The organism is Bradyrhizobium rifense (genome assembly GCF_008123425.1).
GTDB classification, from domain to species: domain Bacteria; phylum Pseudomonadota; class Alphaproteobacteria; order Rhizobiales; family Xanthobacteraceae; genus Bradyrhizobium; species Bradyrhizobium rifense.
On the sequence record NZ_VSSS01000042.1, the window covers coordinates 1 to 57,671 of the forward strand.

Here is a 57,671-nt window from a genome sequence, read left to right on the forward strand (position 1 = left end):
GACGTTGGACTTGGTGGAGTAACCGACCGTGGTCTGGAGCGCCTGGTTGGCGATCGACTTCGCGCTGTCGATCAGCTTCTGCAGCGAGGTGATGCCGGTGTTGGCGGCCTGCAGCACCTGCACGCCGTTGGCGATGCCATCGAGCAGGTTGTTGATGTCGCTGGCACGGTTGTCGAGCGACTGGGCCGTGAAGAAGTTGGTGGGATTGTCCAGGGCCGAATTGACGCTCTTGCCGGTGGCCAGACGGTTCTGGGTGGTGGCGAGAAGATCGGCGGTGGACTGGAGGGAGAGCAGGTTCTGACGAACCGATGCGGAGAGAACGATACCGGACATTGGGTGTTACCTTTCTGGTAAACGACGCTACTGTTACGCGTCTACTGGGATCTTGATTGACCCAGCGACCGCCGGACCGTGGCTCCGAGAATCTAACGAAGCATGAAATGAAACCGGCGCTTTCGCTGAGTCGCAGCGTGATTCGGGCAAGCTCGCCGTGCATGCCGCTGCGCCGCCGCCCCGCTTCGTTGTTGAAATAATTAGGCTTTTCCGCGCAGATGCCGGAGATTTACAACTCGTTAACTAGTCTTGATGGACTATTGCGCCCTGACCCGCCGCAACACGCGCTCGGTTACGAAAGCGTTGATGGAGAACAGGCAATGGCCCTCAAGGTCGAGCTCAGGCCGCACGAACGCATCATTGTCGGTAACTGCGTGATAACCAACACCGATCAGCGCGCCCGCCTTCTGATCGACGGCGAGAACGTGCCGATCCTGCGTGAGCGCGACATTCTCACGCCCGAGACCGCCGATACGCCCGCCAAGCTCGTCTATCTGGCGGTCCAGCTCATGTACATCTCGCCAGACCCGCAGACCCAGCACGGCACCTATTTCAACCTGGTGCGCGACATCGTCACCGCCGTGCCGAGTTCCTGGCCGATCATCGAGGCCATCAACAACAACATCCTGAACGGCGACCTTTACCGGGCGCTGAAGGATGCCCGCAAGCTGATCGCCTATGAAGAGAAGCTGCGTGACCAGTACAACGCTGCGCACCCCGAGGTTGACGTCAGCTCGGCCGCCTGATCCAAGATCTTAAGACCTCAGCCAGAGACCCCACGCAAACGACAACGGCCCCGGATCGTCTCCGGGGCCGCTGTCGTTTCTGCGGGTCGCTTTTACTGCGCCGCGAGCGGCGGCGCGTCGACCTCAATCAATCCGCCGGTCCGCTGCGTACCGAACTTGATCACGGCCGACACCAATGCGTCGATATCCGTCTCCGCGGTGCGATGATTGACGATCGCTGCGCGGATCGCGAACTTGCCGTCCAGCGTCGTGCTTGACGGTGCGGCAATGCCGGACTCCTGGACATCGGCGACGATCTCCCGATTGATCGCATCGTCGGCGCGATAGCGGAAGCAGACAATGTTGAGATTGACCGGCGCGAGCAGCTCGAGCCGTGGCTCGGCGAGTACGCGCGTCTCGAGATATCTTGCGAGTGCGCAGCTGTGCGCGATCACCGCACCCAGCCGGTCGGTGCCGAACGTCTTCAGCGTGAACCACGTCTTCAGCGCGCGGAAACCGCGCGACAGATCCGGACCGAGATCGCACGGCCAGACAGCACCGGCCGCAAGCCCCCTCGCCTCTCGGCTCAGATAGGCCGCCGGCTGCGCAAAGGCCTGCCGATGCCGTTCGCCGTCGCGCACCAGCAGGAAGCCGGCGTCATAGGGCACCTGTCCCCATTTGTGGAAGTCGAGCGCGATCGAATCCGCGAGCTCGATGCCCTCGAGCAGCGGTGCGAGCTCGGGCGAGAGGATCGCGAGCGCACCGAAGGCGCCATCGACGTGAAACCAGATGCCCTCTTCGCGGCACAAATCGGCGATCGCCCTGAGATCGTCGATCGCGCCGATGTCGACGGTGCCGGCCGATGCCGTGACCAGGAACGGCTTGAAGCCGACCTCACGATCGACCGCGATCTGCGTGCGCAGCGCGGCGACGTCGATGCGATGATCGGCATCGACATCGATCTTGCGCAGCGCTTCGGTGCCGAAGCCGGCGATGTCCATCGCGCGGGAGATGCAGCCGTGCGCTGCCTTCGAGGCATAGGCCGTGAGCAGCGCGCCGTCATTACCGATGCCGTGTTGCCGCGCCAGCGTGCCGAGCGCGTTCGTGCGCGCCACCAGCACCGCCATCAGATTGGCCATCGACGTACCGGTGACGAAAATGCCGCTTGCGCCTTGCGGAAAGCCGAACAGGCCGCGCATCCACTGGACGATCTGGCGCTCGACCTCGATCGGCATGTGATCACGGCCGCCGAGATTCGCATTGAGACCGGCCGCGAGCATCTCCGCGACCATGCCGACGGCGGTGCCGCCGCCATGCACCCAGCCCATGAAGCCGGGATGAACATTGCCGGTCGCGTAGGGCGCGACGTGCTCGGAGAATTCGCGATAGACGTCCGCAAGAGACGTCGCTTCGCGCGGCACGTCGGTCCGGACTGCCGCGCGAACCTCGTCGGGGATCGGCTGCCAGACCGGACGCGCGCGGACATTCGCAATGCCGTCGATCGCCTCGTCCAGCATGCGATGGGCGAGCGCACGAAACTCGCTCCAGTCCTGCGGATCGAGCGATCCGTTCGTGACAGATGCCTGCGTGTTGCGGATGATCTCGTTCATGCTGCGCTCCCCACGGCCGTTTTTGCATGCCGTAACAGCATCGCGGTGAACGCGGCAAATATCTTGCGCATCTGCGGCGGCTTGTACGGAAACACCACCGGCGAATCCATGTTGTGCACGACGGCGGTGTTGTCGGCCTCGAACACCAGAAGCTCGCCGTTCTGGTTCTCGGCGCAATCGACGATGAAATAATCGAGGCCGACGCGCCGGCTCATTTCGTCGAGCGCATTCTTGTGACGTGCTGCGAAAGCGCGATCGAAGTCTTGCATGAAGATGGCCTCTTCAGCGCGCTTCTCCTCGCTGAACGCCATGTAGGCGTTGAGATACCAGATGTCCCAGCGATCGGCGATCGCCATATGGCAGGCATAAGGCTTGCCATCGACCATGGTGAGCCGAATTTTACGATAGAGTCCGTCGGGGTTCGCATAATTGACGAAACGCGCGACGAAGAAGTCCTGCTCCTGCCGCTCGGCAAGATAGGCCGCGAGCGCCGCCGCATCGTCGATCTTCGCAAGCCCAACGCCGGCATGCGTACCGCGCGGCCGTACGATCATCGGAAAGTGCAATTCGCCCGAGATCTCCGCGCAAGCGATCCGCTCCTCCGAGAGAGCCGTCAATTGCGCACGGGTCGCGTTGGCGGTCACGGGAATATCGAGACCGGGAATATCAGCCAGCAGCCGATAGAGCTTGTCGCGATCGAGATTGCCGATCAGCTCGGGGCGATTGAGCAACGGCCGCGGCCAGCGCGGCGCGGCTTTCTCGATCATCGCCAAGGCTTCGCGGCATTCCTCGGAGTCGGATGCGACCACGATGGCAACGTCGTGATCAGGCAGCGTTTCCGGTAGGCCCTTGTCCTTGGTCACGTAGAGCGTCAGAAGCTCGATATCGGAGCCTTCGAGCAAAAATTCGATCGGCGTGTTGCCGCCCATGTCGATGTCGGCCGCAAGCGCAAGCACGCGCAAGCCCGGCTTCGGCACTGCGGCGGGCGTGCGAAACAATTGGTGGAAGGAGAGCACCTCGGACTGGATCACGAGGCCTGCTTCCTTCTCGCCCATCAGCTGGGCGATCAGGGACAGGTCCAGCCCCTCACCGGCCTGCGCCGTCCCCTCCGCGATCCGCGCCAGCAGCCGCTCACGCAACGGATGCAGATCGATGCCCTCGAAGGCCTGGCGGGTCAAATGCGCAAAGCCGATACGATCGGCAAAGTTCGGCGCGGCAAGCGGATGCAACATCTCACACCTATAGGGGCTACGCCGGCACAGCGGCGGTATGGTCAAGCAGCAGCTCTGTCTTCACCAGGACGTGGGCGATGCGATCGAGGATGTGCTGCACATTGCGTTGCGCTTGCACGCTGTCGGGCGACCATGCGTCGGTGACGAGTCGCGCGCCGACGCACAACCGCAGCGCAGCCTGCGGCACGCCGTCCGGTTGCTCCAGCCGCACAGGCTGGCCGACGAGACAGCGTTGTGCGGCAATTTGCCGGTCCGCCGCGCGGCCGACGACGTCGTCGTTCATGTCGCGCGCCAGCGCGCGATGGACCGCACTGGTATCGGCGATGGACACCGGCTTCCCGTTCCGAAGCAGCGTGAATGGAAAGATCGTCTGCTGCGCGAATTCCTCGTTATCCGCATCCGCCTTGTCGAAGGCTGCCGGTACGGCGCGCAGCGACGGCGAAAGCGCGATCATGCTGTCGATGCCGGCCGCGAGCTCGGCCAGCGCCTTGGCGCGGAATGCCCCGGGCACGGCGTAGTAATTGCCGATCTCGGCAAGTGCTGCTTCCCAGCGCAACCATTGGCCGAAATTCGGACGGCGTTCGAAGCGCGAGCGCAGCGCCGTCCACGTCATCGGCCAGTCGCAGCGGCCGACATAGTCGAACAAGCCTGGCGCGATCCCTTCAATCCGGTTGAGCGCGCGCGACAGGCCCTTCGGCACCAGCAGCGCACCGCTGAAGGCAGGCCCGCCAAAGAACTTCGAACCAGTGATCAGCACCATGTAGCCGCGATCGAGATAGGAGCGCAGCCGGCGGCGGCCGAGCCGCGCCTGACAGGCATCGACGACGACCTGAACCTTGCGCGGCCAGCGCCGCGCGATCTCATCGAGACAGGCGGCACTCGGCGCACGCCAGCCGAGCTTTGACGAATCCATAATGTGCAACAAAACGCGCCGGCCTTGCGCGAGGCTGTCCTCGATTGCACGCATGATCTCGGCATCCGCGTCGGTGCGCATCGCAAGGCCCGACGTGGGGTCGAGCAGCGGTATGACGATGCTGTCGGCGGCGAGGCCCGCGATCGCTGCGTCCTTGCGCACCGCAACGCCGCTCGCCGTCATCGTGCTGAAATGGTGCCCGCGCGCGGTGTGCGCCGTTCCGCTGCCGGTCTGATCAGCCCCGACCACGATCGACACCGGCGGCGCGCCGAGCACCGCGTGCGCCAGGAACAAAGCTTGAAGCTGGGAATCGGTGCCCGACGGCGAAAACACGACGTCGACGCGCGGCGGGAGCTGGAAGTGCCCGCGCAGTTCGTCGCGCATATCCTCGCAGCGCCGGTCGAAGGCGATCTCGACCTCGTCGAACAGCGATTTGTGGACCAGTTCCTCGCGTGCCAGCGCGGCGCGGTCATAACCTGCCTGCGAGATTGACGATGCCGTCGATGAGGCGAAATTCCAAATCTCGGGTTCGGGCGACGGAGCGCAGCCATAGGCATTGACGCGCTCCTTTGGATCGAGCGCCAGCCGCTGGTCTCCGCCGGATATGAGCAGCGTGTCCAGCGGCGTAAAGAGATCGCGCAGGCGATAGCGCGAGCCGCCTTCGGGCGCTCGCTCGATGTCTGACAGGCGGGATGCGCCGATGCTCATCCCGACAGGCTCACGCCGCGTCGGCCGCGGCCGCGGGGGCCGGCGCGAATTGCGAGGCGATGTCGCCGTGGAACACGGACGGACCGACGTGGTCGAGCGAGCTCTGGATATCGGCCCAGATCTCGCCGCCGATATCGGTCCAGCGTTTGCAGAAGGCGAAGTCTTCCGAGAGATAGGTGCCGGTCGCCGGATCGATCATGCATTCGAACAGCGCAAACCGGTTCTGGCTCGCGACCAGCGAGTCATGCGAATGCTCGCGGAAGAATTGCAGATGGGCGTAGTCCGGATGGCGGCACATCGCCTCCAGCGCCTGGCGCCGAATCATCAGGAATCCCGTGCCCGCGTAGCGCACGCGGATAAAACCGTTGACCACCACGATGCGGTCGGGATCCTCGATCTCGAGCACGTAGTCGAGCGAGGCCGCCGTCACGTCGGTCCGTCCCGCCTTGATCGCGCGCGTCGCCTTGTCCCAATTGACCCGCTTGATCGGATAGCACCCGGCAACGACATCCGCACCGGATTCGATCAACCGGAACACCTGCTCCGGCTTGAAGCCGATATCGGCGTCGATGAACAGGAAATGCGTCGCGTCCGGATCGTCCAGAAACATCGCGACCAGATTGGCCCGTGCACGTGTGATCAGCGCGTCGCCATCGCGCAAGTGCACCTTGAGCCCGAGATTGGACATGCCGTGCACGGCGCGCTGGAGCGCGAAGATCGAGCTGGCGTAAATGCTCGACACCTGCCCGCCGAAGCACGGCGTGGCCACCACCAGTTGCATCTTGTCCGACATCGACGGCTCTGCCCCCCGCTCAAACCCTCTCCAAGAGGTAAACAGGCATGGTTAACGGCGCCTTAATGCGCCCCTTACAGGTACTTGACCAGCGAGAGCTGCGCGAGGTTCGCGGTAGTCTGGTAGGACGCCTGCAGCGCGTTCTGAAGTGACAGAATTTCGCTCGCGACCTGGTCGGGAGACGCCGACTCCGCCTGGTCGACGATGCCCTGGAGCTGCGCCTTGGCCTGGGTCTGGCGCGTGGACGCATCCTTCATCGTGTTCTGGGCCATCGCGATGTCGGTCTGGATGTCCTCGATCTTCTGCTGTCCGGCCTGAGGGGTCAGCGCCTGCGTCGTGCGCAGGCTCAGCGCTGCGACCTGCGCGCCCGAATATTGCCCGGTCGGCGAGGTCGAGAACGTGCCGTACACGGCAACGGCCTGCAACTGCTTGCGGATCGCGGCCTCGTCGGCCTGGGCGCCATATTGCACCGTGACGGAATCGTCGACCCGCGCCACCGCGGTCGAGCGCGCCGAGCCCGGCCCGTCATTGCCGGTGTACCATTTCACTGTCGTGGCCGAGCCGTTCACCAGCGTCGTCGCCGAGCCGAGGGGCGAAGAGCCGACGCGCAGCGGAGCCTTTGCCGCCGTGACCGGGGAGGTCGTGAAGCCGAGCGCCGCGAACGCCGTGCTGTTCGAGCTCGTGATGTTGAGGCTCCCGGGATCGTCCGTGTTGATCGTGATCACGCCGCCATGGATGGTCGACGGCTTCGTGGTGCCGGTGATCTGATCGATCTTGCTAAGCAGAGTTGAGACGTTGTCGGTAACGTTGATCTGATTTGGGCCGACGGCGCCCGAGGCGACAAAAGTCAGCGTCTGACCGTTCACTGTGATCGTATCGGGGCTAACGGCAGGCGGACCCGCCGACCCCGCCTGGAACGCCGTTGAGAGGACTCCTGGGCCGCCCGTGGTCGCAGTGCCGCTCAGCACAGTTGAACCGGTGATCGGAGGCGTCGACGCCACGCTGCCGCGCGTCACGCTGCTGAGACCGAGCGCTGTGGCCGCCGCGCCGCCGGTGACCGCCACGTCTGTGCCGGTGCCGGTCGCGATCTGGATATTGCCGCTGGCGCTCAGAGTCACGTTGGCGGAGGGGACGCCGGCAGCCGTCGCGATCGCATTCAAGATATCAGACACCTTCGCGGCGCTGCCCGAAGCCAGTCCGATCGTGGTATTGCCGCTGGCCGTCGTGACCGTGGTGACGTTAGGGTCGAAGGTGATCGTGTGAGCGCCGCTCGCGCCGGTGATGGTCAGAGTGGTACCGGTCGGAGCGTTGGCGAGCGCGTTGAGAGTGGTTCCGTTGAGATGGGGTGTCGCCGAAGAATCGAGCGATGTGGCCGTCGACGCAGCCGCCAATGTGCTGTCCTGCAACGCGACCGAGCCCGTCCCGGTCGTCGAGGTATAGGAGCTCAGATTGCCGGGGGCCGCCACATTCGCGGTGGCTGATCCCACCGTGTTGAAGAAATTGTCGCCGGCCGCCACGGCGGATGCCGCCACCAGAGAGGTGTTGGCGAGCTTCGTGATTGCGGTGTTCAGCGCAGTGTTGAGGTTCGCCGAGGTGGTAGCCGGGTTCGGGGGAACCACCGGAATGACATTGGGGTTGCCGGGATCGATCGCAAAGCTGCCGACCGGCGTCGGCGTGGCGCTGGACGCCGTCAGGTCGATCTGCTCGGTCGAACCATCCGGCAGCGTGAACTGCACGCTGAGCTTGTCGCCGTTCTTCGGGTTGACGCCGTTGAGATTGACCGAGAACGACACTGGCGAGCCGCTCGGGCCGGTCACGGTTGCGCCGGTCAGCGTCGAGGAGACTGCCGCAATTTTCAACCCGAACGGCGAGGTCGGGGAGTCTTCCGCCACGCTGATCACGCCCGCTGTCTGGGACTGCACCAGCCGCCCCATGCCGTTGGCGCCGAGGTCGGCGGCCTGACGTTCCGCCATGACCGTCTTCAGGCCCGCCTGCGTCGTCGTGCCGTTGATGATGTCGCCGGCGTTGGCGACCGATTGCGTGTTGTAGGCGGTTCCGGAGAACATATAGCGGTTGCCGGACTGCGTGTTGAGAACGCCGACCATCGAGCCGAACTGCGCGGCGGCGGTGTTCTGCGCCACCGTCTGGCCGTTGACATTGAGGTCCTGCGACGAGGTGGCCGAACCCGTCTGCACCGTGTTGCGGATCGTCGTGAGCGACTGCAGTGCGGTGTTTTCGAGGTTGATGTTGACGTTGACGTTGGTGATCGTGTCGGTATAGGCGGCGATGTTCGAAAGCTGCGCGCGCGAGGCGATCGCAAAACCTTCGTTGGTCCCCATGCCGGAATAGTTCTGCGACAGCTTGCCGGTCGAAAGCTGCGTCGACAGGTCGGTGAGCTGCTGGTTGATGTTACGGACCTGCGCGCCGAGAACCGAAGAACCGTAATTGATGCTGCTGATCGACATGTTTCAGAGCCCTACTGATTACCCTTGAGCCTGGAGCAACGTATTCATCATGCTCTGCACCACCGACATCACGTGGGCGTTGGCGGCATAGGCATTCTGAAGCTGGATCAGGTTCGACATCTCCGAGTCCAGATTGACGCTGGAGGTCGAGTTGAACTTGGCTTGCAGCGTCGAGACCACGACGCTCTGGCCCTGCTGTAGCGCGGTCGCCTGGGTCGAGGCGTTGGCCTGAACGCTCAGGAACTGCTGCAGATAATTCGAGACGCTGCCGGTGAACGGCTGGCTGGCCGAACCGAGACCGGTCTGCGGCGAATAGGAAAACACCGTGTTGGTGAGCTGCGAATAGAGATAGTCCGAGCGCGTGGTGTCGCCGGTGGGTGTCACCGGCGAGGTGCTGTAGACCGACAACTTGGTCGGATCGGTGCTGAGCTGCGTGTTCACGGCGATACGGCCGGCAAGGCCGGTCATTTGCGAGCCCGATGCCGTGATCGCGCCGGTGTAGAGCGCCTGGCCGCCGTCGGTGAACAGCGGCAGCTGCGGGCTGCCCGAGGTCAGCGACGAGATCGTCTTGGTGCTTGACGCCGAATTGACCTTGGCGAGGCCGGAATTGTCGTCCGTGACCCGCAGCGTCGTCGCGGTCGCAGGCGACGGGGCCGCGGAGAAGGTCAGGTGCGAGCCCGATAGCGCGGTGTTGAGCGCCGCGGCGATCGCGCCCATGCCACCGGAGAAATTGAGCCCGATCTGCATCGGATTGGCGTTGGTGGCGTTCTGAAGCGGCAGCGCCGCCGGATCAGTCACGTTCACCAGCGTGATCTGGCGCTGGGTGTTGGTCGAGTCGGTATAGGTGAGGTTGACGGTGTTGCCCGGCTGCGCGCCGGCGAGATCGATGTCGAAGCCGGCGGGAGGACCGGAGACGGAGGTGCCCGCCGTGGTCTTGTCGGACAGCGCGCTCGACATCGTCGCGGCGAGCTGATCGACTTGTTGCTGCGCCTGCACCAGCGTCTGGTCGCGCAGCTTCAGGTCGGCCGCGATCTGGCCGGAAGAGACGACATTATTGCCGGCGACGTCGATCGAGGAGCCGTTCGGCAGCTTGATGGCGAGCGCACCGACTCCGGACTTGGCGGGATCAATATTGTAGAGCGAGGTCGCCCCCAGCGCACCGGCCGACGCAAAGGTGAATTGCGAGGCGAGCCCGGCGCCAACGAGCTGAATGCCGGTGGTGGTGTAGATATTGGCCTGGTTCGATCCGTCGGTGGTGACGCGGACATCGACATATTTCGACAGCGAGTTGATGGCCTGATCGCGCTGGTCCATCAACGTCGCCGCCGACGGATCGGTCGAGGCCAGGCCCTGCAGCTTGGAGTTGATGTCGGCAATCTGGTTCAGCGCCGCGTTGGCGGCTTGCGATGAGGTGCCAAGATCCTGCTCGACATTGGAGCGCAGCGACTGGATGCCCTTCGTGGTGACGTTGAGCTGCGTCGCCAGCGCCTGTGCCGCACCGACCGCGACCGTCTGCGCCGACGACGAGCCCGCGCTGGTCGAAAGCGCCTGGAGCGAGGTGGTGAAATTGTTCAGCGCGGTTTCGAGCGTGCCGCTGTTGCCGGGCGTACCATAGACATTCTGAAGCTGCTTCAGAATGTTGGCGGTCTGGTCGGCGTAGCCGCTGCCGCCGGTCTCGGTGCGCAGCTGGTTCAGCACATAGCTGTCGATGTCCCGGCTGACGCCGGTCGTCTTCGCCGTCGAGCCGAAATCGCCGGTGGTGACTTCGATCTGGTTCGGCGTCTGGGCGACGTAACCCGGCGTCTGCGAATTTGCGACGTTCGACGAGACGATCGAGAGCGCAGCCTGGTTGGCACGCAGACCGCTCATCGCACTGGCAAGGGCTGAACTCAAACCCATCTTGACTAGCCGCCTTTGGTTACGTTACGCGCCAATCAGCGCAACACGTTCAGGAGGTCCTGGACCATCGAGTTCGCCGTCGTGATCACCTTGGTGTTGGCCGAATAGGCCTGCTGGGTCACGATCAGCTTGGTGAACTCGTCGGCGATGTCGGTGTTCGAGCCTTCCAGCGACGAGCCGCTGATGGAGCCCGAAGCGCCGTCGATCGCCGGACCCGACTGGTCGGTCGCGGAATAAGCACCGCCGTCGAGCGCCTTCAGGTAGTTCGTGCCGTTGAAGTGCGACAGCGTCACCTGGGCGAGGTCGAGATTCTGGCCGTTGGAGAAGGTGCCGACCACGAGGCCGCTGTTGTTGACGGCGACCGAGCGGAGCTGGCCCGCCGCGTAGCCGTTCTGCGTGATGGTGTTGATGGTCACTGCGCCGCTGGTGGAGGCATATTGCGTCAGACCGCCCGACGAGATGTTGAAGGCGACGGAGCCCAGCGCCTGACCGCTGACGGTGACGTTCGGGATCGTGATCCCCGAGCCGCTCGGCGAGGTCAGCGAGCCGTCTGCAGCGAAGGTGAACGTCTGTCCGGTATTGACCCAGCCGACTGCCGTGCCGGTCGCGCTCGGATCGGTCTGGTAGAACATGTTCCAGCTATCGGAATGACCGGTGCCCAGCGAGGCACTGTCGGTCTTGGCCCAACGGAGCTGCAGGTTAACCGGCGTGCCTGCGGCGTTGTAGGCGGTGACCGCACCGCCGCTGATCGTTTCCTTGGTGAAGGTGGCGATGTCGTTGCCGATCACGGTGCCGGTGCCAGCGGTGCCGCCACCGCCACGGGGCTTGTTGATGGCTGCCGTGAATCCGAGCGCGGCGAAGGCACTGGTGTTGCTGCTGGACACCTGCAGGGAGGGGTTGGAAATGCCGGTATTCAGCGTGACCACGCCGTTGCTGACCGATGAGCCCGAGGCGCCGCTGAGAAAGTCGATCTTCTGCAGCAAGGTCGAGACGGTGTCGCTGGTGCTGATCTGGTTCGGGTTGGCAATGGGGGGGGCCGTGGAGACGAAAGTCAGTATCTGACTGCCCACCGTGATGGTATCGGCCGGGGGGCCCGCCGTGAAGCCCGATGAAAGAACCTGCGCACCGCCGGGCGTCGCGGCGCCACTGAGCAGCGTGTTGCCGGTGATCGGAGGCGTGGACAGCACGTTGCCGCCGCGCGTCACGTTGCTGAGGCCAAGCGTGGTCGCCGCGGTACCGCTGATCGCAAGATCGACGTTGACGCCGCCGGAAATCAGGAGGTTGCCGCTCGTGTTGATAGTCGCGGTGACGCTGTTGCCGGCCCCACCGGCCGTTGCAATCGCATTCAGGATATCGTTCACCGTATTCGTGGTGCCGTTTTTGACACCGATCGTGGTGCTAGTGGCAGTCGAGGTGATGCCCGTGATGGTGTTGTCGAAGGTGATCGTATAGACGCCACTGCCGTTGTTGATCGACAACGTCTGGCCAGCCAGCGAGGCGGCGAGATGCGGGACTGCAGTGGGGTCGAGGGGCGTACCGCTGGTCGCCGCCGCCGAAGCGCTGTTCAGCAGCGCCACCGAACCAGTCACAGTCGTCGCCGTGTAGGCCGAACGCAGATTGCCGGTAGCGGAGCCGCCGGCGACCGTTGCGTTCGCATAAGGCGGGGGCGGGGTACCCACCGGCAACGGATTGGAGGCAAAGTCCGACGGGTTCAGGCCGCCGGCCGCCAGCAGCGTGCCGCTCGCCGCGGTCGAACTCGACGCCGTGCTCGGCACGCTGGGAAGGTTGGCGGCGTACTGGATCGAGGTGGTCGCCTGCGCCGGGATGAAGTTGTTCTGGAATTTCAGGACGGTGGCGACGTTGCCGGTCGGGTTGCCGGTCTTGGGGTCGACCGTGGTGCCCATCAGATAATAGCCGGCGCCGTTGACCAGATTGCCGTTGGCATTGAGCTGGAAGTCGCCGCGACGGGTGTAGTAGGTGACGCCGCTGAACACGGGCACGTTGTCGACGACGCCGGTCGCCTTCTGGATCGAGAAGAAGCCGTCGCCAGTGATCGCCATGTTGGTGGCGACGCTCGAGGACGAGATCGTGCCCTGGGTGGTGATGGTGGCCTTGGCGCTGGCCGTGACGCCACCCGCGACCTGCTTGCTCGGCACCGAGGCGTCGGGAATGAGGTCGACAAAGCTGGTGCCGATGCCTTTGTAACCGGTGGTGGATGAGTTCGCGATGTTGCCCGAGATGTTCTGCAGCGCGTAGGACTGCGCCTGCAGGCCACCCACCGAGGTGTTCATTGCATCGAAGATACCCATAACTTTGTCTCCAGATCCGATCTCGGCGGCCGGTAGACCAATGGCCGCATTCGGAGGAGACGTCGCAAGGCCTATGCCAATGCGGGTATTCTTAGGAAATCAATGACTTAAATAGAAAGGCCCAGGTCGGATGACCGGGGCACAATTGCCGGGCCGGCAACAATTGCCGGGGAAACGCGTCAAATAAAGCTCTACGTCGCCGAGGCCGACGCCGGGTGAAAGACCAGCCCGAAACCGTCGATGCAATAGCGCAATCCGGTCGGCTTTGGACCGTCGTCGAAGACGTGGCCGAGATGGCCGCCGCAGCGCCGGCAGTGCACTTCGGTGCGCACCATGCCGAAGGTGCGGTCTTCGGTCTTGCCGACATTGCCCTCGATCGGCTGGTAGAAGCTCGGCCAACCCGTGCCGCTCTCGAACTTGGTTTCCGAGGCGAACACCGGCAGGTCGCAACCGGCGCAGGCGAAGACGCCTTTGCGATGCTCCTTCAGCAGCGGGCTGGTGCCCGGCCGTTCGGTTCCCTCCTTGCGCAGGATCTCATATTGCTGCGGCGTGAGCTGGGCGCGCCATTCTGCGTCGGTCTTCTCGATCTCGAACTTCTCGGCGGCTATCTCTCCAGCCTGGGCCGGGGTTGCTCTCAGCCAGCGGAAGGCCGAAAGGCCAAACAGGCCGGCGACGGTCGTCAACAGGATGCGGCGGTCAAACATGTCTTTCTCCGTGCGCAGGAAGTCCACGCCCTGAGATACGGGTTCTAACGGCGGACGTTACACTTCCAGGCGGGATTTTTCTCAACTTATTGCGAGATGCCCTGCACTTATTGGGAGACGCCCTGCTCCTGGGGTGCCTGTTCCGTCTGCGCCGTCGCAGCCGGCTGCGGCGCCGGAGCCAGCCGCGGCCGAACCCCGGGCGGCGGACGGCGCGGACCGGTGCCGGCGGCCCGGTTGGCCTCGGCCAGCCGCGCCTCGCGTTCCTTGTCCTTGACCCGTGCCCGCTCGCGGTAACGGGCAAGCGACCCCGCGGCGGCGGAACTCGCCCTGCCCCAGATGCCAACCAATTGGCCGGCGACCCGCCCGGTGGTGCCGCCCGCCCAGACCAGCTCGAACGGCGAGAACAGCTTCCAGCGCTCGTCACCCCACAAAATGCTGCGCGCGATCAGCTGCCCGGCCATGGCGGAGGTGTTCATGCCCTGGCGGCCGAACCCGCTCGCCACCCACAGACCTTTGCGCAGCTGGCCGATCTGCGGCATGCCGTGCACGGTCTGACCGGTGACGCCGCCGAACGTCTCGGTGATCTCGACGTCGCCGAGTTGGGGGAAGATCGTGCGGATCCGCCGCTTCACGGGACCGGCAAAGCGCTGCGGCCGCGCCGCCCAGGTCGTCTCCGGGCTTTCCCATATCAGGCGATCGCCATCGACGATGCGGAAATGATCGACGCCGTCGGAATCCATCACCGATCCCTTGAAGCCGATGATCTCGTGCACCCGCTCGCCGAGCGGCGCGGTCACGCCGGCATAGCGCCAGACCGGCAGCAGCGTCTCCGACAGCCGCCGCAACGGCGCGCCGAGATGGATGTTGCCGGCGAGCACGATGTGGGTGGCGCGCAGCCGCGCCGACGGCGTGACGATGCGCTTGCGGATGCCGGAATGGTCGATGCTGACGACCGGCGTATCCTCGAAGATGCGGGCACCGGCCCGCCGCGCCAGCGCGGCCAGGCCGTGCACATATTTGCGGCCGTCGACCTGGAATGCCCGGGGGTAATAGACGCCGTGGAAGTAGCGATCGGTCTTGAGCGCCTCGCGGACGCGATCGACCTGCCAGCCTTCGACCTCGGTATCGAAATCCTCGTTCAGCATCTGGAGACGGCTGATCAGCCTGTCGCCGGCATCGACATTGGAGACTTCCAGCACCCCGTCGGTGAGGCCGATGCCCGGCATGTTCTCTTCGGTCGCATTGGCGCGGACGAACTCGGCCCCCTCCTTCGAGAGCGTCCACAATTCGCTGGCGTCCTCAAAGCCGATGCGCTCGATCAGCTCGGTGAGCGGCAGCGCAAAGCCCGGCGTCACGGCGCCGAGCTGGTTGCCTGAGGCGTTCCAGCCGATATGGCGGCCCTCGAGCACCGCGACGCTGGCCCCGAGCCGGGCCGCCTCCAGCGCAATGGAGAGGCCGGCAAGCCCCGCCCCGATCACGCAGATGTCGGCGTCGAGATCGAACGACAGCCGCGCACGTTCACGAAAGCCGGCTTCTTCCTGGGACACGCTTGTGAAAGTCTCGCTCATGTCGTTTTGTCAACGGTGCAATCTTCTTAAAGGACCAATCGGGCGCTTGTCACCTTGTCCTCAACCGGCGCCTGTAGATTATTCTGGACGTGGAACGATTCGAGAATGCCATGCGCCGTTTGATGCTGCTGCGTCACGCCAAGACCGAGACCGACGCGCCGAACGGCCGTGACCAGGACCGCCGGCTCGACGACCGCGGCCAGAAGGATGCCGCCGAGATGGGCGACTGGATCGCCGCCCATCGCCCCGTCCCCGAGATGGTGCTGGTGTCGCACGCCGTCCGCGCCCGGCAGACCTGGGAGATCGCCTGGCAGGCGATGAAGGACCGCGTCGCAGCGCCGCAGGTCGAGATCCTGCCGGAACTCTACGGCGCCGATCCCGCGCAGATCCTCGAAACCATTCGCACTGCAACCGTCCCGGCCAATCCCAAGCAATTGCTGCTGGTCGGGCACAATCCGGGCATGCACGAGGCCGGCCTGATGCTGATGGGCGGCGGCGATCCGGCCGGCGCCAAGGCGCTTGCCAACAATCTACCCACGGCGGGGCTTGCGGTCCTCGACTTTGACGTCAAGGATTGGGGTGACGTGGCCTACCGCCGCGGCAAACTGGTGCTGTTCGTCAGCCCCAAATTGCTTCGACTGGGGTGAGACGCGCGGGCGCCGTCTCGACCGGTTGATGCAGCTTGGTCACTAGGGAGGCGCAGATGTACAAGTCCATTCTCGTGCCCATCGACCTCGCCGACACCGATCTGGCAAAGCCAGCGATCGCGACCGCGACAACGCTGTCGCAGAACTGGAGCGGATCGGTCCGGCTGCTCAACGTACTGCCGATGACGCCGGTGATGCTCGCCGAATACGTCCCGGCCGACTTCGACGAACAGCAGCGCCAGACCTCGGAAGAGGCGCTCGCCATCGTCGCGCGCGAATCCGGGATCGAGGCCTCCCACATTTCGAGCGTGGTGCGCCAGGGCGGCATCTATCACGAGATCCTGGAGGAAGCCGCGCACATGAAGGCCGATCTGATCGTCATGACCTCGCACAGGCCTGCGATGCGCACCTATTTCCTCGGCTCGAACGCCGGGCATGTAGTGCGCTATGCGAAGTGCTCGGTGCTGGTGGTGAGGCACTGAGCATGATCCGGAAAAGTGCGCAGCGGTTTTCCGAAAAGATCATGCTCGAACAACAACCAAAAGCGCGATGCTCATCGCGCTTTTGAGCTCGGAGCAATGTCGTGAAGCAATGGTGGCGGAGATGGACCTACGAGGTCCCGCTCGCAATCGGCGATGCGCTGTGGGAGGCGCTGGTCGTGCAGCTGGCCGCCCTGCTGGACAGGCTGACGGTGCGGAAGGTCATCGCCTTCATCCCCGTCGTCATCCTCATAGGCGCCTATTATCACAGCATCCCGATTCCGCCGGAGCTGATGCTGATCGGCGATTTCCTCGCCTATATCGACATCTTCTCGGTGCTGTTCCTGGTCGGCGTGCTCAGTCGTTTCACGACGATCCTGTTCGTCGTGAAACAGGCGGCGGCGCGCATCGCATCGCTCGCAGGCCACGTCGTCGCGCAGTTGCAGCGCCTCGATGCCCGGCATCGGCGTAAGCGTAGCGCTCCGACGAGGCCTCGCCGCAAGCCCGGCCAGCCCGAGGACGATCGAGCTTATGGCGACGTGTGGGGCCAGGTCGCCTTCGCCTGATCTATCGACACGCCCGTAGCCCGGATGGAGCGCAGCGCAATCCGGGGCCGCTGTGTTCGCTTGGATGGATTCCCGGATTGCGCTTCGCTCCATCCGGGCTACGAGACCTTGCGTTGCTCGACGGGCAAAACACGCCAGGTGTGGGGCAATCCGCGCCGTCAAAAATATTCCACTTTACCGAAATTCGGAAACGGCGTATGTGTCGTCCCACTCCGGCCCGAGGAAGAGGGGCGTATCGCGATCGTCACGAACGCGGACCGGGCGGCGGTGGACGCGGGTCACGTCGGCGCGAGGAGTTTTGCAGGGCGGGCAGCCGTGAGCAAAAACGTCGCGCATACGACCGGTGTGACTGCGTACGGCGAAATCGTGTGGTCCTGGCGCCCGGGGTCTGTGCGTCAAGGCTCGTGGTGATGCGTGTGGCTCAACCGGGCCCTCACATCAGTCATCTGCGAGACGACGGGGGCAATAGTGCATCGCTCCCCGGGGAGAGCGCGACATAAGCCGTAAACCCACTGCGCAGGGAAGGCCGGATGTCTCGGCTTCACCTGTATGCCGCTGTGCAGCTTCTCGTAGCGCAACCATCGCACAGTGGACCGCGGGTGCCAGCCGGCACCCGGTCTTCCCTGCGCCCTCTTTCAATTGAGGGCAAGGCGACCAAGCAAAGCTCGGGCGAGATAAGCCGCGAGAGGGCGAAGGTGTGTCTGTGATTGAGATGTGGACCGAAGGAGCGACGCTACCACCCACACACTCCGTCATTACGAGCGCAGCGAAGCAATCCAGACTACCGCCGTAGAAAGACTCTGGATTGCTTCGCTGCGCCCGCAATGACGCTGAGGAAACATTTGCGCATATCGGGAGCCCGGCCTTGCGGAACGTCCCGACAGAGAAAGCTCACAGATACCGTGTCAGCTCGGTCTTGAACTGCCCGTACACCGCATCCTCGATCTGGCTGCGGTTGATCCCGATGTCGCGCAGGGCGCGGTCGTCGAGCTCGTTCAGCGTCTTGACAGCGGAGCGGCGCTCCAGGCGGTCGAACAGCACATAGGCGGCGGTGACGAGCTTGCCAAAAAATCCGCTCGACGAGGATGGGCGTAAACTCCGCCCGGCAGTTTGCGAGATCGTGGTCATGTTTCTTCTCCGGCCGATTGTCCCGCGCGACGAAGCAGGTGCCGTTGGCGCAAACGCTGGAAGCCTCTGCACCTCATTTGCCGTCGGATTGCTCTCGCTTTCCTCGGCTCAATCGCGGGCCTTGATGGAACTTAAATGCTCCAGTACATTGCTCGGAGCAAGGAAAACATTGCTCTCGGTGCAATAATGTCCAAGTTCGAGTACGTGAAGCTTGCGGATGCCATTGCCGCAGATATCTCTAACGGCACGTTAAGGGCCGGCGACCGGCTGCCGCCGCAGCGCAATTTTGCCTATGACCGTGGCATTGCGGTTTCGACCGCGAGTCGGGTTTATACGGAGCTGTTGCGCCGCGGGCTCGTGGTCGGCGAGGTCGGGCGCGGCACCTTCATCTCCGGCGACATCAGACGCGAGGTCGAGACCCTCACCGAACCGCGCGATGCGCGCATCGATTTCGAGGTCAACTATCCGTTATTGCCGCAGCAATGGGCAATGATCGCCAAGAGCCTCGCCGGGCTCGAGCGCGTCGATGCGCTGGAAGCCGTACTCCGCTCGTCGACCAGCACCGGCACCAAGAGCGCACGCAATGCGGCCGCCGCCTATCTCGCGCGGAAGGATTTTGCGCCTCAGGCCGAGCAGATCCTCTTCACCGCCAACGGCAAGCAATCGCTCGCGGCCGCGCTCGCCGCGCTCGTCCCGACCGGCGGCCGCTGCGGCGTCGAGGCGCTCACCTACCCCTACGTCAAGAGCATCGCCGCGCGGCTCGGCATCACACTGGTGCCGATCCCGATGGACGAATATGGCGCACGGCCCGACGCGATCCAGAAGGCGCATCGAGAAGCGCATCTATCGGCGCTGTATCTCCAGCCGATCATCCAGAATCCGCTCGGTGTCACCATGAACGCGACGCGGCGCGCCGACATTATGCGTGTTGCCGAGAAGCTCGACCTCACCATCATCGAGGATGCCGTGTACGGCTTCCTCGCCGACGACACGCCGCTGGCGGCGCTCGGGCCGGACCGCTGCATCGTGCTCGACAGCCTCTCAAAGAAAGTCGCGCCGGGTCTTGCGCTCGGCATCCTCGTCGCGCCCCCTCATCTGCGCGAGAGCGTGATGAGCGCGGTCCGCACCGGCGGCTGGATCGCCTCAGGCCATGCGCTCGCGTCCGGTCAGCGATTGATGGCCGACGGCACCGTCGCCGAGCTGACTCGGCTCAAGCGCATCGACGCCGCGCGCCGCCAGCAGACCGCGGCACGACTGCTCGCCGGCTACCAGCTCTCGGCGGATCCGCGTTCCTATCATCTCTGGCTGACATTGCCGCCGCACTGGCGCTCGCAGACATTCGTTGCCGCAGCGGCCCGGCGCGGCATCGCGCTGACGCCGTCTTCGACATTCGCAGTCGCGCATGGCCATGCCCCGAACGCAGTACGACTGGCACTCGCCCCGCCCTCGTTCGAGCAACTTGATTCCGGCCTGCGCACGATCGTCTCGCTGCTCGGCACCAAGGAGGAAGATTTCGACTCGACGGAGTAACCCCCTCAGGGCTCCGGCCATTCAGCGATGAAGCCTTTCGCCTTGTACGGCGCGATCTTGTCCCATTCGTGCAGGACACGACGGCGAAATTCGGCGTCGGTATGCCAGAGCGTGCGTGGCGTCGCAAAACTGTCGACGGTGAGCAGCAGCTTCGTCACCTCGGGCCAGTGCCGGTGCAATGTCATCGGATAGCGCCGCGCAGTCCAGGTGTTGCCGAGGCAGATCACGCTCCGAATGTTGTGCAGTCCCAGCGCCGCATCGATGATCGGCAGCGAGAAGATCACGTTCTCGCCGGTGTTCATGGCGCGATGCTCCTCGAGGATCCGATCCGCCGGAATGCCTGCGTCGACCATCGCCGCCTTGATGATCATGCACTCGGATTGCTCCGAGCCGGGCGTTACGCCGCCGCTGACAATCGACCAGCGGAAAAAGCCCTCACGCCACAGCCGCGCGGCCGTCTCGGCGCGCAGCGCGACGTCCTCGCGGGTGCCGAACAGAAACAGCAAATCGGCCGGCTGGAGCGGCGTATCGATCAGATGGGTGCGATTGATCTCGGCGATCTCGTCCGCCGTCGGCAGGCGCGTGCTGCGATTCCCGGCTGTCATCGCGGCACGATGCGGGAGCGGCGCGCGGCTGCGAAGTCAATTTTGATTGCGGCCGATTGCAAGCGCTAGGGCAACAAGCCGGCCGGCAACTTGTCGAAACTGTAGCTGCGCGGCTGGTTGCGCCGGACGAAGCCGCCGACCTGCCAGGCAAACAGCGCGGCGAAGCCGAGGATGAACAGGACGCCGGCGAATTCGCCGATCATCAGCGCGCGGATCAACAACCCGGCCATCGCCACGGCCAGCACCGCGAGGAACGCCAGCACCGCCGCATAGGTCTTGCGACCGAGGCCGGCGGTCAGCTCGGCCTGGCTGCCGGCCCTCGCCATCCGCGCGTGCAGCTCGACGAGGAAATTGCGAAAGCCGCTGTCCTGCGGCGCCATCAACGCCGCGGTCTGCCAGCTCGTCGACAGGATCGCGATGCGACCGCCACTGGTTCGGCTGACATCGGCGCGAAAGCGGTGCTGCTGCATCGAGACCGGGCGGAACGACAGCCGGATTGCACTGATCTCATCATAGCGCCAGACGCCCGAGCGGCCGGCGATGCGCCAGGACAATCCCTCGTCGGTCAGCTCGAAGCGATGCGCCGATCCGATCAGCGAGGCCTTGTAGGCATAGCTCGTGACCGGGGCGCCTGGCCCGTCCGAAACCTGCATCTGTCAATCCCGTCCGCGATCCGCTTGCGCGATCGCCCTGCCCCATCCTACAAGCGGGGCATGGCTGAGACGACCTATTTTCCGCGCCGTCTGATTCTCGGGGCCGCCATGATCTCGGGCGTGCTGCTCGCGCTCGCGGTGCATATGCTTGGCGCGCGCTACGGGCTCGACCTCGGCGGCCTCTGGCGCTCGGACACGCATGAGTTCATGCCCACAGGTGCTGCGATCGCCTGGTGGCTGATTGCCACGGTTGGCTTTTCGGGCGGTTATTTCACGGCAGGCTTGATGCAGAGCGCCGTCGACGGCCAGATCCCGCACCGTATGCGGCAATTCCTGATCGCAGTCGGCGTGCTCTTGCTTGCAGGCGCAGGCCAGGCGGCTTCGGCGCCAAGCGCAGTCCCGACCATCTCCGGCGTGCTGGCAGCCCTTGCCGCTCTCTGCCTGGGCGCCGTGATGGCGTTTTGCGGCGCGCATTTCTCGCTGCGCCGCGGCTAACCTGATTTAAGCCGAAGCGCGCAGCCGCGGCCGCTCCAGCATCAAAGCCACATCGGATGCGGGCCTGGGCATGCTGAACAGATAGCCCTGTGCCTGGGTGCAGCCTTCACGCCTGAGCAGCTCGAGCTGCGCGTCGTTCTCGACACCCTCCGCCGTGGTGACGATGCCGAGGCTGCGGCCGAGGCCAGTCACGGCGCGGATGATCGCCACCGAATCCTCGCGCGTGGCGAGCTCGGACACGAACGAACGGTCGATCTTGATCTTGTCGAAGGGGAAGCTGCGCAAGTAGCTCAGCGAGGAATAGCCGGTGCCGAAATCGTCGAGCGAGATCCGCACGCCCATGGCGCGCAGATCGTGCAGCGTGGTCAGCGTCGCCTCGCTGTTCTGAAGCAGCACGGATTCCGTGATCTCGAGCTCGAGCCGGCGCGCCGCGAGCCCTGATTTCTCCAGCGCCTCGGTCACGGATGCGATCAGGTTCGGATTCTTGAACTGCACCGGCGACAAATTAACGGCGACGCCGATGTCATCGGGCCAGGTCGCAGCATCCGCGCAGGCACTCTGCAGCACGAGCTCACCGAGCTGAATAATGAGGCCGGTCTCCTCGGCGAGCGGAATGAAGTTGAGAGGCGAGATCAGGCCGCGCTGCGGATGGTTCCAGCGCAGCAGCGCCTCGAAGGCGACCACGCGATCGCTCGCGACGTCGCGGATAGGCTGGTAATACGGCTGGAATTCGTCGCGCTGGAGAGCCGCCCGCATATCCATTTCCAGCAAGCGCCGCGCCTGCGCGCGCGCGTCCATGCCGGTCTCGAAGAAGCGATAGGTGCCGCGGCCGTCGGCCTTGGCGCGGTACAGCGCGAGGTCGGCATTTTTCAGCAGCTCGTCGGGATTGCTGCCGTCCTGCGGCGACAGCGAGATGCCGATCGAGACGCCGATCACGATCTGATGGTCGTCGATCTCATAAGGCGCGGAGATCCCCTCGACGAGACGGCCGGCGAGCGCTCGTGCGGCAGCCTCCTCGGAGCGGCCGATCTGGACCACGGCGAACTCGTCGCCGCCGAGGCGGGCCACGGTGTCTTGCTCGCCGACGGTGGCCTTGAGCCTGCGGCCGACTTCCTTCAGCAGCGCATCGCCAATGGGATGGCCGAGCGAGTCGTTGATATCCTTGAAATGGTCGAGGTCGAGGCAGAGCACCGCGAGCTGGTCGTTCGCGCCCGCCCGGCGCAGCCCCTGTTCGAGCTGCTCGTGAAACAGCACGCGGTTCGGCAGATTGGTCAGCGCATCATGGCGCGCCATGTGCGAGATCTTGGCCTGCGCCTCCAGCCATTCGGTGATGTCCTCGAAGGTGGCGACCCAGCCGCCGCCCTGCATCGGCTGATTGACGACGCGGATCGAGCGATCAAACCGGGTCACGACCTGGCTGGTCGTGCGGCCCTCGCGCGCGTCGGCGACGAGGCGCGCGAAGAATTCGCCTGCATCGCCCTGCCACCGGCCCTTGGCCTGCTCTTCCCGCAGCACGTCGACGAGCAGTCGGCCTGTGAGCGGAATGTCGGTGCGGCCGAGCATCGCGGCGTAGCGCTCGTTGAAGAGCTGGATCTTGCCGTCCGCATCGAACATGCACAGCCCTTGCGACATGTTCTGGAGCGCGGTGTCGAGCACGACCTGCTGGCGGCCCAATGCTCCCTTGGCGCGGCGGTCGAGCAGCGCCGAGACCAGCGCGATCGCGATGATCGCGACCGCGGCACTGGCGGTGAGGAAGGACATCGAGGCCGGCGGGATCGACAGCCCGCTGATCGCGAGCGTCGGGTCGGGCGTCAGCAGCACCGCGCCCATCGCGGTGAAATGATGCGCGACGATGGCGAGCGTCAGCAGGCCGGTCGCAGCCAGCGCATGGGAGCGGTCGTCGCGTCGCGCCGCGACGAACAGCGCGAGCGCCGCAAAGACAATGCCGAACAGGACAGAGGCGATGACCGTGCCTTCGACCCAGCTCACGCGCGCGGGAATCTCCAGTGCCGCCATGCCGGTGTAATGCATCGCCGCGACGCCGCCGCCGACGATGGCACCGCCAAGGACAACCCACAGCGTCCGCAAGGACGATACCGCGATGCTCAATCCGACGAAAGTGATGGAGATCGCGAAGATCAACGACAGGATCGTCACCGGAATGTTGTAGGCACCACCGTTGCCCGGCCCGTAAGCCAGCATCGCGATGAAGTGCGTCGCCCAGATGCCGCAGCCGCTGACGACGGCATCCAGCGAGATCCAGACCAGCCGCCCCGGTCCTTGCGTCGCACGCGCCCGGTGAAACAGGCTGATTGCCGCCGCGCTGGCGAGCAGGCACACCGCCCCGCCGAGTGCGACCAGACGCCAATCATGCTGGTCCGTGAGACAAAACAGAACTTGATACATTGCCGGCCCCTATTCCATCCCGCACTAGAGCCGGCAGAGGTGGACAGTCGGTAACCGGCTATTCGCCCGTTTCGGGAATGGTGAACAGAGAATGTGTGCGGTTGCTCACATTGTTCGCCCGCCTGCCTTTGCCCCGAGGCCGATCACACCGGCGGCCAGCAGCAGCACGGCTGCCGATATGATGAGCGACTGGTGAAGGCCCGTCATGAACGCGCTGTCAGACGCCACTAGCGAGCCGAACAGAGCAACGCCGAGCACGCTGCCGGTTTGCCGCGTCGCGTTAAGCACACCCGCAGCGATGCCGGAGCGCGCCTTCTCGACGCTCCCGAGCAAGGTCGAGGTCAGCGGCGGGACCAGCAAGCCGAGCCCACCGCTGATCGCGATCATCTGCGCGAAGATTGCCCAATAGCTCGTTCCCGCCTCGATCCAGACCAGGCCAAGACAGCCAAGCGCCGAGATGCAGGCGCCGACGACGATGGTCGGGCACGGGCCGATACGCTCGGCGAGGCGCGGCGCCAGCAGATTGACCGGCAGCACCGCACCCATCATCGGTACGAAGGCAAGCCCGGTCCACCACGCCGAAAGGCCGTTGATCCGCTGGAAGTAGAGGCTGAGCACGAAGATCAGGCCGTAGATCGCGATGTTGACGAGGAGGCCGACGATCGTGGTCAGGGTAAACAGCCGGTGACTGAACAAAGACAGCGGAAGCATCGGCTGCTCCGTGCGGCTGTCGCGCCAGACGAACAGCGCAGCCAGGACCGCGGCTGCCGCGAAGGCCGAAAGCACGAGCGGATGTTGCCAGCCAAGCCCGCCGCCCTCGATGATCGCGCCCGCGAGCGCACCCAGCGCGCCGATCGCGGCGAGCTGGCCGGGCAGGTCGATCTCGCGCGAGGACGTCCGCGTGGTCTCGGTCGCATAGCGCCAGCTCAGCCACAGGCCTATGAGCCCGATCGGCAGATTGACAAGGAAGATCGCGCGCCAGCCGACCAGCGTGATCAGCGCACCGCCGACGAAGGGTCCGGCGGTCAGCGCCAGGCTTGCACCGGCGGCCCAGATCGCAACGGCGCGGCCGCGCTGCCGCTCGTCGGTGTAGGCATGGCTCAGGAGCGCCAGCGAATTCGGCACCAGGATCGCCGCCGCCAAGCCCTGCACCAGCCGCGCGCCGATCAGGACGACGGCGTTGGGCGACAGCGCACAGGCGAGCGAGGCCGCCGTGAAGATGGCAAATCCCGCCATGAAGACGCGCTTGGCGCCGATGCGGTCGCCGAGCGCGCCCGCCGTCAGGATGAAAGCGGCAAAAGCGATGGTGTAGGCGCTTACCACCCATTGCAACTCGGCGACGCCGCCGCCGAGCGTCTTCCCCATAGCGTCGAGCGCGGTGTTGACGACGGTGACATCGAGCTGCACCACGCCATAGCCGAGGCTCATCGCAGCGAGCGTGAGGGACGTCGCAAGGCGCGATGCGGGCGCGGCGCCACTCGCATCGTCGATGGCTTCAAATTTGGCGGTATTGGCTCGCATGTTGCCACCTCAATTGCAGCCCACGCGACATATAGGCTCCCCGCCTGCGACTATGCTTCGGCAAAGACCGAAGGATGAATGTCGTCGCTGGATAGCGAAACGCCGCGCGTCAACCGCGCGGCGTTTCAGTCTTGGCCTGCGCTAGCTCGCGGCGCGCAGGTTGATCTTGCTCTCGGCAAGCGAGGTCAGCTTTTTGTCGGTCGCCTTCTCTTCCTCGAGAGTCTTGGCAAGCACGGCTGCGCAATCGGTGCGGCCGAGCTGCTTGGCCCAGGCGATCAGGCTGCCATAGCGGACGATCTCGTAATGTTCCGCCGCCTGCGCTGCATTGATCAGCGCGGCATCGAGCACCGCCTTGTCGGCGACTTCGCCAGCGGTCTCGTCCGCTTCCTCGATGATGCCGTCGATCGCCGGGCAGTCGACCGCCTTCACCTCCGTACCGTGCATCCTGAACACTTCCTCCAGGCGCTTGACGTGCTGCTTGGTTTCTTCGAGGTGCGTCAAAAAGCCCTGCTTCAGCTGCGGATCGGTCGCCTTATCCGCCATTTTCGGCAGTGCCTTGGTGAGCTGCTGCTCGGCGTAATAGATGTCCTGTAGCTGATGCACGAACAGATCGTTCATCGTCTTGATGTCTTTTGTAAACAGTCCCATCGTTCCGATCCTCTTGGTTTTCGGGAACACGGCGGCGCCGGCTCGCACGAAAGCCGCATTTTTCGCCGTGTTCGATTGCTGATGGAGCGCTAACCTACGCGTGATACCGTCGTTCCAAAAAAAGCCTGCATCGTTTGCGCAGGAACAACGCTTGCGGGCGCAGGATTTGAAACCATCTGAATACACAGGCGCGCGATGCAAGCCGGTCCCTCGACTCATATGCTTAACGCGCGCGCCATGTGAACCACTTATGACAAAACAGCCGGTCCGGCGCAGAACCTGTCGTTGTCAAGGGCTGCACAAGCCGCTGTTTTTGCCTTAAATGAGCTACATCATGCCTAGCGATCGACGCCCATTTCGGGCAGTGATCGTAACCGACCGGCCAATGTCTGGCCCGGTCGGTCTTGCCCCCGGCCGGGAGGATGAATGCACGGACTGCTGCCCGCGCTGAAACGCGGCTTTAAGAGATGGATCGGCTGGCGACGGCTCGGTATTGCCGCGAGCGTGATGATCATCGCCTTCGCGGTCACCTCGCTGCTGCGGACCCTCAAGGGCATCGATACCGGCGTCATCCTGACCGCATTGACCGATATTCCCCGGGGACATATCGGCCTGGCCGCGATCTGCGTGTTCCTCGCGTTCTGTACGCTGACCTTCTACGACTTTTTTGCACTGCGAACGATCGGCAAGAAGCACGTGCCCTATCGCATCGCAGCGCTGTCGAGCTTCACGTCCTATTCGATCGGCCACAACATCGGCGCCACCGTGTTCACGGGCGGCGCGATCCGTTTCCGGATTTACTCGGACTACGGGCTGAATGCGATCGACGTCGCCAAGATCTGTTTCCTCTCCGGCCTGACCTTCTGGCTCGGTAACATCTTCGTGCTCTCGATCGGCATGACCATCCACCCGGATGCGGCCTCCTACATGGATCAGCTGCCGTCGTCGATCAACCGGCTGATCGCGCTCGGCGGCCTCGCCTCGATCGGCGCCTATCTGGTCTGGCTCTGCATGGGCGACAAACGTCGCGAGCTCGGCCAGAAGGGCTGGAAGGTCGTGCTGCCGTCGGCGCCGCTGACCCTGGTGCAGATCCTGATCGGGGTGGTTGATCTCGGTTTCTGCGCTCTTGCGATGTACCTGCTGATGCCGGCCAATCCGCCGATCGACTTCCTGTCGCTTGCGGTGGTGTTCATCCTGGCGACGCTGCTGGGCTTCGCCAGCCATGCGCCGGGCTCGATCGGCGTGTTCGACGCCGCCATGCTGGTGGCACTGCCCGAATTCGGCCGCGAGCAGCTGCTGGCGACCCTGCTCGTCTTCCGCATTCTCTATTTCGTGATCCCGTTCGGCCTCGCCATCTCCATCATGGGCACCCGCGAGCTCTGGATGAACGTCGTCCAGCCCTGGCAGGAGCGGCGGCGGCTGGCGGAAGCCTGCGCGCAGGCCAACCTGCCCAAGCAGGTGACGCCGATGGAGCGCGAGCGGCTGGTGCGCCAGGCCAGCAAACGATAAGGCCAGCAGCGGTCACGCCGGTAGCCCGTAGAGGCGGCAGACAAAGGTTGCAGGGCGGAGAGCTATGCTCTCTTATTTCCGCCTCAACTTTGCCGTTGAAGACGCGGGCCATGATCCCTGTTTCCCTTCGCCGTTGTCTCTCGGGCGCCCTGCTGCTGGCCGGGCTCCTTACCGTTTTGCCGCTTCAGCGCGCCGTCGCGCAGGATGCCGGCGCGATGCAGATCACTTGGGAGGTTCGCAACCGCTTCCGCCTGTTCCGCGAGGAACGCGACTTCCTGCTGCATGTCGAGAATGCGCGTAACCGCAGCATCCTCGCCGCCGAGCAGTCACTGGAGCTGCAGAGCGAGGGCCGCGGCTGGGCCCGCAACATGGTCAACCGCCTTTGCATCGACCTTCAGGGCCGGGTCAACCAGCCCTGCACCCGCGACAACGTCAAAGAGAACTATATCACCCCGATCGACCACCCCATCACCGTGCGCCTGACCGGCGCGGTGCCGGTCGGCGCCACCTGCGCGTGGTCGTTCGACGACGGCGACGGACCGCAGACCTCGACCTTCGACTGCGCCGAACCGGTCAATTTAAGGGTTCGCTACGGCAAGCAGACGGTCGCGAGTGTCGACGTCTCCTCCGGCTCCGATCCGAGCCAACGCATCCAGACCGAAATCCAGGTCCGCGATATCTTCATCGCCGGCCTTGGCGACAGCATCGCCTCCGGCGAAGGCAATCCGGACCGGCCGCTGGCGCTGTCGGACGAGGGCTTTTGCTTCCGCTCCTATCTCGGCACCGCCGGCGGACAGTATTACCGGCCGAGCCGCGCCGGCTTCAAGGGCGGTCGCGCCTGTGAGGCGCCGGATACGCTCGCCAACTGGCAGCGCTACAGCGCGCTCTGGCTCAACTCGCCCTGCCACCGCTCGCTCTACAGCTACCAGACGCGCACCGCGCTCGCGCTCGCGGTGCGCTACAGCCATATCGCCGTCACCTATCTGCCGCTCGCCTGCACCGGCGCCAGCATCAGCGACGGGCTGCTCGGCTCGCAGCGCGCCCGCGAATGCCCGCCCGGCAAGAGCGGCGTCTGCAACACCAGCGTGAATGCGCAGGTCGCGGAGCTGCGCGAGGCAGTCACCGCGGCCAAGAAACGCCAGCCGGATCGCAATCTCGATCTGGTCCTGCTCTCGATCGGCGCCAACGACGTCTACTTCTCCGGCCTCGTCGCCGATGTCATCGTCGACACCGCAACTGAACGTGCGCTGTTCCGCCGCTCCGGCGTGATGGCGAGCGTCGACGAGTCCCGCGATGCGCTCCAGCGCGAGCTGCCGAAGAATTTCGTCAAGCTGCGCGAGGAGCTGAAGCCGCTGCTCGGCGGCGACCTCTCGCGCGTGGTCTACGTCTCCTACGCCAATCCGGCGCTCGCCGACGGCGGCGTACCCTGCCGCGGTGGCCGCGGCGGCTTCGACATTCATCCCGCCTTCAATGCCGATCCGCAACGCCTGGCCCGCGTCTCGACCTTCGTCGACACCGAGTTCCTGCCGCAGCTGAAGGGCCTCGCCACCTGCACGCAGGGCGCGCTGTGCCGCGATCCCGAGGCTGACCGCATGACCTTCGTCGACACGCATCAGGCTGCATTCGCCGATCACGGTTTTTGCGCCCATTCCGGCAATGATCCTGAATTCGATCGCACCTGCTTTGCCGAGAACGGCCAGAGCTTCAATCCGGATATCGTCAGCGCGGCGAGCCAGCCGATGCTGTGCGGCCGCAGCGCCTCGGAATATCGTGCCTACCTGCCGCGCGCGCGCTGGATCCGCGATGCCAATGACAGCTATTTTGCGGCGATGACCTATCCGCAAGGATTGCCGGCGGCTAGCCAGCCGAACGACATCCACGACGCGACCTGGGGCGTGCTCTCGGCCGTCTATGGCGGCGCCGTGCATCCGAGCGCCGAAGGCCACGCGGCGATGGCGGATGCCACGCTGCCGGCCGCGAGCGCGGTGCTCGGCCTGGATGCCGTGCCGCCAGGCGTCACGCGCGGACTGCTGGCGCCGCTCCTGCCGGGCGCAAAGCAATAGAGCGGATTGCAGACGGCGCGGGAACCGGAATGGCGCATCGTTGCCGCTCGCCGGAAATTGATCGCGCTGCCGTCAATTGAGTCCATTCCATTCAGGGCAGGTTCAGCAGGCCGGCGCATGATGACGGACGCGTCATGGGATGTGGGAATCCTCATGCAGTCCGAACCCGTCGGGACCGATCGTGGATAGCAGAAGCGGATATCGTCGCCTGCACTGGTCGAGCGTTGCGGCGTTCGTCGCGCTCGCTGCGGGCCTACACCCGAACACCACCCGCGCCGACAATCTCAATCCGCATGATCTCGCTCTGCTCGATCGGCTGACCTTTGGCGTGAGTACCGCGAGTGCCGCGCACATGCACGGCCTTGGTGCCGAACGCTGGCTGCAGGAGCAGTTGCATCCGGCCGGCAATCCGGTTTTGCCCGACGCGGCAAAGGCGCAGATCGACGTGATGCCCGACGTCCACAGCTTCCCGTTCGACATTGCGGTCGCCTTCGAACAGCAATCCAAGAGCGCCAATCAGGTCACCGATCCCGAACAGAAGAAAGCCGCGCAGCAGGTCTTTCAGCAGGCGATGAACGATCGCGCCAAGCAGGCCGCGGCCCGTACCATCCTGCGCGCGCTCTATGCGCCCGACCAGCTGCGCGAGCGCATGGTCTGGTTCTGGTTCAATCATTTCAACGTTCACCAGTACAAATCGAATCTGCGCGTGCTGGTCGGCGACTACGTCGATCACGCCATTCGTCCCAACTCGCTCGGCAGGTTTCGCGACCTGCTCGCGGCGACCGTTCGTCATCCCGCGATGCTGCGCTATCTCGACAACGCCGACAATGCGGCCGGCCATCTGAACGAGAACTACGCCCGCGAGATCATGGAGTTGCACACCATGGGCGTCGGCTCCGGCTACACGCAGGCCGACGTCGAGTCGCTGGCGAAGATCCTCACCGGGGTCGGCATCGACACCAAACCGGAAGACCCGAAGCTCAAGCCGGAATTGCAGTCCCAGCTCGTGCGCGAGGGCGCCTTCGAGTTCAATCCGTCCCGTCACGACTACAGCGACAAGACCTTTCTCGGCCACACTATCAAGGGCCGCGGGCTCGCCGAGGTCGACGAGGCCATCGACATTCTGGTCCACCATCCGGCGACCGCGAGCCATCTGTCGCGCAAGATCGCGACCTATTTCGTTTCGGACAATCCGCCGGACGCGCTGGTCGCGCGGATGGCGCAGACTTTCAAATCCACCGACGGCGACATCGCCTCGGTCATGGCCACGATGATCCATTCACCGGAATTCGAAGCGGCGCTAAAACCCGGCACGCGCTTCAAGGATCCCGTGCAATACGTGCTGTCGGCGGTCCGCCTCGCCTATGACGACCGGGTGATCCTGAACACGGCGCCGATCCAGGGCTGGATCAACCGCCTCGGCGAGGGCCTGTTCAACCACGACACGCCGGACGGCTATGCGCTGACCTCGGCGTCGTGGAACGGCCCCGGACAGATGATGGTTCGCTTCGAGATCGCGCGCCAGATCGGATCGGGCTCGTCCGGCCTGTTCAAACCCGACGGGCCGAACCCGGTCGAGCAGCCTGCGTTCCCGCTGCTCCAGAACGCGCTCTACTTCAATGGCCTTCGCAAGACGCTCGGCCCGGCGACGCTGGCATCGCTCGACCGGGCTATTTCACCGCAGGACTGGAACACGCTGTTCCTGTCGTCACCGGAATTCATGCACTGAGCTACGGAGATCGCCATGAACCGTCGCGAGCTGATCAAGACTTTTGCGGCACTCGCTCCGCTCACGGTGGCAGGCCGCGTCTGGGCCGCGCCGGCAACCGATGCCCGCATGCTGGTGGTGTTCTTGCGCGGCGCCTATGACGCGGCGAATGTCGTCGTGCCGGTCTCGAGCGAATTCTATCGTGCATCACGACCGACGCTCGCCATCGCCAAGCCCGACATCGGCAATCCCAACGCCGCACTGGCGCTCGACGCCGATTGGGGACTGCATCCCGCTTTGCGCGACAGCATCTATCCGCTCTGGGCCAAACGCGAGATCGCCTTCATTCCGTTCGCCGGCACCAGCGACGACCTGACCCGCAGCCATTTCGAGACCCAGGACACGATCGAGCTCGGCCAGTCGGCTTCCGGCTCGCGCGACTATCGTTCGGGCTTCATGAGCCGGCTCGCCACCGAGCTGACGCGCGTCAAGCCGATCGCGTTCACCGACCAGCTGCCGCTGATCTTCCGCGGCAAATCGCAGGTGCCGAACACCAGCATTAACAACGTCGCCAAACCCGGCGTCGACGACCGTCAGGCTGATCTGATCAAGCAGATGTACGCCCAATCCAACCTGGCATCCTCGGTGTCGGAAGGTTTTCGCGTGCGCGATGACGTCTACCGCTCGGTCTCCGAGGAGATGAATGCCGCCAACCGCGGCGCGGTCTCGCCGCGCGGCTTCGAATTGTCGGCGCGGCGCATCGGCCGGTTGATGCGCGAGCAGTTCAACCTCGGCTTCGTCGACGTCGGCGGCTGGGACACCCATGTCAACCAGGGTGCCGCCAACGGCTATCTCGCCGACCGGCTCGGCGAGCTCGGGCGCGCGCTCGTCGGCTTCTCCGAGGAAGTCGGGCCGGCCGCGTGGCGCGATACGGTGGTGGTCGTGATCTCGGAATTCGGCCGCACCTTCCGCGAGAACGGCGACCGCGGCACCGATCACGGTCACGGCAGCGTCTATTGGGTGCTCGGCGGCGGCATCAATGGCGGCCGCATTCTCGGCGAGCAGGTCAAGGTCGAGCAGCCGCATCTGTTCCAGAACCGCGACTATCCCGTGCTGACCGATTATCGCGCGCTGTTTGCCGATCTGTTCGGCCACGTCTTCGGCCTCAACAACGACAGCATCCAGCGCATCTTTACGGGCGTGCACCCGACGAACTTGGCATTAGTTTGAGTTGACGATCGCGCGCACAGAAAAATTTTCGCGCGCCGCATAATCGCGACGTCATCCAATGGTCATCGCCGCTACCTAGTTTTCCCAGCGCTACAATTCGACGCAGGTGTTGACGCACGTGGCGGGGGCGCAGGCTCTCCGCTGCGCGGTGTCGTGCGCCTGCACGTCAATCACAACAGACATCACTGGGAGCTCAACAATGACGATCGAAAAGCGGCCGCGCGCGGCTGTCGCCATCGCTTTTGCCTCGACCCTGACTCTTTCGCTACTGGTTCCATCATTCGCGCGCGCGGACGACAAGGACAAGGACGACGTCAAGCATGTCCTGCTGATCAGTGTCGACGGCATGCATGAGGTCGACTTGCAGCGCTACGTCAGTTCCCATCCCTCATCGAGCTTCGCCAGACTTCTCGCGCATGGCGTGCGCTTCACCGACGCGCACACTTCGCGGCCCTCTGACTCCTTTCCTGGCCTCCTGGCGTTCATGACCGGCGGTTCGCCGAAAACCCATGGCGTATTCTATGATGATAGCTACGACCGCACGCTGTTCGCGCCCGGCAGCAACTGCCAGGGCACTCCCGGAACCGAGACGCTATTTGCCGAGAACCTCGACTACGACCTGACCAAGCTCGATGGTGGTGGCCCGGCCGGTTCCAACCACATCAACCCTGCGAACCTGCCGATGCGTCTGAAGAACGGCAAATGCGAGCTGGTCTATCCGCATCAATTCCTGAAGCTCAACACCATCATGGAAGTCATCCATGAGGCCGGCAAGCGCACAGCTTGGTCCGACAAGCACCCCGCCTACGAGATCATCAGCGGTCCGTCCGGGAAAGGCCTCGACGAACTCTATGCGCCCGAGATCAACTCGACTTCGGTCCCTGGACAACCCGGAGCAGATTGGACCACAGACCCGAGCTTCACACGCACCTATGACCAACTCAAGGTCACGGCCGTGCTCAACTGGATCAAGGGCTTTGATCACACCGGCAAGACCAAGGTCGGCGTTCCCGCGATCTTCGGCATGAACTTCCAGGCCGTCAGCGTCGGCCAGAAGGTGACCGCCGACGGATATCTGGACGCCGCGGCGACGCCGAGCCCGCAACTCCAAGCCTCGCTCGACTTCGTCGACGCCTCGCTCGGCCAGATGCTGGATGCGCTGGCGGACCAGCACCTCGCCCGTGACACGTTGGTCATCGTCGGCGCCAAGCATGGCCAGTCGCCGATCGACATCAACAAGCTTCACATGCTGACCGGCAGCACCAACCCGAAACTGGGCGGCGGCGTGCGCGCCGACGTGACCGATCCGGCCGACCTGCTGACCAATGGCGGCGTCGCGCTGGCACAGGAGACCGCCGACGACGTTGCCCTGATCTGGCTCAAGAACCAGAGCGACGCCGACAAGGCCGTTGCGATCCTCGAGGCCGACCGCAAGGGCAGCAACAGGGCTCACATCGAGAAGATCTACGCCGGCGAGGAGCTGGTCGATCGGTTCGGCGATCCAGCGGCCGGCCGCACGCCCGACATCGTCATCCAGCCGATCGCCGGCACGATCTATAGCAAGAGCAAGGCCAAGATCGCCGAACATGGCGGCTTCGCCGAGGACGATACGCACGTCCTGCTCGTCGTCTCCAATCCGAAACTCGCCCCCACGATGATCCGCGAGCGGGTCGCGAACCGGCAGGTCGCGCCAACCATCCTGAAGGCGCTCGGCCTAGAGCCGGACGAGCTCGAGGCGGTGCGCGGCGAGGATCGTACCCGCCTGTTGCCGGGCGTACGGTTGAAGGACTGATCCTTCGCAACAGCGCTAGAGGACGACAGTCCTCTCACCACACTCACATCGCCGCCCGCCTCGTGCGCAATTGCGTACCGGAGCGGGCGGTGCTTTTTCTGGTGGCATTCACAGCCTGCCGCCGGCTTCTGCCGTTCCATCAATTCAAAAACGGTATCAATCGATACCCCCTTCAACTTGGACACTTTCCTGCGTGCGCCTCTAGGAGTCGTCGTGAGGAAACATTTCGAGTTCTAAGGAGGCGCCTGATGAGCGCAGTCGTGTCCGCAACGGACGTGAGGAGATCTCGCGTCAGGCTGTTCATCGTGACCATGCTGTTCCTGGTCACGACGGTGAACTACGCCGACCGCGCCACGCTCTCGATCGCGGGTCCCGCGCTCTCCAAGGAGCTTCATCTCGATCCCGTCGCCATGGGCTGGATCTTCTCGGCCTTCGGCTGGTCCTATGTCGCCGCGCAGGTGCCGGGCGGCTGGCTGCTCGACCGCTACGGCTCGCGCCTCGTCTATGCCTTCAGCATCATCATCTGGTCGCTGTTCACGATGCTGCAGGGCTGGGTCGGCTTTTTCAGCGCCGGCACTGCCATCATCGTGCTGTTCGCGCTTCGCCTCCTGGTCGGCGTCGCGGAAGCGCCGTCCTTCCCCGCCAACGCCCGCATCGTCGCGGCCTGGTTTCCAGGCAATGAGCGCGGCACCGCGTCGGCCTTCTTCAATTCCGGACAGTATTTCGCCACCGTGATCTTCGCGCCGCTGATGGGCTGGATCGCCCATGATTACGGCTGGCGCTACGTGTTCTTCGTGATGGGCGGGCTCGGCGTCATCATGGGCCTCGCCTGGATCAAGACCGTCTACGGACCGAAGGAGCACCCTTCGATCAACGAGGCCGAGTTCGACTACATCAAGGAAGGCGGCGCGCTGGTCGATCTCGACGCGCCCAGAGACGAGCGTGCGCCGGACTCCGGCCCGAGATGGGACCATATCCGCCAATTGCTCTCCAACCGCATGATGCTCGGCGTCTATCTCGGCCAGTACTGCATCAACACGCTGACCTATTTCTTCTTGACCTGGTTCCCGGTGTACCTCGTCAAGGAGCGCGGCCTCTCGATCCTGCAAGCCGGCTTCGTCGCGACGCTGCCCGCGCTGTGCGGCTTCATCGGCGGCGTGCTCGGCGGCGTGATCTCCGACGCCATCCTGCGCAAGACCGGCTCGCTGACCATGGCGCGCAAGATCCCGATCGTTGGCGGCATGCTGCTGTCGATGTCGATCATCGCCTGCAATTATGTCGACGGCCAGGCGCTGGTGGTCGGCTTCATGGCGCTCGCCTTCTTCGGCAAGGGCATCGGCGCGCTCGGCTGGGCGGTCGTCTCCGACACCTCTCCCAAGGAGGCCGGCGGCGTCTCCGGCGGCCTGTTCAACTCCTTCGGCAACCTCTCCTCGATCACCACGCCCATCGTGATCGGCTACATCGTGGCCGCGACCGGCTCCTTCAACGGTGCCCTGGTGTTTGTCGGCATCAACGCGCTGGTGGCCGCGGTCGCCTACCTCGTCGTGGTCGGCAAGATCGAGCGGGTGGTGCTCAAACGTTCCTCCTGAGCGCTCCGAGTGATCGGAGCGGGACAGGCAACTCAACGGCGGCCCTCAAAAGCCGCCGTCTTTGTTTTGGGGATGATCGATGCTAGAAGTGCCGGGGAAACGCCTTATTCATCTAAGGCATGTATCGATGTTCGACCTCAACCAGCTCCGCTGTTTCGTCACGGTGGCCGAAGAACTGCACTTCGGCCGTGCCGCGGCGCGGCTGAACATGACCCAGCCGCCGCTGTCCCGGCAGATCCAGGTGCTGGAGCACATCATCGACGCGCCGTTGCTGGAGCGCACCAGCCGCTCGGTGCGCCTGACGCCTGCCGGGCGCAGCTTCCTCCCCGAGGCGCGCCGCATCCTGAAGCTCGCGGAGAGCGCCTCGCAGGTCGCCCGCCGCATCGCACTCGGCAAGACCGGCTCGCTGAAGATCGGCTTTACGGCCGCGGCGGCCTACGGCTTCCTGCCCGAGCTGGTCGCGGCCTGCCGCGCCAAGCTGCCGGAGGTCGATTTCTCGCTGAAGGAGATGGTCTCCGGCGACCAGTTCGAGGCGCTGACCTCGGGCCAGATCGATGCCGGCCTGCTGCGGCCGCCGATCGCGCGGCCTGAGCTGACCAGCCGCCGCGTCGTCGCCGAGCCCCTGCTCGCCGCGATCCCGAAGAAGCATCCGCTGGCCAATGCCGAGAACATCACCATCAAGGACTTCGACGACCAGCCCTTCGTGATGTATTCGCCCTATGAGAGCCGCTACTTCCACGATCTCCTGGTGGCGCTGTTCACCCGCGCCGACATCCTGCCGCGCTATGTCCAGCATCTGAGCCAGATCCATTCGATCCTCGCGATGGTGCGCGCCGGCCTTGGCCTCGCGATCGTGCCGGCCGCGGCCGCCGGCCTGAAAATCTCCGACGTTCGGCTGCGTCCCCTCAAGCTGCGCAACCGCGTTCCGGTCGAGCTCTTCATGGTCTGGCGCCGCGACGATGAGAATCCGCTGCTGTCCGCGCTGGTCAAAATCGCCAGCGAATTGTCCTCGGCGGAGGTCATGGAAGATTGATGCTCAATCCGCATCGGTCGATATAGGCTTTGGCTTGGACGCGCATCGAACCGTCTCCTAAACAGCAGCGCATGGACGCGCGTCGCGTTGCGTCCCAGACAACACGAGAGAAGGGAGCAGCGCCCATGAGCAAGATGACCCCGCAGGAAATGGCCCAGAAGATCGGATCCGGCCTCCTGTCCTTCCCCGTCACGCCGTTCAAGGCGGACTATTCCTTCGACGAGGCGACCTACCGCGCCAACATGGATTGGCTGTGCGGCTATGATGTCGCAGGTCTGTTCGCCGCCGGCGGCACCGGCGAGTTCTTCTCGCTGACCCCGACCGAAGTCCCGCAAGTGGTCAAGGTCGCCGTTGAGGAGACCAAGGGCCGCGTGCCCGTGCTCGCCGGCACCGGCTATGGCACCGCCATCGCCCGCGAGATCGCGATCGGCGCCGAGAAGGCCGGCGCTGACGGCCTGCTGCTGCTGCCGCCCTACCTCACCCATTCCGAGCAGGAAGGCCTTGCCGCCCACGTCGAGGCCGTCTGCGCCGCCGTGAAGATCGGCGTCATCGTCTATAACCGCGACAACGCCATCCTCCAGCCCGACACGGTCGCCCGCCTCGCCGAGCGCTGCCCGAACCTCGTCGGCTACAAGGACGGCATCGGCGATATCGAGCTGATGACCCGCGTCTACACCAAGCTCGGCGACCGCCTGACCTATGTCGGCGGCCTGCCGACCGCCGAGACGTTCGCGCTGCCCTATCTCGACATGGGCGTGACGACCTACTCGTCGGCTGTGTTCAACTTCGTGCCGGAATTCGCCACCAACTTCTACGCCGCGGTGCGCAAGCGCGACCATGCGACGATCCACGCCGGCCTGAAAAATTTCATCCTGCCGCTGATCGCGATCCGCAACCGCAAGAAGGGCTATGCGGTCTCGATCATCAAGGCCGGCATGAAGGTGATCGGCCGCGATTCCGGCCCGGTCCGCCCGCCGCTGACTGATCTCACCGAGCAGGAGATTGCGGAACTGACCGCGCTGGTGAAGAATCTGCCCGCCGCAGGATCGACACAACAGGCGGCAGAATAATAAAGCAAGACAACAGGGAGGAGCGTGCGATGGCCCAGACCGATTTCTCTGGCGCACCGGTCGTCACAACGATGCAGGTGATCCCGGTCGCGGGCCGCGACAGCATGCTCCTCAATCTGAGCGGCGCGCATGCGCCGTTCTTCACCCGCAACATCGTCATCCTCACCGACAATGCCGGTCACACCGGCGTCGGCGAGGTGCCGGGCGGGCAAAAGATCTGGCAGACGCTCCAGGATGCCCGCGATCTCGTGATCGGCAAGACCGTCGGCGCGATGAACAACATCCTCGCCGACGTTCGCACGGCCTTCGCCGACCGCGATGCCGGTGGCCGCGGCAAGCAGACATTTGACCTTCGCGTGATGATTCACGCTGTCACCGCAATCGAATCCGCCCTGCTCGACCTGCTCGGCCAGCATCTTAACCTGCCCGTCGCCGCGCTGCTCGGCGAAGGCCAGCAGCGCAAGAGCGTCGAGACGCTCGGCTACCTCTTCTTCATCGGCGACCGGCGTCAGTCCAAGCTTGACTACGTCAAGGGCGAGACCGGCAAGCCCGACTGGTTCAACCTGCGCCATCAGGAGGCGATGACGCCTGAGACGGTGGTGCGGCTCGCGGAAGCCACGCAGGACCATTACGGATTCGTCGACTTCAAGCTCAAGGGCGGCGTGCTCCGCGGCGAGCAGGAGATCGAGGCCGTCACGGCGATCGCAAGACGCTTCCCCAACGCGCGCGTCACGCTCGACCCGAACGGCGCCTGGTCGCTCGACGAGGCCATCAGCCTCTGCAAGAACATGCACGGCATCCTCGCCTATGCCGAAGACCCTTGCGGCGCCGAAGCCGGTTTCTCCGGCCGCGAGATCATGGCCGAGTTCCGCCGCGCCACGGGCTTGCCGACCGCAACCAACATGATCGCGACCGACTGGCGCCAGCTTAGCCACGCGCTGCGCCTGGGTGCGGTGGACATTCCGCTGGCCGATCCCCATTTCTGGACCATGCAAGGCTCGGTGCGCGTCGCCCAGACTTGTCGTGACAACGGCCTGACCTGGGGCTCGCACTCCAACAATCATTTTGACATTTCGCTCGCCATGTTCACCCATGTCGGCGCCGCCGCCCCGGGCAAGGTCACGGCGATCGACACGCACTGGATCTGGCAGGATGGCCAGGCGCTCACCAGGGAGCCGCTCCAGATCAAGGGCGGCAAGATCGCGGTCCCGGATCGTCCGGGCCTCGGCATCGAGATCGACCGTGCGGCCATCGAGGCCGCGCATGAACTCTACAAGCAGCATGGACTCGGCGCCCGCGATGACGCTATTGCCATGCAGGACCTGATCCCCGGCTGGACCTTTGACGACAAGCGTCCCTGCCTCGTGCGTTAGAAAGCTTTCCCTGGAGGAACGAGATGACTGCGATCCTGAAGAACTTCATCGGCGGTGAATGGGTCGACGGCTCCGGCGTCACCAAGAACATCAACCCCTCCAACACCAACGATCTGGTCGGCCAATACGCCAAGGCCGACAAGGCGCAGACCGAGAAGGCGATCGCGGCCGCGAAAGCCGCCTTCCCCGCCTGGGCGCAGTCGACCCCGCAGGTGCGCTACGACGCGCTCAACAAGATTTCTCTTGAAATTATCGCCCGCAAGGAAGAGCTCGGCCGCCTGCTTGCCCGCGAGGAAGGCAAGACGCTGCCCGAGGGCATCGGCGAGGTCGCCCGCGCCGGCCAGATCTTTGCGTTCTTCGCCGGCGAAGCGCTGCGCCTGATCGGCGAGAAAGGCGCGTCCGTCCGCCCCGGCCTCGACGTCGAGCTCACCCGCGAGCCGGTCGGTGTCATCGGCATGATCACGCCGTGGAACTTCCCGATCGCGATCCCGGCCTGGAAGATCGCGCCGGCGCTCTGCTACGGCAACACCGTCGTGTTCAAGCCGGCTGAACTGGTGCCGGGCTCCGGGCATGCGCTCTCCGAGATCATTGCTCGCTCCGGCATTCCGGCTGGCGTGTTCAACCTCGTGGTCGGCTCCGGCTCCGTCGTCGGCCAGACGCTGCTTGAGCACCCGGATGTCGCTGCGATCTCCTTCACCGGCTCGGTGCAGACCGGCCGCAAGATCGCGCAGGCCTGCGTGCTCTCGAATCCGATGAAAAAGTTCCAGCTCGAGATGGGCGGCAAGAATCCGCTGGTCGTGCTCGACGACGCCGACCTCAAGACCGCCGTCGAAGTCGCCGTCAACGGCGCCTATTTCTCGACCGGCCAGCGCTGCACGGCGTCTTCCCGCCTGATCGTCACCGAAGGCATCCATGACCGCTTCGTCGCGGCGGTGGCCGAGCGCCTGAACGGCCTGTCGGTCGACGACGCACTCAAGGCCGGCGTCCATATCGGCCCGGTGGTCGATCAGAGCCAGCTCGACCAGGATCTTCGCTATATCAAGATCGGCCAGGACGAGGGCGCCAAGCTCGCCTTTGGCGGCGAGCTGCTCAAGCGCGAGACGCCCGGCCACTACCTCCAGCCGGCGCTGTTCACTGAGGCCAACAACAACATGCGCATCGCGCGTGAGGAAATCTTTGGTCCCGTTGCCGCCGTGATCCGCGCCAAGAACTACGAGGAAGCGCTGGCGATCTCCAACGACACCGAGTTCGGTCTCGCTTCGGGCATCTGCACCACCAGCCTGAAATACGCCTCGCACTACAAGCGCAACAGCGAGTCCGGCATGGTGATGGTCAATCTGCCGACCGCGGGTGTGGACTACCACGTGCCGTTCGGCGGCCGGAAGGGCTCGAGCTATGGCGCCCGCGAGCAGGGCTCCTATGCGCGCGAGTTCTACACAACGGTGAAGACCGCCTATACCTATCCGGGCTAACCACGGGGAAGAGATCGTAGGGTGGGCAAAGCGAAGCGTGCCCACCGCTTACGTTCGGTGTGAAGCATGGTGGGCACGGCGCGTTGCGCCTTTGCCCACCCTACGACTTCAGCTTCTGAGGCAAAAGCGCATGGACCAGGACGTCGCAGCGAAAGAGCAGCCCCGCTACATCAAGCTCAACGCGCGCGACAACGTCGCGATCGTGGTCAATGATTTCGGGCTTCCCGCCGGCTCCCGCTTTGCCTGCGGGCTGACGCTGCGGGCCTTCGTGCCACAGGGGCACAAGACGGCGCTGGTCGACATCGCGCAAGATCAGCCGATCATCCGCTATGGCGAGGTGATCGGTTACGCGCTCGCGCCGATCCTGGCCGGCGAATGGGTGGATGAGGCGCGCATCCGCATGCCGGAGGCCCCTGACCTCGACAAGCTGGAAATCTCCACCGCCGTGCCTGCGCCGCTGCCGCCCCTCGAAGGTTTCACCTTCGAAGGCTTTCGCAATACCGACGGCTCGGTCGGCACGAAAAACATCCTCGGCATCTCCTCCTCCGTGCAATGCGTCAAGGGCACGATGGAATATGCGGTGAAGCGCATCCGCGCCGAACTGCTGCCAAAATATCCGAACGTCGACGACGTCGTGCCGCTGACGCATGCCTATGGCTGCGGCGTCGCGATCAATGCGCCCGACGCCGTGATACCGATCCGCACGCTGCAAAATCTCGCGCTCAACCCGAACTTCGGCGGCGAGATCCTGGTCATCAGTCTCGGCTGCGAGAAGCTCGCGCCGGAGCGGCTGGTGCCCGAGGGCGTCAGTGATGCCATCGTGCGCATGCAGGACGAAGCCTTCGACGGCTTTGGCGCGATCGTCGACGCGATCATGACCCAGGCGGAGGCCCGCCTGAAGATCCTGAACAAGCGCACCCGCGAGACCTGCCCGGCTGCCGATCTCGTGATCGGCCTGCAATGCGGCGGCAGCGACGCCTTCTCCGGCGTCACTGCGAACCCCGCCCTCGGCTTCGCCGCCGACCTTCTGGTGCGCGCCGGCGCCACCGTGATGTTCTCGGAAGTGACCGAGGTGCGCGACGCCATCCAGCTCCTCACCCGTCGCGCTATCAACGAGGACGTGGGCCGCGCGCTGGTGCGCGAGATGGCCTGGTACGATTCTTATCTGGCCCGCGGCGGTGCCGATCGCAGCGCCAACACCACGCCCGGCAACAAGAAGGGCGGCCTCGCCAACATCGTCGAAAAATCTCTCGGCTCGATCGTCAAGTCCGGATCGAGCGCCATCACCGGCGTGCTCTCGCCCGGCCAGAAGGCGATGCAGAAGGGCATGCTGTTCGCGGCGACGCCAGCGTCCGACTTCATCTGCGGCACGCTCCAGCTTGCCTCCGGCATGACCTTGCAGGTGTTCACCACCGGCCGCGGCACGCCTTACGGCCTCGCGGCTGCCCCCGTCATCAAGGTCGCGACCCGCACCGAGCTTGCGCGGCGCTGGAAGGATCTGATCGATTTCGACGCGGGCGGCATCGCCACCGGCGAGAAGACGATCGAGGAGACCGGCTGGGATCTGTTCCGCCTGATCCTCGACGTCGCCTCCGGTCGAACCAAGCCGTGGTCGGATCGCTGGGGCATTCACAACGACCTCACGCTGTTCAATCCGGCGCCCGTGACCTGAGCACCGGCAACTCGTCCAAGAGGACCTCGATGTCCCGCATCACGACGCTGCGCACGATCCGCATCGACGAGCGACCGAACCTGATCTGGGTCGAGATCGAAACCGACGAGGGCCTGACAGGTCTCGGCGAAAGCTTTCGCGGCGCGCAGGCGGTCGAGGCTGCCGTGCATGAACTCGCCGCGCCGCTGGTGCTCGGCCAGGACTCCCGCCGCATCGAGGCGATCTCCCGCCAGTTGCTGACGCCCTATCTCGGCTTCCACAGCGTCAGCGCCGAGGTGCGCGCGGCCAGCGCGATCGACATCGCGCTGTGGGACCTCAAGGGCCAGCGTCACGGCATTCCCGTGCACGAGGCGCTCGGCGGCGCGAGCCGGCTCGAGATCCGCGCCTACAACACCTGCGCCGGCTATGCCTACAACACGAAGAGCTCCAGGCGCCGCGAGATCGGCGCTGACGATGCCGCGCTCGGCCCCTATGACGACCAGATCGCCTTCATGCGCGATGCCGGGGCGCTTGCCGAAAGCCTTCTGAGCGAAGGCTACAGCGCCATGAAGATCTGGCCGTTCGATCCTTTTGCCGCGAATGGCGGCCACGCGATCTCGCTCACCGACCTCAAGACCGGACTGGAGCCGTTCCGCAAAATCCGCGACGCCGTCGGCGATCGCATCGAGATCATGTGCGAACTGCACAGCCTGTGGGGCACGCACACCGCCGAGCGCATCTGCCGCGCACTGGAAGATTATGGCGTGTTCTGGGTCGAGGATCCCCTCAACAAGATGGACGACGTGCAGGGCCTCGCCGATCTCAGGCGGCGCGTGAAGACGCCGATCTGCGGCAGCGAGACGCTGGCGGGCGCCGCGAGCTTCCGCAATCTGCTCGCGGCCGATGCCGTCGACGTCGTGATGCTCGACATCGCCTGGTGCGGCGGCCTGAGCGAGGCGCGCAAGATCGCAGCACTTGGCGAGGCCTACAACAAGCCGCTTGCTCCGCATGACTGCACCGGACCCGTCGCGCTGATGGCGGGCCTGCATCTGGCGCTACATGCGCCGACCGCGATCTTCCAGGAGGTCGTTCGCGCGACGCTGTCGACCTGGTACCGCGACCTCGTCACCGCACTGCCCGTCGTGAACAACGGCATCGTGTCGGCACCGACTGCACCCGGTCTCGGGCTCGCGCTCAATCCGGAACTGCGCCGCCGCACCGATGCAGTGGTGCGAGAGACCAAACTCGGCGCGTAAAGCACCATCGGCTCGCCTTTCGCGAAACCGTCCGGAAATATTGACGCGGAAAACTTCTTCCTCGTTTCGTCCTGTCGTCTCACGCAACCAAATTTGCCTGCGCACGGGAGACGAATGTTCGCACACAAGCGAGCCTGTTGCGGCACTGTCGCGACCTAACCTCCGATTGATATCTTCAACGGAGATTTTGAAATGCGTATTCTCTCGATGATTGCAGTTGCCGGCGCAATGATTGCAAGCACAGCCAGCGCATTTGCCGGCGAGCTCCCCTCTTACGAAGCGAAGTCGTTTCCGATCTCGGCGATGCAAGTGCAGGTGCTCGGCGGCGCCGGCGTTCAGGAGCAGTCGACTGCGCCCGCGATGATCGTCGCCGGTATGCCGGCCTCGCCTGCGCAGATCTCGGTGCTGTCACCTCGCGTGAAGCGGTTTGCCAGCGCGAGCTCCGACAGCGAAGCGCGCTAACCATCCCACGTCACTTGCAGCGCCCGCATCCAGTGCGGGCGCTGTCCGCATTGTCAGGTCATGCTGCCCGGCATGAAGCACCGCACGCGCGGGTGGCCGTCAATATAGTGCTTCCACACCATGGTGCGGCCGATCTTGTTCGGCTCGTTGATCACGGCGCCGTCGGGCACGACGACCCATTCGTCGTCGAGATGCACGCGATAATGTCCCTTGTCGGACTCCCAGTCGACATCGGCAACGACATAGCCGTCGGCATCCGAGCAGCACTGTCCGTACTCGCTGCGCAGACTCTCGAACCAGGGTTTGAGCGGCGAATTGGCATAGCGTCCGTCGTCGCGCGCCATCGCCGATGTCGCCAGCAGCAGCGTCAGCCCCGCCAGCGTCGCGACACACAGTCTTTCAAATCTCATAGCGTCATCTCACCGATCGAAGTCAGCGCCGCGAGGAGCAGGCGACGTCGCTCACGCCCTCGAACAGGCGCGGCAGCGGCGACTCACTCCTCCGGCAGATTTGCCGATAGCTATGCAAATCCAGCGCCAGCCCGCATTCCGGGGAACTACTGGCGCGGCAGCCTTGCTCGATCTGCCAGCACGTCCTGCATGTGTGACGTGCCGACGGTCCGCCGCACCTCACTTCGGAGGCTTTCCTTGTCGTGTCAGGACGTGTACGAAGCTGGCGCGGATGCGACCGCTATCCGCTTAACCGACTGTTTCGAATGGAAGAATTGGGTATCGGCGTGACTGGCTTTGGACCGTCAGCGCAATGAGTGACTCGAGGGACTTGCTTCCCGGTCAACAGGACCCGACCGATTTGCCCGCAAACCAGGTGCAGTTTGCGCTGGTGATTTCGCGCATGCTCGAGACGGTGAAAGACGACGCCGAAGCCCGGCGGCAGATGGTCTACGATCTCGCCCGCTACAAGCTCCAGGAGCAGTTCACCTACGCCGACACTAAAAACATCGACAAGATGAAGCAGGCCCTCGAGATCGCGATCGACGAGGTCGAGAAGTTTTCGCGCGAACAGGCACCGCTGGAGCGCTTGCCGTCGCAACAACTCACATCATCCAAGGTGACCGACGCAGGCACTCTTCTGGTGTCCGGCGATGCGACCGTCTTGCCTTCGGCGATCGGGACGTCCCGCAGCAAGCGGCCTGCGGTCTCAGGCTCGCTTCTACCAGTAATCAAGCGTACCGCGGGCATCCTTGTTGTCGTTGGCGTAGTCATCGTGATCGTCTCGCACCGAGACAGGATCGCCGCGCTGCGCCGGCTGATCTCGTCACAGGCGCCGGAGATCGCGCAGGTCGCACCCAGGCCGGAGACGACGATCACGGTCGCCAAGCCGGAGATGGTCCCCTCCGCCCCGCCTGCACCAGCGCGCGTGCTTCCGAGTGATTACGGCATCTATGCCTTGATCGACGACAAGTCGCTGGCCGAGTTGAACGCGACCGGCGTGATGGCGCCGGACATGCGCATTGCGATTTCACCGGAGTTCAAGAAGCCCGATCGGCCGCATCTGCCGAACGGCCACGTCAAGTTCATCGTGTTCCGCCGGGACATTGCAAATGTGATCCCCGAGCGCGTCGAGGTCCGTGTTGTCGCGAAGGTCAAAGAATTTTCGACCGATGCTGCAGGCAAGACGACGAGTGGCGGAGACGACGTCGGCGTGATCCGCAACGTCTCCTATCCGTTCCGGATCTCGCCGATTCCGGGAAAAGCCGAAATGTACGAGCTCCACGCCAGCGACGCAGAGCTCGAGCTTTCGCCGGGACATTACGTCCTGAGCCTGGGACCGCAGGCCTATTATTTTCAGGTCGACGGCGAGATCACCGATCCCCGGCAATGCCTCGAGCGGGTCGTTGCCGGTAACGGTACGTTCTATGCGCCTTGCAAGAAGGCACGGACGTATTGACGCCCATAGCCCGGGCGGCGTGAAAGCAGCCTACTTCTTCGCTGCCGGTGCCATCATCATCGCACCACCCTTTTTGGTCGCGGGCACGGGCGCCGGCTTGGTCGCGGCGGCCTGTGCGGGGAGATATTTGGCGACGATGGCGGGATCGACTTCGGCGATACTTGCATCCGGCAAACGCTGCCAGGTCTCGTCCTTGCCGAACAGGGAAATGCCGAGGAAGCCGCGCATGGTCAGGACCTGACCGTCCGGGCTCACCGTCATCTTGGCCTTCCAGATGTTGCCGTCGCGCGGATTGACGACGTTGCCGCCCTCATACTTCAACCCGTCACGCTTCATGTCGCGGATGAAGGAGAGTCCGAGCACCGGCTGGTTCTTGCGATCGTCAGTGCACTTCGTGCAGGCCTCGTTCGGGTCGTCGCCGGGGCGCGGAAAAGTCTTGGCGATGACGCCTTCGAAGATGCCGTTGTGGTCGATGAAGAGGAACCAGCCCACCGTCTTGCCGTCCTCGACCTTCTGCCAGAGACCTGCGGCGGTTGGCTGAGCCGGCGCCGCAGCCGGGACTTGCGCCCCAGCCGGGCTCACCGCGCCGAGCGTCAACGCGAGCGCGAGAAACGGGAGCAGCCGAAAGCCGGTAAAGAGATTCCGCATTATGATCACCTTGCTGAGCCGCCACTGCAATGGCCGCAGACTACGGCGATTTCGCGAACGATTCCAGCACCAGAAACATGGGGCATCGCCCGTCCGCTCCCGTCGCGATCAGTTGACACCCAGCTTCTTCTGCAGGCTGGAGGACGAGGTCGTGTACTGGAACACGAGCCGCTTCTCCGGATAGACGTAACGGTGGGCTTTTTGCGACATCAGTGCGCCCTCGTGGAAGCCGCACAGGATCAGCTTGATCTTGCCGGGATAGGTGTTGATGTCGCCGATGGCGAAGATGCCGGGCACGTTGGTCTCGAACGCGGAGGTCTCGACCGGCACCAGATTGTTCTCCAGCGCAATGCCCCAGTTCGCGACCGGACCGAGCTTCATGGTCAGTCCGAAGAACGGCAGCAGCGTGTCGCAGGCAATATCGCTGATATTGTTGTCGTTGCCCTTGACGGTGGCGCCGGTCAGTTGGCCATCGGCGCCTGCGAGCGCGGTGACCTGGCCGAGCCGCAGATCCATCTTGCCGTCGGCCACCAGCGCGCGCATCTGCTCGACGCTGTGGGGCGCAGCACGAAAATCGTCGCGCCGGTGCAGCAGCGTGATGCGCTTGGCGATCGGATGCAGGTTGAGCGTCCAGTCGAGCGCGGAATCGCCGCCGCCCACGACCAGCACGTTCTTGTCGCGGAAATTTTCCATCTTGCGCACGGCGTAGTGCACCGAGGTGCCTTCGTAGGCTTCGATCCCCGGCACCGGCGGGCGCTTCGGCTGGAACGAGCCGCCGCCGGCCGCGATCACCACCACCTTGCATTCGAACACCTTGCCGGCATCGGTGGTGCAGCGAAACGCGGGATCGCCGATCTTCTCCACGGTCTCGATCATCTCGCCGAGATGGAAGGTCGGGTGGAACGGCTTGATCTGCTCCATCAGCGCCTCGGTGAGGCCCTGCCCCGACACGTGCGGAATGCCGGGAATGTCGTAGATCGGTTTTTCCGGATAGAGCTCGGCGCACTGACCGCCGACCTTGTCGAGGATGTCGACGAAATGCGCCTTCATATCGAGAAGGCCAAGCTCGAAGGCGGCGAACAGGCCGCAAGGGCCGGCGCCAATAATCAGCACATCGGTTTTGATCACGTCGCTCATGTCGTCTCTTTATCGGTCGTTATCGGTTGGACGGCGCCCGGCGGGCAGAGGTGACCCTGCCTGTCTAGCCAACGGGGATGGATCAGGGAAGGCATAAAAGCGGGAGCGCCCCGCAAGCACACCCACTTGCCGGCTCAAAATAACTGGGCTGTAACGAGGTTGGATATGACGGAGATCAATCGGTGAACGCACCAAGCCGCCTCGATACGACGCCGCGCCTGGAGGACTTCCCTTTTCGCCTCAGCGACAACGTCCGCTTCGGCGATCTCGATCCGAACCAGCACGTCAACAACGCGGTCTACGCCACCTATTTCGAGACCGGCCGTGTCACGCTGATGAAGAGCCCGGAATACGGGCTGACACCGCCGGGGCTCGCCTGGATCATGGTGCGGCTCGACATCCATTTCCGCGCCGAGCTGCACTGGCCGAACACGATCGAGCTCGGCCTCGGCGTGGTGAAGCTCGGACGGACGTCGGTGACCTTCGAGCAGGTGGTGTTTTCGAACGGGACGTGCATCGCGTCAGCGACGTCCGTCGGCGTCCTGCTCGACGAGGCGACGCGCCGGCCGGCACCGCTGACCGCAGAGGTGATCGAGAAATTCAAACCCTGGCACAAGCGCGGCATCGAGGTCGCGCCGCCGAGCGCTTAAACGAGACGTGCTTAGGCCTGACGTTCCGGCGTCGACACCACGAGCCCGTCGAGCTCGTCGGCGACCTTGATCTGGCAGGACAGGCGCGAGTTCGGGCGCACGTCGAAGCCGAAGTCGAGCATGTCCTCTTCCATCGGCGTCGGGCTGCCGACCTTCTCGCGCCAGGCTTCATCGACATAGACATGGCAGGTTGCGCAGGCGCAGGCGCCGCCGCATTCGGCTTCGATGCCGGGAATGCTGTTGCGAATGGCGGCTTCCATCACGGTCGCGCCGTTCTCGACATCCACCGTGCGGGTTTCGCCCTTGTGGTCGACAAAGTGAATTTTGGCCATGGGTGCTCGTGCTGCCGCGATCTGGGGAAAAAGGAGGGTCCGGGCTGTCCTATAACGGGTCGGTCAGGGCAGCGCCATAGCGTTTTCAAGCGAAGTGGATACCGGTTCGCGGGAAGAAAACGCGTCAAAACAAACAAAAGACTAGTGCGCAGTCCACCCGCATGTGGGGACGCCGGCCTAGTGCTTCAGGATCGCCGCAATGGCCGTGCGAACCTCGGCGACGGCCTCTTTCAGCGCGGCGAAGGCGTGGGGCTGGTTGTGGCCGATCCGGATCGCGGTTTCCAGGCTGGCGGCGGCATCCGCGACCGCAAAGGCACCGATCCCGCGCGCCGAGCCTTTAAGCTTATGCGCGAGCGCACCGGTTTCGGCCGGCAGCGCCGTCATCGCCGCGATCAGCCGAACCGCCTGCTCGGCGAACATCGCAAGCACTTCCTGCTCCAGCTCGGCATCGCCGAGCGTCATCCGCGAGAGGTGGTCGAGGTCGAGGGGGCTGTCGATGGGCGCAAGCGGGGGCGAGGGCATCCAGTCCATCCGTTGCAGTTCAGGCATCATGGCGCAGGCCCCGGCATCGCGCGACGGTCCGCCGGTCCGGCGGTTCGCCCCACCGAAGCATGGAAATGGTTAACGAAGTGTTTGGGCCGTTTTACGCAAATCCGCCCGTTTATTGACGAAAAGTTGCCGCAATCGGCCGAGTTCGGTGGAGAAATTCATGTAGGGCTAAGGCGTTACGGCTCGTTCCTGTTAACGATGATTAAGATTGTCTTAATCGCAGCCATTTCATTCGCGACGCTCTGCCAATAGGATGTTGCGGAAATTGGCGGACAAGCCGTCCGGGTGGGGACGGCTCGGAGATCCGCGCAAGCGGCATGATCCGGACTGTGGGCTTGCGTAGCGCGCAGGGCTCGCGGGGGGACGCGTACAAGTAACGAGGGCTCGACTGAACATGGCCAACACTCCCAAAAAGGTCAAAGATCCCACAGAAGATGCGCTTTCTGCGATCCAGGAAGCCCTCAACATCAGCGACACGGCTGCCGATACCAGCCGCAACGCATCGATGCGCAACGAAACCGCGCCTTCGGTGGCGCCGCCGGCACCTCCCATGTTCGACGAGCCGACGTTCGAGCCTCGCGCTGCCGCCAACGAGCGCGCCGTGTTCGATCCGATCGAGGAACCGCGCACCTCGCGCCGCGCCGCCAATGACGACCGCGAGACCATCGGCCTGCTGCTCCAGTCGCTGCAGACGGGCCGCCCTGCCCGCAACATCTACACCGGCGCGACCATCTTCACGGTGGTCTGGCTTGCGGCCTGCGCCGCGCTGACGGTCGGCTTCCTGCCCTCGATCCGGGCCGCCATGGGCGAGAGCGGTGGCGTGCTGGCGATCGCCGGCCTCGCCACGATGTTCTTCGCACCGATCATGCTGTTCTACTTCCTCGCCAGCCTGGTCTGGCGCGGCCAGCAGATGAGCCAGGTCGCGCAGGCGATGGCGCAGGTCGCGATCCGCTTCTCCGAGCCGGAAGGCTCGGCCTCCGATTCCATGGTCACCGTCGGCCAGGCCATCCGCCGCGAGGTCGCGGCGATGGGCGACGGCATCGAACGCGCCATCGCGCGCGCCGGCGAGCTCGAGACGCTGGTCGCCAACGAGGTCGCCGCACTTGAGCGCGCCTATTCCGACAACGAAGTGCGCATCCGCGCCCTGCTTCAGGACATCGCGCATCAGCGCGACAACCTGGTCGGCCAGGCCGAGCAGGTCCGCAGCGCCATTTCCGGCGTGCAGATCGACCTCCGCCACGACATCGCGCTGATCTCGGATGCGATCGCCTCGCGCGTCGACGAGGTCGCGAAATCCATCACCGGCGCGCTGGAAGAGCGCGGCGCCCACATCACCGGCGCGCTGAGCCACGCCGGCGACAACATGATCCTGGCGCTCGGCGAGCGCGGCGGCGACCTGCTCGACCGCCTCGAGGAGGCCAGCGCCGAGACCACGCGCGCGGTGCTCGACGCCAGCGAGCGGCTGACCACCAGCCTCAACTTCAAGACCGGCCACGTTCACGACGAGTTCGTCGACCTCGCCGACCGCGTCCACGAGATGCTGAACGAGCGCATCGACCGCATCACCGGCGAGTTCGAGCAGCGTTCCGCCGCGATCGTCGATGGCATCTCCGAGCGCACCGAGCAGGTGCATGACAGCCTGAAGAATTCGTCGGACTCGCTGCTGCTCGAGCTCGAGCTGCGCTCCAACGACCTCTCCGCCAAGATCGACGACGCCGGCAACCGCCTCGCCGGCCAGATCATGACCTCCGGCGACAAGGCGAGCGAAGCGCTCGACGCCACGGTCAACACCCTCGTCGCCAAGGTCGTCAGCCAGACCGAGACCGCGCACGACTCGCTGTCGCTGCAGATGAGCGCGTTCGACGAGCTGGTGAAGAACCAGGGTTCCGAGCTGGTCGAGAAGTTCGCGCGCGATTCCGGCACGCTGGGTGCCCTGATCACCCGCCACATCTCCGAGTTCGACCGCACCGTGAAGACGTTCGGCGGCGAGATCGTCGAGCGCATGGGCCAGCGCACCCACGACATCCATGAGTCGCTGAAGACCTATGTCGACAATTTCGACACCCGCTTCACCTCCAACGGCGGTGCCATCACGGCCGTGCTCGACCAGCGCCTGGTGCAGTTCGAGACCACGATCGGCGAACGCGTCACCAACCTCGACGCCTCGCTGAACGGCAAGATCACGAGCCTCGACGGCACTATCGAAGGCCACATCAGGACGTTCGACGAGCAGCTCGTCGGCCGCGTTGCCGCGCTCGAAGAGTCATTCGACACCCGCGCCAAGTCGGTGACGGAAACCATCGACGGGCGTCTCAACACGCTCGCGACGTCGCTGACCGATGGTGCAGCCCAGGCGATCCAGTCCGTCGACACGCGCTTGACGCACCTCACGACGACGCTGACCGACGGCGCCTCGCAGACGATCCAGGCGATCGATACGCGGCTGACGCACCTCACGACGACGTTCAACAGCGGCGCATCGCAGGCGCTGGAGTCCGTCGATAGCCGCCTCACCTATCTGACGACCGCTTTGACCAACGGCGCCTCGCAGGCCGTGCAGTCGATCGACACCCGCCTCACCTTGCTGACCTCCACGCTCACGGACGGCACCGCGCAGGCGATCGAGGCGGTCGACCGCCGCATCACCGGCGTCGCCGACCTCATCGACGGCCGCAGCATGCACCTGACCGACACGGTCACGGCACGCTTCCAGGACATCCACCAGGCGATCGAGACCAAGGTCGGTTCGGTTGCCAACGACATCGACGTGCGGGTGGCGCAGTTCGAAGACCTGCTCGGCTCGCGTGTCGAGGCCGTTGCCGGCCGCATCGAGAGCAGCGGCCGCCAGGCCAGCGAGGACATGATGTCCCGCGCCGAGATGATCTCGACCGCGATCCGCTCGCATGTCGACGACGCCGAGCGTTCGCTCACCAACCTCGTCGTCAACACCAGCGAGACGATCCAGACTGGTGCGCGCACTGCGCAGCAGTCGCTGATGACGGTCTCCTCCGACGTCAATGCCCAGCTCAAGATGACCTCCGCCGAGGTCGAGCGCGCGCTGACCGCGGTCGGCACCGGTGCTGCCAACTCGATCCTGACCAGCGCCCGCGAGGCGCAGTCGTCCCTGGTCGCGGCCTCGGGCGATGCCTCCAACCAGATCAAGGGGCTCGCCGCCGACGTCGAACGCACGCTGTCCGCGGCCGGTTCGGCCACCGCGGCCTCGATCCTGGCCGGCGCCCGCGAGGTGCAGACCACGCTCGTCACCGCCTCGTCGGATGCGGCCAACCACGTCAAGACGCTCACCGCCGACGTGCAGCGCTCGCTGTCGCTCGCCGGCACCAGCACGGCGGAATCAATCACCGCCGGCGCCCGCGATGCGCAGGGCACGCTGATCGCGGCCTCGACCGAGACCGCCAACCAGATCAAGGCGCTGTCCTCCGATGTCCAGCGCTCGCTCTCGATGGCCGGCACCTCGACCGCCGAGACCATTATGACCGGCGCGCGCGAGGCCCAGAACACGCTCGTCGCCGGATCTGCGGATGCAGCAAACCAAGTTAAAGCTCTTACGGCCGACGTGCAGCGGTCGCTCTCCATGGCTGGCACTTCGACGGCAGAGAGCATTCTGACCGGCGCGCGCGAAGCCCAGAGCACGCTGGTCAATGCGTCCTCGGATGCGGCGAGCCAGGTCAAGTCGCTCGCGGCCGAAGTGCATCGCTCGCTGTCGCAGGTCGGCCAGACCACCGCCGAGACGATCACGGCGAGCGCCCGTGATGCCCAGAGCACCCTTCTTGCTGTCTCCGCAGAACAAACCGGCCAGGTCCGTTCGCTCGCAGCCGAGATGCAGCGCGCGCTGGCGACCGCCGGCGGCGCCACCATCGAGGCGCTCACCAGCGGCGTGCGCGAGGCCCAGGGCACGCTGATCACCGCGTCGACCGACGCGGCGAGCCAGATCAAGTCGCTAACGACGGACATCGAGCGCACGCTGACCGCGGTCGGCGCCGACACCGCCTCGACGATCCTCAGCAGCGCACGCGAGGCCCAGACCTCGCTGACCTCGACCTCGGCGGATGCCGCGAGCCAGATCCGCACGATCTCGACCGAGATCGAGCGCGCGCTGAGCACGGCCACTGCAAATGCCACCAACGACATCCAGACCAGCGCGCTCAACGCCCAGAATGCGCTGATCAACGCCTCCAACGAGGCGAGCTCGCGGGTCAAGTCGAGCTCGGCCGACGTCGAGCGCTCGGTGCTCTCCGCCTCGAGCAGCTTCGGCCAGGCCATGACCGGCAAGACCGACGAGATCGTCACCTATGTGCAGCAGCAGGCCGACCGCCTCTCGAACATGATCGACGCCAAGCGCGGCTCGCTCGTGGACGCGATCGGCTCGAAGACCAGCCAGCTCACGCTCGACATCGACCGCGTCACCTCCGACGCGCTGAAGTCGATCGAGACGCGCGGCACGGCGTTCTCGCAGACCATGATGGGCAACGGCAACGAAGTCGCCCGCACCATCAATGCGGCGAGCGAAGTCGCGACCAGCGCGGTCGGCCGGTCGCTCAAGGACCTCGAGACGGCCTCGCGTGCGGCGATCGATCAGTCGCGCCAGGTCTCGATTGCGGCCGTCACCGAGATGCAGGAGACCAGCAAGATCCTGCGCACCGACACGGTCGCCCTGTTCGAGCGTCTGCGCGAGGGCAACATCCTCCTCCAGGAGGTGCTGACCGGTGCGCACGACAACCTCAACTCGCTCGAGCGGGCGCTGGTGACGCGCGTCGCCGACTTCGTTTCGGCAATGAACGACGTCACCTCGCGCAACGGCGCTGCGACGCAGAACCTGGAAGACCAGCTCAACGTCTTCAACACGAAGACCACGCGGGCACTGCAGGATCTCGGCGAGCTGTCGACCCAGTTCGACGCACACGGCAAGGCGCTCGTCGATGCCGCACAGGTCGTCGAGCAGAGCAACAAGAACACCACCGCCTCGCTCGCCGAGCGCAAGCAGGCGCTGGAATCGCTCGTCACCACCATCGACCTGCGTACCACCGATCTCGACCAGCGCCTGTCGCGCTTCACTGGGCTGCTCGATGAGTCGCTCGCTGCGGCCGAAGAGCGTGCCCGCGACATCGCCCGCGTGGTCGCGGAGACCGCCGGTGCAGGTTCGGCCGCAATCACCCGCCAGTTCGAGGCGGTGCGGTCGGCCTCCGAAGAGGAGCACCGCCAGACCATCGATGCCATGCACGACATCTACCGCCAGACCACCGACGAGGCGGATGCGATGTTCAAGCAGTCGGCCGAGAAGTTCGGCAACCTCGTCTCCAGCATGAAGCAGATGGCATTCGAGATGCACAACGAGCTCGAAGCCACCCGCAACGAGCTGCGCCGCGGCGTGCTCGAGATGCCGCAGGAGGCCGCCGAGAGCACTGCGCAGATGCGTAAGGTGATCGTCGACCAGATCGAGGCGCTCGCCGAGCTCAACCGCATCGTGGCCCAGCACGGCCGCGGCCTCGACGTCACCACGACGGGCCGCGCTTCTGTCGCCGTCCAGCGCCAGGAAGAGCCTATCATGGCAAGCGCGGGCGGTCGTGGCACCGAGACCCGCATGCGCGACACGGGTAGCGCGTCCACGCTGCCGCCGCCGGACCTCGGCATGCCCGCCGCCTCGCGTCGCACCGAGGCACCTCCGGTCGCGCCTGGCGGTAACGACCAGGGCCGCGACGGCTGGCTGTCGGATCTGTTGAACCGCACGGACGCCAACCAGGCTGCTCCGACCGGTCGTGAGGCCCCGCGTGGCCGCCAGGCTGCACCCGCTGCGCAGCCGCAGGCCCCGCAGAGCAGCGGCAATCCGCTGGAATCGCTATCGCTCGACATCGGCCGACTGATGGACCGCAACCTCGCCACCGAGATGTGGGACCGCTACCAGCGCGGCGAGAACAAGGCCTTCACCAAACGCCTGTACACGCCCGCCGGCCAGAAGGCTTTTGACGAGGTCGCCCGCAAGTACCGCGCCGACCGCAACTTCAAGGGCACGGTCGACCGCTATATCGGCGAGTTCGAACGCCTGCTCGACGAAGTCGCCCGCGACGGCCGCGGCCCGCAGGAGCTGCGCAGCCACCTCACCTCGGAGACGGGTTTGGTGTACACGCTGCTCGCACATGCGGCGGGCCGGCTGGGGTGAGACGCGGATAACGTACGACCGGAATGAGAACGGAGGCCTTGCGGCCTCCGTTTTTGCGTTGGGGTAGTTCACTGCGCATTGGGAAACGACGACGCTCCCACAAACTCCGTCATTGCGAGGAGCTCTTGCGACGAAGCAATCCAGGCTGTCACCGCGGAGACAGACTGGATTGCTTCGCTTCGCTCGCAATTGTGCAAGTTCATTAATTCGCTGATCGAATTCATCCTGTTCAGGGAGGATTCCGATGCGCGACAACACCTTCGACCGGACGATCGAACGGAACTACGTTACGAAGTGGCGGTTCCTGATCGCGGAGTACGAGGAGGTAAAGGCCGGCCGCTCACCGGCCTTCCGCCGGGTGGGGGATTTCTACAGGCACCACGGCACCTGCTCGCAGACCTTCCGGAAGTACTACAATCGCTACTTGCGGAGTGGAGCGGAGGCAGACCTGCTACCCCAGCGCCGGGGACCGAAATGGCGGGAGCGCCGCGAGCCGGAAGGCATCGAGGCGGAGATCGTCGCCTGTCGTAAGCGGGGCATGAACCGGTACGAAGTCCACGCTGCCTTGCGCGAACGACGAGATACGGTACCGTCGCTCTCGTCCATCTACCGAACCTTCAAACGCTATCAGCTGAACCGCCGCAGCCCGGCCATGCGCGAGGAGAAACGTCGCATTATCAAGGACAAGATCGGCGAACTCGGGCATGTCGACCTGCACCAATTGTCCCGCGACATGTTCCTGGTGCCACCACTAAGCACGGCCTTCATCGTCAGCCTGGTCGATAGCTGCTCGCGCCTGGCCTGGGCCGAGGTGCTGACCTCAAAAAAGGCGCTGCCGGTCATGTTCAAGACCTTGAAGATGATCAACACCCTCAACGTTACCTACGGGGTTCAGTTCGCCGAGATCCTGTCGGACAACGGGGCGGAGTTCGCCTCCCGAAACACCCCCGAAGAGCATCCCTTCGAGGCCATGCTGCTCGAGCTGGGCATCAAGCATCGCTATACAAAGCCCTACCGACCGCAAACAAATGGCAAGGACGAACGCTTCTGGCGAACTCTGGACGACGACGTCATCGAGGGCGCAACCTTCGACAACCTCGACCACTTCGCCAACGAACTCTTCGAGTACATCGTCTACTACAACAACTTCAGGCCTCATCAGGCCCTCGGCGGCAAGTCTCCAAAGGAATTTGCCGCCGCCAAAACCGAAACCATTCGATCAGCGAATTAGTGAACTTGCACAGCAATGACGAAGGAGAGAGGCGTGGACTGAGCTGCTACTGCCGCTTGCGCTCGTTGGCGGGCGCCGGCTTCGGCGCCTCGGCCGGCGGGGGCGCGGCCGCTGGCGCGTTGTTACTCGCGCCGAACAATACGCGCGTCGGGTTGCGATCAAAATTGTTCACCGCGCGGCTGATGTCGCCGAGCGTACGGCGGCCGTCGGTTATCAGTGCACCCGAGCGCTTGTCGAAATCCTCGGCGAGTTCGCGGATCGATTTGACGGTCAGGAACAGCTCGCCGCCGTCCTTGCCGCCGGCGAGCGTGTTGAGACCGAGCATGAGGTTGTCGGCCTTCAGCATCACGCCGTCGACCTTGGCCATCACGCCGTCGATCTTCTCGGAGTTGCGCGCGAGCGAATTGGTGAAGGTCTCGAGGTTCTTCAGCGAGTTCTTCACCGACTCCTGGTTGTCGGCGACGATCTTGTTGATGTTCTGCAGCGTGCCGCGGATCGCCTCGGTGACGTCCTGGAGCTTGTTCGGATCGGCCGTCAGCGTCGGGATGCCGTCCTCGTCGAGCGGCGGCGGCGGAGCCGCCTCCTCGCCGCCCTTGAGCGAGATCGCGGCGACGCCGGTCAGGCCCTGGAATTCGAGGCCGACGAGGGTATCCTTGCGGAGCGGCGTGTTGTTCTCGATCATGGCGAGTGCGACAACCCGCCGCGGGTTGTCGAGCTTCACCGAGACGACTTCGCCCACCCGGATACCGTTGAAATTGACGCTGCCGCCGTTGCGCAGGCCCGCGGCCGGGCCCTCGAACACGACGCGGAAGGGGCTGCGCTGCTTGGTGGTGTGCAGCGACTGGAACCACAGCACGAAGCCGATCGCAGCCGCGAGCACCGCCAGCGTGAAGGAT

Annotated in this window: 45 protein-coding genes (1 of these 45 running past the window's edge); 23 read left to right on the plus strand and 22 right to left on the minus strand. The window is 64.7% G+C overall.

The window, feature by feature from the left end:
* On the minus strand, nucleotides 1-333 hold a 333-nt coding region (locus FXB40_RS27055; RefSeq protein ID WP_488226142.1), incomplete at its 3' end, for a flagellin N-terminal helical domain-containing protein.
* Between the two features lie 320 nt (nucleotides 334-653).
* On the opposite strand from FXB40_RS27055, the gene flbT reads away from it, so the two are divergent.
* The gene (gene flbT / locus FXB40_RS27060; protein ID WP_148775390.1) at nucleotides 654-1,079 is read left to right on the plus strand and encodes a flagellar biosynthesis repressor FlbT; all 426 of its coding nucleotides are present in this window, start codon (nucleotides 654-656) and stop codon (nucleotides 1,077-1,079) included.
* Between the two features lie 92 nt (nucleotides 1,080-1,171).
* On the opposite strand, the gene FXB40_RS27065 is transcribed toward flbT, so the two are convergent.
* The 9 genes from FXB40_RS27065 to FXB40_RS27105 form a co-directional block, all read right to left on the minus strand.
* Nucleotides 1,172-2,668, minus strand: a complete 1,497-nt coding sequence (locus FXB40_RS27065) for a pyridoxal phosphate-dependent decarboxylase family protein (RefSeq protein ID WP_148775185.1) — start codon at nucleotides 2,666-2,668, stop codon at nucleotides 1,172-1,174.
* Nucleotides 2,665-3,900 (minus strand): ATP-grasp domain-containing protein, encoded by a 1,236-nt coding sequence (locus tag FXB40_RS27070; RefSeq protein WP_148775186.1) that lies wholly within the window; start codon nucleotides 3,898-3,900, stop codon nucleotides 2,665-2,667. The genes FXB40_RS27065 and FXB40_RS27070 overlap by 4 nt, the downstream gene beginning before the upstream one ends.
* Before the next feature lie 16 nt (nucleotides 3,901-3,916).
* Nucleotides 3,917-5,521: a hypothetical protein gene (locus tag FXB40_RS27075; RefSeq protein WP_187437171.1), complete on the minus strand. Its 1,605-nt coding sequence runs from the start codon at nucleotides 5,519-5,521 to the stop codon at nucleotides 3,917-3,919.
* 10 nt (nucleotides 5,522-5,531) lie between these two features.
* Nucleotides 5,532-6,314 carry a hypothetical protein gene (locus FXB40_RS27080; RefSeq protein ID WP_148775188.1) on the minus strand — a complete coding sequence of 261 codons (783 nt, stop codon included), beginning with the start codon at nucleotides 6,312-6,314 and terminating at the stop codon, nucleotides 5,532-5,534.
* Between the two features lie 74 nt (nucleotides 6,315-6,388).
* Nucleotides 6,389-8,779, minus strand: coding sequence for a flagellar hook associated protein (locus FXB40_RS27085; protein WP_148775189.1), 2,391 nt, complete (start codon nucleotides 8,777-8,779; stop codon nucleotides 6,389-6,391).
* 18 nt (nucleotides 8,780-8,797) lie between these two features.
* Nucleotides 8,798-10,678 carry a flagellar hook-associated protein FlgK gene (flgK, locus tag FXB40_RS27090; protein WP_148775190.1) on the minus strand — a complete coding sequence of 627 codons (1,881 nt, stop codon included), beginning with the start codon at nucleotides 10,676-10,678 and terminating at the stop codon, nucleotides 8,798-8,800.
* 35 nt (nucleotides 10,679-10,713) lie between these two features.
* Nucleotides 10,714-12,987 carry a flagellar hook-basal body complex protein gene (locus tag FXB40_RS27095; protein ID WP_148775191.1) on the minus strand — a complete coding sequence of 758 codons (2,274 nt, stop codon included), beginning with the start codon at nucleotides 12,985-12,987 and terminating at the stop codon, nucleotides 10,714-10,716.
* Between the two features lie 191 nt (nucleotides 12,988-13,178).
* Nucleotides 13,179-13,691: a peptide-methionine (R)-S-oxide reductase MsrB gene (gene msrB / locus FXB40_RS27100; protein WP_187437172.1), complete on the minus strand. Its 513-nt coding sequence runs from the start codon at nucleotides 13,689-13,691 to the stop codon at nucleotides 13,179-13,181.
* Between the two features lie 107 nt (nucleotides 13,692-13,798).
* Entirely contained in the window at nucleotides 13,799-15,259 is a 1,461-nt protein-coding gene (locus FXB40_RS27105) for an NAD(P)/FAD-dependent oxidoreductase (protein ID WP_148775193.1), read from the minus strand.
* A 110-nt stretch (nucleotides 15,260-15,369) separates the two neighbouring features.
* Here FXB40_RS27105 and FXB40_RS27110 point away from each other — a divergent pair, with 110 nt between their 5' ends.
* The 3 genes from FXB40_RS27110 (at nucleotide 15,370) to FXB40_RS27120 (ending at nucleotide 16,951) form a co-directional block, all read left to right on the plus strand.
* Nucleotides 15,370-15,906, plus strand: a complete 537-nt coding sequence (locus FXB40_RS27110; protein ID WP_187437173.1) for a SixA phosphatase family protein — start codon at nucleotides 15,370-15,372, stop codon at nucleotides 15,904-15,906.
* 56 nt (nucleotides 15,907-15,962) lie between these two features.
* Nucleotides 15,963-16,388: a universal stress protein gene (locus tag FXB40_RS27115; protein WP_148775195.1), complete on the plus strand. Its 426-nt coding sequence runs from the start codon at nucleotides 15,963-15,965 to the stop codon at nucleotides 16,386-16,388.
* 101 nt (nucleotides 16,389-16,489) lie between these two features.
* Nucleotides 16,490-16,951, plus strand: coding sequence for a hypothetical protein (locus FXB40_RS27120; protein ID WP_148775196.1), 462 nt, complete (start codon nucleotides 16,490-16,492; stop codon nucleotides 16,949-16,951).
* 891 nt (nucleotides 16,952-17,842) lie between these two features.
* Here FXB40_RS27120 and FXB40_RS27130 read toward each other — a convergent pair.
* Nucleotides 17,843-18,079: a DUF1127 domain-containing protein gene (locus tag FXB40_RS27130; RefSeq protein WP_148775197.1), complete on the minus strand. Its 237-nt coding sequence runs from the start codon at nucleotides 18,077-18,079 to the stop codon at nucleotides 17,843-17,845.
* A 186-nt stretch (nucleotides 18,080-18,265) separates the two neighbouring features.
* Between FXB40_RS27130 and FXB40_RS27135 the strand changes: the two genes are divergently transcribed.
* Nucleotides 18,266-19,609 (plus strand): aminotransferase-like domain-containing protein, encoded by a 1,344-nt coding sequence (locus FXB40_RS27135; protein WP_187437174.1) that lies wholly within the window; start codon nucleotides 18,266-18,268, stop codon nucleotides 19,607-19,609.
* A 5-nt stretch (nucleotides 19,610-19,614) separates the two neighbouring features.
* Here FXB40_RS27135 and FXB40_RS27140 read toward each other — a convergent pair whose 3' ends face one another.
* Entirely contained in the window at nucleotides 19,615-20,214 is a 600-nt protein-coding gene (locus tag FXB40_RS27140) for a YdcF family protein (RefSeq protein ID WP_148775199.1), read from the minus strand.
* 65 nt (nucleotides 20,215-20,279) lie between these two features.
* Entirely contained in the window at nucleotides 20,280-20,867 is a 588-nt protein-coding gene (locus tag FXB40_RS27145; protein ID WP_148775200.1) for a hypothetical protein, read from the minus strand.
* 60 nt (nucleotides 20,868-20,927) lie between these two features.
* On the opposite strand from FXB40_RS27145, the gene FXB40_RS27150 reads away from it, so the two are divergent.
* Nucleotides 20,928-21,362 (plus strand): hypothetical protein, encoded by a 435-nt coding sequence (locus FXB40_RS27150; protein WP_148775201.1) that lies wholly within the window; start codon nucleotides 20,928-20,930, stop codon nucleotides 21,360-21,362.
* A gap of 6 nt (nucleotides 21,363-21,368) precedes the next feature.
* On the opposite strand, the gene FXB40_RS27155 is transcribed toward FXB40_RS27150, so the two are convergent.
* The 3 genes from FXB40_RS27155 to FXB40_RS27165 form a co-directional block, all read right to left on the minus strand.
* Nucleotides 21,369-23,768: a bifunctional diguanylate cyclase/phosphodiesterase gene (locus tag FXB40_RS27155; protein ID WP_148775202.1), complete on the minus strand. Its 2,400-nt coding sequence runs from the start codon at nucleotides 23,766-23,768 to the stop codon at nucleotides 21,369-21,371.
* Between the two features lie 105 nt (nucleotides 23,769-23,873).
* On the minus strand, nucleotides 23,874-25,289 hold the full coding sequence (locus FXB40_RS27160) for an MFS transporter (RefSeq protein WP_148775203.1): 1,416 nt from the start codon (nucleotides 25,287-25,289) through the stop codon (nucleotides 23,874-23,876).
* Nucleotides 25,290-25,430: 141 nt separating this feature from the next.
* Nucleotides 25,431-25,937, minus strand: coding sequence for a YciE/YciF ferroxidase family protein (locus FXB40_RS27165; protein ID WP_148775204.1), 507 nt, complete (start codon nucleotides 25,935-25,937; stop codon nucleotides 25,431-25,433).
* Nucleotides 25,938-26,363: 426 nt separating this feature from the next.
* Between FXB40_RS27165 and FXB40_RS27170 the strand changes: the two genes are divergently transcribed.
* The 13 genes from FXB40_RS27170 (at nucleotide 26,364) to FXB40_RS27230 (ending at nucleotide 44,145) form a co-directional block, all read left to right on the plus strand.
* A complete protein-coding gene (locus FXB40_RS27170; protein WP_148775205.1) occupies nucleotides 26,364-27,446 on the plus strand; it encodes a lysylphosphatidylglycerol synthase transmembrane domain-containing protein in 1,083 nt (360 codons plus the stop codon).
* A gap of 110 nt (nucleotides 27,447-27,556) precedes the next feature.
* Complete coding sequence (locus FXB40_RS27175; protein WP_148775206.1) at nucleotides 27,557-29,509, plus strand: SGNH/GDSL hydrolase family protein; 1,953 nt, start codon at nucleotides 27,557-27,559, stop codon at nucleotides 29,507-29,509.
* A 181-nt stretch (nucleotides 29,510-29,690) separates the two neighbouring features.
* A complete protein-coding gene (locus FXB40_RS27180; RefSeq protein WP_246207986.1) occupies nucleotides 29,691-31,238 on the plus strand; it encodes a DUF1800 domain-containing protein in 1,548 nt (515 codons plus the stop codon).
* Between the two features lie 15 nt (nucleotides 31,239-31,253).
* Entirely contained in the window at nucleotides 31,254-32,447 is a 1,194-nt protein-coding gene (locus tag FXB40_RS27185) for a DUF1501 domain-containing protein (RefSeq protein WP_148775208.1), read from the plus strand.
* 199 nt (nucleotides 32,448-32,646) lie between these two features.
* Entirely contained in the window at nucleotides 32,647-34,239 is a 1,593-nt protein-coding gene (locus FXB40_RS27190) for an alkaline phosphatase family protein (RefSeq protein ID WP_148775209.1), read from the plus strand.
* 248 nt (nucleotides 34,240-34,487) lie between these two features.
* Nucleotides 34,488-35,828, plus strand: coding sequence for an MFS transporter (locus FXB40_RS27195; RefSeq protein ID WP_187437175.1), 1,341 nt, complete (start codon nucleotides 34,488-34,490; stop codon nucleotides 35,826-35,828).
* Between the two features lie 127 nt (nucleotides 35,829-35,955).
* The gene (locus FXB40_RS27200) at nucleotides 35,956-36,861 is read left to right on the plus strand and encodes a LysR family transcriptional regulator (RefSeq protein WP_148775210.1); all 906 of its coding nucleotides are present in this window, start codon (nucleotides 35,956-35,958) and stop codon (nucleotides 36,859-36,861) included.
* A 125-nt stretch (nucleotides 36,862-36,986) separates the two neighbouring features.
* Entirely contained in the window at nucleotides 36,987-37,931 is a 945-nt protein-coding gene (gene kdgD / locus FXB40_RS27205) for a 5-dehydro-4-deoxyglucarate dehydratase (RefSeq protein WP_148775211.1), read from the plus strand.
* A 29-nt stretch (nucleotides 37,932-37,960) separates the two neighbouring features.
* A complete protein-coding gene (gene gudD, locus FXB40_RS27210) occupies nucleotides 37,961-39,304 on the plus strand; it encodes a glucarate dehydratase (protein ID WP_148775212.1) in 1,344 nt (447 codons plus the stop codon).
* 23 nt (nucleotides 39,305-39,327) lie between these two features.
* Nucleotides 39,328-40,776 (plus strand): aldehyde dehydrogenase family protein, encoded by a 1,449-nt coding sequence (locus FXB40_RS27215; protein WP_148775213.1) that lies wholly within the window; start codon nucleotides 39,328-39,330, stop codon nucleotides 40,774-40,776.
* Between the two features lie 130 nt (nucleotides 40,777-40,906).
* Nucleotides 40,907-42,448: a galactarate dehydratase gene (gene garD, locus FXB40_RS27220; RefSeq protein ID WP_148775214.1), complete on the plus strand. Its 1,542-nt coding sequence runs from the start codon at nucleotides 40,907-40,909 to the stop codon at nucleotides 42,446-42,448.
* Between the two features lie 29 nt (nucleotides 42,449-42,477).
* Nucleotides 42,478-43,683, plus strand: coding sequence for a mandelate racemase/muconate lactonizing enzyme family protein (locus tag FXB40_RS27225; RefSeq protein WP_148775215.1), 1,206 nt, complete (start codon nucleotides 42,478-42,480; stop codon nucleotides 43,681-43,683).
* Between the two features lie 192 nt (nucleotides 43,684-43,875).
* Nucleotides 43,876-44,145 carry a hypothetical protein gene (locus FXB40_RS27230; RefSeq protein ID WP_148775216.1) on the plus strand — a complete coding sequence of 90 codons (270 nt, stop codon included), beginning with the start codon at nucleotides 43,876-43,878 and terminating at the stop codon, nucleotides 44,143-44,145.
* A 53-nt stretch (nucleotides 44,146-44,198) separates the two neighbouring features.
* Here the strand turns inward: FXB40_RS27230 and FXB40_RS27235 are convergent, their stop codons facing one another.
* Entirely contained in the window at nucleotides 44,199-44,555 is a 357-nt protein-coding gene (locus FXB40_RS27235; protein WP_187437176.1) for a hypothetical protein, read from the minus strand.
* Nucleotides 44,556-44,907: 352 nt separating this feature from the next.
* On the opposite strand from FXB40_RS27235, the gene FXB40_RS27240 reads away from it, so the two are divergent.
* A complete protein-coding gene (locus FXB40_RS27240; protein WP_148775217.1) occupies nucleotides 44,908-46,053 on the plus strand; it encodes a hypothetical protein in 1,146 nt (381 codons plus the stop codon).
* Nucleotides 46,054-46,083: 30 nt separating this feature from the next.
* On the opposite strand, the gene FXB40_RS27245 is transcribed toward FXB40_RS27240, so the two are convergent.
* Nucleotides 46,084-46,701, minus strand: a complete 618-nt coding sequence (locus FXB40_RS27245) for a DUF2147 domain-containing protein (RefSeq protein WP_187437177.1) — start codon at nucleotides 46,699-46,701, stop codon at nucleotides 46,084-46,086.
* Nucleotides 46,702-46,809: 108 nt separating this feature from the next.
* Entirely contained in the window at nucleotides 46,810-47,838 is a 1,029-nt protein-coding gene (locus FXB40_RS27250; protein ID WP_148775219.1) for an NAD(P)/FAD-dependent oxidoreductase, read from the minus strand.
* Between the two features lie 182 nt (nucleotides 47,839-48,020).
* Between FXB40_RS27250 and FXB40_RS27255 the strand changes: the two genes are divergently transcribed.
* Entirely contained in the window at nucleotides 48,021-48,488 is a 468-nt protein-coding gene (locus tag FXB40_RS27255) for an acyl-CoA thioesterase (protein ID WP_148775220.1), read from the plus strand.
* An 11-nt stretch (nucleotides 48,489-48,499) separates the two neighbouring features.
* Here the strand turns inward: FXB40_RS27255 and FXB40_RS27260 are convergent, their stop codons facing one another.
* Both FXB40_RS27260 and FXB40_RS27265 read right to left on the minus strand, forming a co-directional pair.
* Entirely contained in the window at nucleotides 48,500-48,820 is a 321-nt protein-coding gene (locus tag FXB40_RS27260) for a 2Fe-2S iron-sulfur cluster-binding protein (RefSeq protein ID WP_148775221.1), read from the minus strand.
* A 177-nt stretch (nucleotides 48,821-48,997) separates the two neighbouring features.
* Nucleotides 48,998-49,372: an Hpt domain-containing protein gene (locus FXB40_RS27265; protein WP_148775222.1), complete on the minus strand. Its 375-nt coding sequence runs from the start codon at nucleotides 49,370-49,372 to the stop codon at nucleotides 48,998-49,000.
* 391 nt (nucleotides 49,373-49,763) lie between these two features.
* Here FXB40_RS27265 and FXB40_RS27270 point away from each other — a divergent pair, with 391 nt between their 5' ends.
* Nucleotides 49,764-55,544 carry an apolipoprotein A-IV repeat region-like domain-containing protein gene (locus FXB40_RS27270; RefSeq protein ID WP_148775223.1) on the plus strand — a complete coding sequence of 1,927 codons (5,781 nt, stop codon included), beginning with the start codon at nucleotides 49,764-49,766 and terminating at the stop codon, nucleotides 55,542-55,544.
* A 244-nt stretch (nucleotides 55,545-55,788) separates the two neighbouring features.
* Nucleotides 55,789-56,775 (plus strand): integrase core domain-containing protein, encoded by a 987-nt coding sequence (locus tag FXB40_RS27275; RefSeq protein WP_148775224.1) that lies wholly within the window; start codon nucleotides 55,789-55,791, stop codon nucleotides 56,773-56,775.
* A gap of 46 nt (nucleotides 56,776-56,821) precedes the next feature.
* Here the strand turns inward: FXB40_RS27275 and FXB40_RS27280 are convergent, their stop codons facing one another.
* Nucleotides 56,822-57,671, minus strand: partial view of an MlaD family protein gene (locus FXB40_RS27280; RefSeq protein WP_148775225.1) — the 3' portion only. Its footprint extends 32 nt past the window's final position; 850 of the gene's 882 nt are visible here — the last part of the coding sequence; the start codon falls outside the window, past its right edge — the gene reads right to left on this strand; the stop codon is at nucleotides 56,822-56,824.

Excerpts from the sequence above, each read along its gene's own strand:
- flbT (WP_148775390.1), top strand. The coding sequence starts at position 654 with ATGGCCCTCAAGGTCGAGCTCAGGCCGCACGAACGCATCATTGTCGGT.
- FXB40_RS27065 (WP_148775185.1), bottom strand. The coding sequence starts at position 2,668 with ATGAACGAGATCATCCGCAACACGCAGGCATCTGTCACGAACGGATCG.
- FXB40_RS27070 (WP_148775186.1), bottom strand. The coding sequence starts at position 3,900 with ATGTTGCATCCGCTTGCCGCGCCGAACTTTGCCGATCGTATCGGCTTT.
- FXB40_RS27075 (WP_187437171.1), bottom strand. The coding sequence starts at position 5,521 with ATGAGCATCGGCGCATCCCGCCTGTCAGACATCGAGCGAGCGCCCGAA.
- FXB40_RS27080 (WP_148775188.1), bottom strand. The coding sequence starts at position 6,314 with ATGTCGGACAAGATGCAACTGGTGGTGGCCACGCCGTGCTTCGGCGGG.
- FXB40_RS27085 (WP_148775189.1), bottom strand. The coding sequence starts at position 8,779 with ATGTCGATCAGCAGCATCAATTACGGTTCTTCGGTTCTCGGCGCGCAG.
- flgK (WP_148775190.1), bottom strand. The coding sequence starts at position 10,678 with ATGGGTTTGAGTTCAGCCCTTGCCAGTGCGATGAGCGGTCTGCGTGCC.
- FXB40_RS27095 (WP_148775191.1), bottom strand. The coding sequence starts at position 12,987 with ATGGGTATCTTCGATGCAATGAACACCTCGGTGGGTGGCCTGCAGGCG.
- msrB (WP_187437172.1), bottom strand. The coding sequence starts at position 13,691 with ATGTTTGACCGCCGCATCCTGTTGACGACCGTCGCCGGCCTGTTTGGC.
- FXB40_RS27105 (WP_148775193.1), bottom strand. The coding sequence starts at position 15,259 with ATGAGCGAGACTTTCACAAGCGTGTCCCAGGAAGAAGCCGGCTTTCGT.
- FXB40_RS27110 (WP_187437173.1), top strand. The coding sequence starts at position 15,370 with ATGCGCCGTTTGATGCTGCTGCGTCACGCCAAGACCGAGACCGACGCG.
- FXB40_RS27115 (WP_148775195.1), top strand. The coding sequence starts at position 15,963 with ATGTACAAGTCCATTCTCGTGCCCATCGACCTCGCCGACACCGATCTG.
- FXB40_RS27130 (WP_148775197.1), bottom strand. The coding sequence starts at position 18,079 with ATGACCACGATCTCGCAAACTGCCGGGCGGAGTTTACGCCCATCCTCG.
- FXB40_RS27135 (WP_187437174.1), top strand. The coding sequence starts at position 18,266 with ATGTCCAAGTTCGAGTACGTGAAGCTTGCGGATGCCATTGCCGCAGAT.
- FXB40_RS27140 (WP_148775199.1), bottom strand. The coding sequence starts at position 20,214 with ATGACAGCCGGGAATCGCAGCACGCGCCTGCCGACGGCGGACGAGATC.
- FXB40_RS27145 (WP_148775200.1), bottom strand. The coding sequence starts at position 20,867 with ATGCAGGTTTCGGACGGGCCAGGCGCCCCGGTCACGAGCTATGCCTAC.
- FXB40_RS27150 (WP_148775201.1), top strand. The coding sequence starts at position 20,928 with ATGGCTGAGACGACCTATTTTCCGCGCCGTCTGATTCTCGGGGCCGCC.
- FXB40_RS27155 (WP_148775202.1), bottom strand. The coding sequence starts at position 23,768 with ATGTATCAAGTTCTGTTTTGTCTCACGGACCAGCATGATTGGCGTCTG.
- FXB40_RS27160 (WP_148775203.1), bottom strand. The coding sequence starts at position 25,289 with ATGCGAGCCAATACCGCCAAATTTGAAGCCATCGACGATGCGAGTGGC.
- FXB40_RS27165 (WP_148775204.1), bottom strand. The coding sequence starts at position 25,937 with ATGGGACTGTTTACAAAAGACATCAAGACGATGAACGATCTGTTCGTG.
- FXB40_RS27170 (WP_148775205.1), top strand. The coding sequence starts at position 26,364 with ATGCACGGACTGCTGCCCGCGCTGAAACGCGGCTTTAAGAGATGGATC.
- FXB40_RS27175 (WP_148775206.1), top strand. The coding sequence starts at position 27,557 with ATGATCCCTGTTTCCCTTCGCCGTTGTCTCTCGGGCGCCCTGCTGCTG.
- FXB40_RS27185 (WP_148775208.1), top strand. The coding sequence starts at position 31,254 with ATGAACCGTCGCGAGCTGATCAAGACTTTTGCGGCACTCGCTCCGCTC.
- FXB40_RS27190 (WP_148775209.1), top strand. The coding sequence starts at position 32,647 with ATGACGATCGAAAAGCGGCCGCGCGCGGCTGTCGCCATCGCTTTTGCC.
- FXB40_RS27195 (WP_187437175.1), top strand. The coding sequence starts at position 34,488 with ATGAGCGCAGTCGTGTCCGCAACGGACGTGAGGAGATCTCGCGTCAGG.
- FXB40_RS27200 (WP_148775210.1), top strand. The coding sequence starts at position 35,956 with ATGTTCGACCTCAACCAGCTCCGCTGTTTCGTCACGGTGGCCGAAGAA.
- kdgD (WP_148775211.1), top strand. The coding sequence starts at position 36,987 with ATGAGCAAGATGACCCCGCAGGAAATGGCCCAGAAGATCGGATCCGGC.
- gudD (WP_148775212.1), top strand. The coding sequence starts at position 37,961 with ATGGCCCAGACCGATTTCTCTGGCGCACCGGTCGTCACAACGATGCAG.
- FXB40_RS27215 (WP_148775213.1), top strand. The coding sequence starts at position 39,328 with ATGACTGCGATCCTGAAGAACTTCATCGGCGGTGAATGGGTCGACGGC.
- garD (WP_148775214.1), top strand. The coding sequence starts at position 40,907 with ATGGACCAGGACGTCGCAGCGAAAGAGCAGCCCCGCTACATCAAGCTC.
- FXB40_RS27225 (WP_148775215.1), top strand. The coding sequence starts at position 42,478 with ATGTCCCGCATCACGACGCTGCGCACGATCCGCATCGACGAGCGACCG.
- FXB40_RS27230 (WP_148775216.1), top strand. The coding sequence starts at position 43,876 with ATGCGTATTCTCTCGATGATTGCAGTTGCCGGCGCAATGATTGCAAGC.
- FXB40_RS27235 (WP_187437176.1), bottom strand. The coding sequence starts at position 44,555 with ATGAGATTTGAAAGACTGTGTGTCGCGACGCTGGCGGGGCTGACGCTG.
- FXB40_RS27240 (WP_148775217.1), top strand. The coding sequence starts at position 44,908 with ATGAGTGACTCGAGGGACTTGCTTCCCGGTCAACAGGACCCGACCGAT.
- FXB40_RS27245 (WP_187437177.1), bottom strand. The coding sequence starts at position 46,701 with ATGCGGAATCTCTTTACCGGCTTTCGGCTGCTCCCGTTTCTCGCGCTC.
- FXB40_RS27250 (WP_148775219.1), bottom strand. The coding sequence starts at position 47,838 with ATGAGCGACGTGATCAAAACCGATGTGCTGATTATTGGCGCCGGCCCT.
- FXB40_RS27260 (WP_148775221.1), bottom strand. The coding sequence starts at position 48,820 with ATGGCCAAAATTCACTTTGTCGACCACAAGGGCGAAACCCGCACGGTG.
- FXB40_RS27265 (WP_148775222.1), bottom strand. The coding sequence starts at position 49,372 with ATGATGCCTGAACTGCAACGGATGGACTGGATGCCCTCGCCCCCGCTT.
- FXB40_RS27270 (WP_148775223.1), top strand. The coding sequence starts at position 49,764 with ATGGCCAACACTCCCAAAAAGGTCAAAGATCCCACAGAAGATGCGCTT.
- FXB40_RS27275 (WP_148775224.1), top strand. The coding sequence starts at position 55,789 with ATGCGCGACAACACCTTCGACCGGACGATCGAACGGAACTACGTTACG.